Consider the following 57,671-nt stretch of genomic DNA (forward strand, 5'->3'; position numbering starts at 1 on the left):
ACATTGGGGGGGTGGGTCTTAACGAGCAACCCTCCCCCGCGCCCCCCTCGCGGGGGGCCGCGGTCAAGACCAACCGCCAGACGATGCGCGGCTACGGCGCCTGAGGAAGAGACCATGATCCGCAAGCAAGACCGTCGCCTACGTGTCGGTGTGCTCGGCTGCGGGCCGATCGCGCAATTTGCCCATCTGGAATCCTGCGTGAAAGCCAGGAATGCCGACCTCTATGCGATCTGCGATGCCGCTCCCGACCTGCTGGCGCGCATGGGCGCGACTTATGAGCCCGAAAAAATGTATGGCGACTACGATGAGATGCTCGCCGACCCTGAACTGGAAGCGGTGATCGTTGCGACCTCGGACGCCTATCACGTTGCGATGTCGATCAAGGCGCTCGAGGCCGGCAAGCACGTGCTGTGCGAGAAGCCGATCGGCGTCTCGGTCGAGGAAGGTGAGACGCTCGCCGATGCGGTTAAGCGCTCCGGCAAGGTGCTGCAGGTCGGACATATGAAGCGCTTCGACCCGGCACTGGAAGCGGCGCGCGATTTCGTCCGCGACGAGATGGGCGAAATCCTGGCGCTGAAGGCCTGGTATTGCGATTCCACGCATCGCTACACCAACACCGACGCGGTGCAGCCGCTGCCCGTCACCAGCAAGCTGGCAAAGAAGCCGGCCGGCAATCCGAAGGCCGACCTCAGGCAGTATTTCATGCTCGCGCACGGCTCGCACCTTGTCGATACAGCACGCTTCCTCTGCGGCGAGATTGTCGCGGTGCGCGCCCGCCTCAATGAGCGTTTCGGCGCCTATTGCTGGTTCGTCGAAACTGAATTCGCCAATGGCGCGCTCGGCCATCTCGACCTCACCGTCGCCGTCCGCATGGACTGGCACGAAGGCTTTCAACTCTATGGCGAGAACGGCTCCGTGATCGCAAAGACCTTCAATCCCTGGTATTTCCGAGCGAGCGAGGTCGACATCTTTCACGAGAAGGATGCGACGGCGCGAAAGCCGCTTGGCGCTGACGGCCATTTCTTCAGGCGGCAACTCGAAGGCCTCGCCAACACGGTCCTCGACGGCGCGCCGCGGCGCGGCGCCGATGTCGAGGACGGCCTCGCCTCGATCCGCGCCATGGTGGCGATCGCCCGCTCGGTGGAGAGCGGGCTGCGCGTCGAGATCGCTGCCGTCACGGGAGCGGTCTGATGCAGGTCGGGGTGTTCGCCAGGACCTTCCCGGGCAGCGAGCCGGCCGGCGTGCTGGCGGCGGTGCGCGACGCGGGATTTGCCGTCACCCAGTTCAATCTTGCCTGCGCCGGCCTGCCGTCGATGCCGGACGCGGTACCTGACGGTGCCATCAGCGCCATCGCGGCAGCATCCGGTGCCTCCGGCGTCGCCCTGGTGGCGCTGTCGGGCACCTACAATATGGCCCATTCGGACAAAGCGGTGCGCGACGACGGCATGCGCCGGCTTGGCGTGGTCATCAAGGCCGCGGCGTCCCTTGCTGTTCCGCTCGTCACCCTGTGCACGGGAACGCGCAACGCGGACGATCAGTGGGCGTATCACCCCGACAACGCCGACCGTGAGGCATGGGACGACATGGCAGGCGAGATCGAAAAGGCGCTTCAACTCGCCGAGCGTCATGGCGTCGATCTCGGCATCGAGCCCGAACAGGCCAACATCGTAACCTCGGCGCAGGATGCGATGCGCCTCATCGCCGAGATGGGCTCGAAGCGGTTGCGCGTCGTGCTCGATCCGGCCAACCTGTTCGAACAGGCGAGCCCCGAGGAAGCAAGCGCCATCGTGGCCGCCGCCGTCGAACGCACTGCCGGCCACGTCGCCATGGCGCATGCCAAGGACCGCTTCGCCGACGGGCGCTTTGCCACCGCCGGCAGGGGCGTCGTCGATTTCCCGGATTTCGTCGCCAGGCTGAAGTCATCAGGCTTTGACGGGCCGCTGGTCACGCATGGCCTCTCGGCCGAAGAGGCACCAGGGGTTGCTCGCTTCCTGATGGGGCTGACCTGATGGCGCGCCTGGCCGCTCTGCTTCGCGACGACGCCACGCTTCGGATTTCTGATAATGGCAACGGGCTTGCCGTCGTCTTCCAGCATGGGCTGGGCGGCGGCGAGGCGCAAATCGCCCAGGCTTTCCCGGCCGGTGCCGACTTGCGGCGCATCACGCTGGAATGCCGCGGGCACGGCGCCTCCGGACTGGGCAGCCGCCGTCCGTTTTCCCTGAGCATGTTCGCGGACGATGTTGTTGCCGCCGCCGATCAAGCCGGTCTCGACCGTTTCGTCGCCGGCGGCGTTTCCATGGGCGCCGCCATTGCCTTGCGCCTTGCCTGTCGCCACCCGGACCGCATCGCGGGTCTGCTGCTTGTACGCCCGGCCTGGATTTTCGACAGCGCGCCGGTGAACCTGCGGCCGATCGCCGAGGTCGCCGGCCTCATCCTCGACCACGGCCCCGACAAGGCCAGGACGATCTTCGCGCAATCGGAAACCGCCGAGCGCCTGCAGCGCCACGCGCCCGACAATCTCGCCTCATTATTCGGCTATTTCGACCGGCCGGACGCCGCGCCATTCGCGCAGGTCCTCGCCGACATCGCCGCCGACGGACCGGGCGTTTCTGAAAGCAACGCCGCTGCCCTTGGCGTCCCCACGCTGGTTATCGGCAACGCCATGGATGCGGTGCATCCGCTGCCGGCTGCGCGCACGCTTGCCACGGCGATCCCCGGCGCAACCTTTGCGGAAATCTCTCCCAAGGCGCTCGACAGCGTCAGGCATTTCGCCGAGCTGCAGGCTGAGATCACGACCTTCCTTCGCGCTCACTTCAACATCCGGAGCCTTGTCCCGTTATGACGACCAAATCCCTGTCCGGCCCCGCTGCCATCGCCGCCCTTCCGCGCAACCGGCTGCTCGGCGAGTTTTCGCTGTGGTCGGCCGACCTCGCCAATATGGAGCGCGACCTGAAGCGCATAGATCCGTTTGTCGACCTCCACCACATCGACGTCGCGGACGCCCGCTTCACCCCCGGCTTCCTGTTCTTTCCGGACCTGGTGGCGCGGATTGCCATGCTGACGGCAAAGCCGATCCATGTGCATTTGATGGTTGAAGCGGAGATCGTCGAGGAGCAGGCGCGCCAATTCATCGAGGCCGGCGCCGATCTTGTCAGCGTCCATGCGGAAAACGGCGAGGCCGGCCTACGCGCCGTGCGGCTGGCGCGTGAGCTCGGCGTCGAGGCCGGGGTGGTGCTGAGACTGGAAACGCCGGTGGCCGCGGTCAAACCTTTCCTGTCGCAAGTGGCTTTCGTGACGCTTCTCGGCACATCCATCGGCGTCAAGGGCCAGAGCCTGTCCGACCAGGCCGGCCCGCGCCTGATCGAGGCACGGGCGCTGATGCGAAAAGCAGGTCGCGAGAACGAAATCATCTTGGCTGCCGATGGCGGCATCCGCCACGAAACGGTGCCCCGCCTGCGCGCCGCCGGCGCCGAAACCGTGGTGCTCGGATCGCTGGCATTCGGCGACCCCGACCTTGCGCAGCGCATGGCCTGGCTGCATGGGCTGGAGATTGCCGCCTGATGACAAAGGTTGCGCTTGCCTTCGATCTCGGCGGAACGGAGCTGCGCGGCGCGCTGGTCGAGAGCGGCGGCCACGTGATCGCCCATGTTTCGGCCCCGACGATGGCGATCGCGGGATCGGAAGCGGTGATCGGCCAGATCATCGCGCTGGCCGGGGACCTTCTGACACAGCACCCACAGGCCAAGGTTGCCGGCATCGGCGTCGGCGCACCGGGGCCGCTCGACCCCAAGGCCGGGATCGTGATCGCACCGCCGACACTGGCTGGCTGGCACGATGTGCCCTTGATCGACATTCTCGGCAAGTATTTCGGTCTGCCGGTGCGGCTGGAGAACGACGCCAATGCCGCAGCACTCGGCGAATGGCGCTTCGGCGCCGGGCGTGGCACCGGGTCGATGGTGTTCGTCACCGTGTCGACTGGCATTGGCGGTGGCGTCGTTGCCGAGGGTCACGTCTATCATGGCCGGCGCGGGCTGGCGGCCGAGATCGGCCACATGACCATCACCGGCGAAGGAGACCGCTGCTTCTGCGGCGCCGTCGGCTGCTTCGAGGCGGTCGCCTCCGGAACCGCGCTCGGGCGGCGCGCCACGGCGCTGACGGCGCCGGGCGACGGCTCGCTGCTGCGGCGCCTTTCGGCCGACGGCGACATCTCGGCCAGGCACGTGGTCGATGCCGCGCGTGCAGGCGACGGGCGCGCGCGCACACTCATCGAGGCGGAGGCGAATTGGCTGGGCATCGGCTTCACCAATCTGCTTCATCTCTATTCGCCGGACCTGATCGTAATGGGTGGCGGTCTCGCCAACGGTTTCGACCTCTTGGCTCCAAGCATCAGGGCGGTCGTCGAGCAGCGGGCGATGCCCGCCTACCGGGACGTACCCATCGTGCCGGCGCAACTCGGCAATCAGGCCGGACTGATCGGCGCCGCCAGCCTGATCCTGTGGGAAGGCGAACCAGGCGCGCCGCTGGCGATGGCGCAAGATGACGAAAACAACAACGACACGACCAAACGTGCCGGTGCCCGGGAGGCAAGCCATGGCTGAGCTCAAGCTGAGCGGCGTGCGCAAATCCTACAGATCCGTCGAGGTCATTAGTCCACGACCAGGCGACTCTGCTCGACTACACCGCTGGAGGTGCGCGCCATCGCAATGGGCGCATACAAGCCTTCTGGTAGTCGCGGCGAGACTGCGAACTGCCCAGCGGCGGCATGACCGTTCGAAGCAGGGCTCGGCCAGCGTCGCCCGTGCGGAGGCGTCATTAATTTTGCTGACAGATTGCCGATCTACATTGGTCGGCGGTGCCTGGCGGGCGGCTCGACTGTTGGTTGGGGACAAGGATTTCGACGTGGTTCGCGCTGGCTGCGATCGGCGCCGAGGTTACCTAAGGCGATGTGCCGGCGGCCGAAGCCGCATCCACCTTCTCGAGCTCGAGCTTCGGTGAGAGAAGTGACCGGGAGGAAACTCTTGGCTGCTACGGTCCTACCAGCACGTAAATCCCCCATCGACGGGTACGACGGCTCCGGTCATCAAACTGGCCGCGTCGGAAGCGAGGAACAGGACAGCGCTGGCGACTTCGTGCGCCTGGCCCATGCGGCCCATTGGCGTGTCTCGCAACCACGCTTCTATACGCGGCGCGTTTTCCGGAATCGCCAGGACCATCGGCGTTTCGATGTAGGTTGGCGCCACCGCGTTAACCCGCACGCCATGAGGCGCCCATTCGGCGGCGATCGAGCGGGTCATGTGATGCACGGCCGCCTTGGAGACATTGTAAGGTGTTTGCGGCTGCGGCCGGTTGCAGATCGTGCCCGACATGGAACCCAGATTGACGATTGAGCCGCGGCCGGCCGCGATCATGTGGCGGCCGAAAGCGCGCGAGCACCAGAAGACGCCGTTGATGTTGACGTTCATCATCCACAGCCAGAGTTCATCACTGATATCTTCCGACGAAATGCCGCTGCTGCCGACGCCGGCATTGTTGACGAGAATCGAAGCCGGCGTGCCCCGAGTGGCGAGCGTGTCAGCAATCTCGCTCATCCTTGTTGACGAAGTGACGTCACCGAGCATCAGCTCGGCCGAGTAGCCTTTCGCAGTCAGTGCATCCCTGCCAGCACTGCCGATCTGCTCGTCGGGCTCTATGATGACCACATGCGCTCCGGACTCGCCCAACGCTTCGGCGCATGCGAGGCCAATACCTCTGCCTCCGCCGGTCACCACGGCGATCTCGTTGTCCACCCTGAAGCGCGCTTGATACATGGCCTACCTCCCCGAATTTCGATGCCGAGACGCTACGTGTCAAATGTCGAAGTTGGTCGGCAGAATGACGATATCGCGAATTGTCACCGTTCTCGGCCGGGTCAGCATGAACAGCAGGACTTCGGCAATTTCCTTCGGCTCAAACAGATTTCCGGCCGCCATCGCCCGGTCGAGGTTCTCCTTCGGCCAGTCGGCGACGAGGGGCGTCAGTACCGGTCCGGGGGCGATCGCGCCGACACGGATGCCGTGCTTCGCCACCTGTCGCCTCAGCGCATGGACGAACGCTTGAACTGCGTGCTTGGAAGCGGTGTAGATCGGCTCCCATGGTATTGCGGTATGGCCGGCAACGGAACTGGTGACGACAATGTCTCCCGTGCCCCGCTCGATCATGTGCGGCAGGACCGCATGGACCGTTCGGAATACGGCATTGACGTTCAGGTTCAGCATCCCGTCAAAGGCGTCCGGATCACCATCAATGAAATCGCCGCCGATATAGGCGCCGGCATTGGCATGGAAGGCGTCGAGGTGACCGACCTTGTCCAGAATGCCGGGCATCATGCCTGCCACGCTTTCCGGATTGGTGAGATCCACCCTCAAAGGAATCGCGTTCTCGCCGAGATCAGCAGCCAGGCTGCGCAGTTTCTCATCCGCATAGTCGATCAGGACCACCCGCGCGCCAGCATCGAGACAACCACGGACACAAGCAAGGCCGATACCCGATGCCGCGCCCGTGATTGCAATGACCTTTCCAGAGAGTTGTTCGCTCATCTTCGTCCTCCAGCCGTCGGGTTGCTTTCGGTGTTGAGTGCCTCGCCCGTGCAGGCGAAGCGGTACTCGTCCAGGCTGCGCTGGATCGAGGCGATCAGTAACGAGGTAGGCTCGAGCGGTTTGCCTGCAAACGCCTCGAATGCGGGCAGATGCTGGCGAAACAGCGTGAGCGGCACCGTCTTGCCGTGCAGGGCCGCGGTCAGGCTCGCGACTGCTGCTTCCGCCTCCGGCTGGTTCCAGTAATACCGGATGCGGTCCGAGAACGAGTAGTGGCGCTGGATGCGCTGTTCGGCTTCCGAGCCGTGATAGTGGCCCTGCCAATTGCCGGGTTTGGCCAGCATCAATCGCTCCATGGCCTGATAGAGTGGACGGGCTCCGTAGTCAGGCAAAAGATCGGTCGCGATAAGGTCCAGCGCGTAGAGCGCCTCACGCAGGACGAAGGTCAATTCCGGCCCCACTTTCAGGATCGGGAAGCCGTCCTCGACCAATTGGCGCAAATATGTTCGTCCCTGGTAGTCGGTTGAATGCGCCTCGTAGACCAGGCCAGGCTCCTGCTCGAGCAGCCGCGTCAGCCCGCGTGCCCTGGCGGAATCGTAAAGGACCACATTCTCATTGCCGAACTCCACACCGGGCTGGACCACCAGTGCGATGACGCGTGAGAACGCATCGGCCAAGCCTTGCTTCAGGAACAGGTCGCGATGAACATCGATCGTGTGCGTCGCCGCCGCTACGCTGGTCGGCTCAATGTCGCTGATTGCATGGTTGGCGCCGCCGGGCGTCGGCACCTCGGTGCCGATGATGTAGACCGGGGCCTCATCTCCTGCGGCGCGCGCCGCGCGCTCTGCCGCCAAGGCCAGCCGCGCTGCACGCTCCGCCGTTCTGGCGTCGTCGAGCGCGGCAGGCTCGCCGGCGCATCCCATCGAAGCATCGAGGTGGATCTTTCGAAAGCCGGCGGACACGTACGCCGTGACCATCTCTTCTGCCTTCGCCATCGCTGCGCCGGCATGTTCCCCGCGCCACGGATTTGGCCCAAGGTGATCCCCACCGAAGATGATCCTTTCCATCGGAAGCTTTTCTTCTGCCGATATGTGCTGGACGAGACGAACAAAATCGCTGGGCAGCATTCCGGTGTAGCCACCGAACTGGTTGACCTGGTTGCAGGTTGCTTCGATCACAAGCATGTCGGAGAAGCGTGCAGCATTGCGCGCTGCTGCCCGAATGACCAATGGATGCGCTGAGCAGACAGACGTGACGCCTATCGGCGAACCATTGCGCCGCGCCGCCGCCAGGCTTTTGAGGAGACCGGTCATCGAGCGTTTCTCGGGGTCACGGCGATGAATTCGTCAAGCTGCCGACGCGAGGCGGCACCTTCCATCGGACCTTGAATAGTAACGTTGCGGGCTCCCGCGGCATTGGCATACTCTAGGGCTTTGAACACAGGCATGCCGAGACGGCGGCAAGCGACGTAAGCGCCGCCGAAACAGTCGCCAGCGCCCGTCGGATCAATTTCCGCAACCCTGAACGCCGAGCAATCAATACGCGAGCCGTCAGCACCGAAGAATGTTGATCCGTGTTCGCCGCGTTTAAGCGCAATCTCTGTCACACTGCGCCCAAAGAGCGCGATGACCGCGGCAGATTCACCATCAACTCCAGCTGCCATGAACAATTCGTCGCCGGAGGGCAGGATAAGGTCGGCGACATCGACGAGCTTGGCGAAGCGCTCCTGCGTCTGCCCGAGCCCGAGCAATTCCTTGCGCAAGTTCGGGTCAAGTGAAACGGAGCCGCCGCGCCGCTTGATGACGCCGATGGCATAATCCATCGTCTCCCAGATACCCGGGATGGCAAAAGCGCTACCCATGACGTGGAGGTGTCCAGCCCGCTCGAAGAGCGCCTTCGCTTCAACCGTCAGGCTCACCAGGGCCGCCGCCGATTTTCCGATGTTGAAGACAAAGTCGCGCGAGCCGTCATTGCGATAGCGAACAAACGCGCTTCCGGTCGGATAATCCTGGCTGACCGAGATGGCCGATACGTCCACGCCGTCAGACCGGAGCCGCTCGATGTTGATGCGGCCGAAATCGTCATCGCCGACCGAGGCGACAATTGCCGCCGACCCGCCGATCTTGGCGCATTGATCGATGAAAATCGCCGGCGCGCCGCTGGGAAAGGGGCCGATAAGCTCTATCGGCTCGAGAAAGCCGTCGCCGCGACTTTTAGCCATGATCTCCACCAGGATCTCGCCGATGACCACCGTCGGCCCTAGTGCGTTGGGTGCGAGCTTGGTCTGACTTAAAATCGCATCTGCGGGCATCATACAACTCGGCTAGCGCACATCTTTTGACTGGAGCACGCGCCTGGAGGTTGCGGCCGCTCGCTCCACAGCGAACGACAACCCGAGACGGCCACGATGGGAATGCGGGATGCTCCTCCAGAGGCTACATTAATTATGTTTGTCGCTTTATGCAACATATTAATCAATCGAGACGGACACGCCACAATGGCGTTCTAAATCGCGATCAGACGGGTAGCCCGAGCAGCAGCATCGGTTCGGCAGTGCCGAACCTGGACATTAGTCTTCGTCTTCCTCTGCCCCTTCGAGTTCCGCCGTACCGTCGGCGAAACGCTGGCTTTGCAGAGACAAGTATCGCTGATGTAACATGCAGGCCGCACCGAAGGCGGAACCGACAGTTCCTTCATCATTCATTGTGATCGATGGGAACGGGAAACTGGATTCCTGTATGGCATGGATGTGTGCAGCGACCCTGGCAGCCATCAAGGGATAGAGTGCGGCGACCGAACCGCCTAGCACGATCTTGTCGGCGTCGATGATTCGGCAAGTCTGCACCAGGCCTATTGCCAAAGCCCTTGCCCAGTCCTCGGCTGTTGAGACGGCGCTGGGCAACCGGTTTTGGACATCGGAAAGGAAGTTGCCGAATGTCGGATCACTGAGGGCGGAGGTCTTGCGATAATCGGCCATAATGTTTTCAAGGCCGATTAGTTGTTCGAGATTGCGGCGCGGGCCTGGCGCGTCGCTGATAATCAAGTGCCCAATCTCCCCCGCCAGCCCGTTGGCGCCGCGAAAAAGGCTGCCGTCAACGATAATGCCGCCGCCGACACCGCTCTCCATAACGAGAAAAAGCGTGACGCCGGAATGCACCTCGCTGCGCCCGTAAGTCGCGCCGATCGCGAATGCGTTGGCATCGTTCTCGGCAAGGACCGGAACACGAATCGGCAGGGCGTCTCTCACCAGCTTTGCAAGGTGAACATTTCGCCAGCCGAGAAGCGGCGCAAAGTGGACGAAGCCATTCTTATCCATTTGCGCCGGGGTTGATACGCCAACGCCTTCACATCGCTCCAGTTTTGACACAGGAATAGATTGGAGAGCCAGCCTCACGGCGCGGTCGACCGCGGCCTCTACGTTGATCGACGGACCATCAAACGGTTCCACATTCGTCGAAACGATATTGGTTCCAAGATCGATCTCTACCGTACTGATATGCTCGACACCGATCTCGACCCCAAGGAAGAAAATAGCATCCGGCACAAGCTCCAGCATGATGCCGGGACGGCCGGCTCGGGCATAGCCCGCTTGTTCAGGCAGATCCTCAATTGCTTCGCGCACCAGACCGTCAGCCGTCAGGCTCGCGATGATATGCCCCGACGAAGAGCGGTTAAGCCGTAACTTGCGCGCGAGTTCGGCTCGAGTGAGACGTCCAAATTGATGAAGGGCTCTTAGAGCCGCCACTTCATTGTTTTGTCGAATCCTGCGATTTGAACTGGCGGTCAGCGCCGGGTCATTCACTTAGGTCTCTCCAGGTTACCTGCGGTCCGCAAGCCGAACGCAACCACAACGCGCTCACTTGGTACACGCCGCGCAGGCGTGCAGCAACTGGCGCGATCTTATTGAACGCGCATCCCCCGAAGCTTCTGTCTCACGGATCCGAGGCTGCCGATGAACAGCGAAAAAACCGCAGCACTACAGCGCTGAAGACCGCGGAGCAGGGCGCCTTAGGCAGAGGGTCCGCACTGCCGCATAATCAGATTATCCTCGACTTATGGACGGGCATTCGTCGTTCGCCGACGAACCGCCTCTTGCATTTTCAGGTCGATGAAGGCCTTGGCGTGCTTTGCCAACGGCATGTTCTCGGTCCAGGTATCGCGCCATATGGCGCATGCGAGGGACAGACCCTCATCGACCACGGCGCTGGAGAACGATTCAAAGGTGATGTCGCGGTTATAGCCGATGTCTAGCAGCGCGTCGAAGATGCGATCGAAATCGATCACTCCATCGCCGAGGTAGCCGCGATTGCTTTCGCCGATGTGAAAATAGCCGATCTTGTCGCCGGCCAGACGAATGGCCGCCGCTGGATTGGCCTCTTCGATGTTCATATGAAACGTGTCGAGATGGAGCGTGACGTGATCGGAGCCGGTCGCCTTGATGAAGTCGAGGCCCTGAGCCGCCGTGTTCAAGAGATTCGTCTCGAACCGGTTGACGACCTCCAGGACCAGATCGACGCCGGCCTTCTTTGCTGCGTCAGCCGTCTTGGCAATGGCTGCAATGCTGTTCTTGCGGCCGCGATCACTCGGCATTGTCGAGTATTTCGTATGCGCGGAATAGAGAATGCCCCCGAGCTTGGTGCCGCCGATGTCCCGCACCGCCGCGACTGCATTCGCGAGTAATTCCTCACCTGCCTTCACGACAGCGCCGTCCTCGCTCGACACATCGGCGCCCAAGGGCAGGCCCATGGTGAGGGCGATTCGAGATCTAACGACTGAGCCTTCTTGGCGAGGCGATGGATGTCGAACTTTTCGGGTTGAAGATACGCAAACTCGATCAGCCGGTAACCGCACGCAGCCGAATTCTCCATCGCTTCTTCAAGCATGGCCTGAGTGCCACCGCCGGTCCATACGAACGAATGAATGCCCAATCTGCGCATCGGCTGTTTCCTCCTGGGTACTGGCGACTCTATAAATGTTGACAATGACAACAAAAATGCCCCCATCGTGACAAATGTCAAGGTCCTCGACGGCGCAACCAATGCTTGTGCGCGCGGCAACTCCTAACCGGATCGAGCATCATTCACGCAAATATGCAGAGGATAATACGCGGAATCCCGGGGCCGTTGCCTCGGCGGGTTTTTTGGCTTGACAGAATTCCCGTACCGTTTAATTTGTTGCCAAGAACAACATATAACGCTGCCAACCAGCGAAACGTGGAGGAGGAAATTAACTTGCCCTGATCCAATTTCTCCGCTCTTCGCGACAGATGGGCTGATAGCGCTCTTCTGTGCTCGTTCGCATGAATATGGCCAACTCGGTCCGTGAGTTGAGACCAAGCCGGCAATTCGAAACAGCAGAAAATGTTGCCTCCCAAGGCCGGCACCTGAGGGGAGTTTTCTGCTCGGGTGCGGGCACGAAAAGCGATGAATCTTCATAGGGCCAGTGCCCGTGCGTTGGCGTCTTAAATTTGGATCAAGCCGGGAGGCGCCACCGGGCCGATTGGAGGAAATCGCGGAGGCGGGGCCCCCACAATGCCTTTGATGGCCAGGAGGTTTCCGGTCTGGCGAGAAGGAACATTGCCATGACTGCGAAATGACGGACTGACATTCAAGATTCTTTGGAGGAGTGAAAGATGAGACATGAACTCGGAATAGGCCTTGCCGCATTGGCAGTGGGGCTAACGACCAGCGTGATGCCTGCCATGACGTATCAAAGGTTACAATGAGCACATCATATTTTGACATAAAGATATGTTTATGTCACGGTGTATGATCTTGGAAGCCGAGGCTCACCGTGGTGCATTCTGAATCCTCCTTGGATTCCCTTTTCGGACCCGTTGTCGCCAAGGCGGATGGATCGGAGATTCGTTCTGCCTTGGAATCGGCCGCGCGCGAACGAATCCTCATCCTCGACGGCGCGATGGGCACGCAGATCCAGGGGCATGGCTTCAACGAGGAACAGTTCCGCGGTGACAAGTTCGTCGGCTGCGCCTGCCATCAACAGGGCAACAACGACCTGCTGATCCTGACGCAGCCGAAAGCGATCGAGGAAATCCACTACCAGTACGCGATTGCCGGCGCCGACATCATCGAGACCAACACCTTCTCCTCCACGTCGATCGCCCAGGCCGATTACGGCATGGAGGATGCGGTCTATGACCTGAACCGGGACGGTGCCCGTCTGGTGCGGCGGGCGTGCATTCGCGCCCAACAGGAAGACGGCAAGCGACGCTTCGTCGCCGGCGCGCTGGGACCGACCAACCGCACCGCCTCGATGTCGCCGGACGTCAACAACCCCGGCTATCGCGCCGTCAACTTCGACGATCTGCGCATCGCCTATGGCGAGCAGTTGCGCGGCCTGATCGACGGCGGCGCCGACATCATCCTGATCGAGACGATCTTCGACACGCTGAACGCCAAGGCGGCGATCTTCGCCTGCAACGAGATCTTCCTCGAAAAGGGCGTGCATCTTCCGGTCATGATCTCAGGCACGATCACTGACCTGTCGGGCCGCACGCTGTCGGGCCAGACACCGACGGCCTTCTGGCATTCGATCCGCCACGCCAGTCCGTTCACGGTCGGCCTCAACTGCGCGCTCGGCGCCAACGCCATGCGCGCACATGTCGCCGAGATTTCCGGCGTCGCCAACACCTTCACCTGTGCCTATCCCAATGCCGGCCTGCCCAACGAGTTCGGCCGCTACGACGAGAGCCCGGAATTCATGGCGGCGCAGATCGAGGGTTTTGCGCGCGAGGGACTGGTCAATGTCGTCGGCGGCTGCTGCGGCTCGACGCCGGATCACATCCGCGCCATCGCAGCGGCAGTGAGGAAATATCCGCCGCGCGCCATTCCGGAGATCGAGCGCAAAATGCGCCTGTCAGGTCTGGAACCCTTCACGCTCACCAAGGAAATTCCGTTCGTCAATGTCGGCGAGCGCACCAACGTCACCGGCTCGGCGAAATTCAGGAAACTGATCACCGCCGGCGACTACCCTGCCGCCCTCGACATCGCGCGCGATCAGGTCTCCAACGGTGCCCAGATCATCGACATCAACATGGACGAGGGCCTGATCGATTCGAAGAAGGCGATGGTCGAGTATTTCAACCTGATCGCCGCCGAGCCGGATATCGCCCGCGTGCCGGTGATGATCGACAGTTCGAAATGGGAGATCATCGAGGCTGGCTTGAAATGCGTGCAGGGCAAGCCGCTGGTCAATTCCATCTCGATGAAGGAAGGCGAGGAAGCTTTTCTCCACCATGCGAAACTCGTCCGCGCGTATGGCGCGGCGGTCGTCGTCATGGCGTTCGACGAGGAAGGCCAGGCGGACACGCAGGCGCGAAAAGTCGCCATCTGCACCCGCGCTTACAAGCTCCTGACCGAGCAGGCCGGCTTCCCGCCGGAAGACATCGTTTTCGACCCGAACATCTTCGCCATCGCCACCGGCATCGACGAGCACAACAATTACGGGGTCGACTTCATCGAGGCGACGCGGGAAATCATCCAGACCCTACCTCACGTCCACATTTCGGGTGGCGTCTCGAACCTGTCCTTCTCGTTTCGCGGCAACGAACCGGTGCGCGAGGCCATGCATGCCGTGTTCCTCTACCACGCCATCCAGGCCGGCATGGACATGGGCATCGTCAATGCCGGCCAACTTGCAGTCTACGAATCGATCGATCCGGAACTGCGCGAAGCCTGCGAGGACGTCGTCAACAACCGCCAGCCGGCGGGCGGCGGCAGCGCCACCGAGCGGATGCTGGAACTTGCCGAGCGCTTCAAGGGAACCGCCGGCAAGGAGGCCAAGGAACGCGATCTCGCCTGGCGGGAGTGGACTGTCGACAAGCGCATTTCGCATGCGCTGGTCAATGGCATCACCGAGTTCATCGACGCCGATACCGACGAGGCGCGGCTTGCCGCCGAGCGGCCGCTCCATGTCATCGAGGGCCCGCTGATGGCCGGCATGAACGTCGTCGGCGACCTGTTCGGTGCCGGAAAGATGTTCCTCCCGCAAGTGGTCAAGTCCGCGCGCGTGATGAAACAGGCGGTCGCCGGGCTGCTGCCGCACATGGAAGCCGAGAAGCTGGCCAACGCCGCCAACGGCATCGACACCGGCGAACGCCAGACCGCCGGAAAAATCCTGATGGCGACGGTCAAGGGCGACGTCCATGACATCGGCAAGAACATCGTCGGCGTCGTGCTCGCCTGCAACAACTACGAGATCATCGATCTAGGCGTCATGGTGCCAGCGACTAAGATTCTGCGGACGGCGCGCGAGCAAAACGTCGACATCATCGGCCTCTCCGGCCTGATCACGCCGTCGCTCGACGAGATGGCGCATGTCGCCTCCGAAATGGAGCGCGAAGGTTTCGACATTCCGTTGCTGATTGGCGGGGCGACGACCAGCCGCGTTCACACGGCGGTCAAGATCCACCCGCGCTATGAGCGCGGCCAGACGGTCTACGTCACAGATGCCAGCCGCGCCGTTGGCGTCGTCTCGTCATTGCTGTCCCACCAGGCAAAGGGCGACTATGTCGATATGGTACGCGCCGAGTACCGCAAGGTGGCGGACGCGCATGCGCGTAGTGAAGCCGACAAGCTGCGCCTTCCGCTCGCCAGGGCAAGGGCAAACGCCCACAAGATCGACTGGTCGGGCTATGTCCCGCAAAACCCCTCCTTCCTTGGGCTGAAGGTTTTCGAGACCTGGGACCTCGCCGAACTCGCCCGCTACATCGACTGGACGCCGTTCTTCCAGACCTGGGAGATGAGGGGGCGCTATCCGAAGATTCTCGAAGACGAGGCACAGGGGCCGGCGGCGCGCCAGCTGTTCGAGGATGCACAAGCGGTGCTGAAGCAGATCATCGCGGAACAATGGTTCGCACCGAAGGGCGTGATCGGCTTCTGGCCGGCCAATGCCGTCGGCGACGACATCAGGCTTTTCACCGACGACACGCGTTCGCAAGAGCTGGCGACCTTCTTCACGCTGCGCCAGCAACTGACCAAGCGCGACGGCAAGGCCAACGTCGCCCTGTCGGATTTCGTCGCGCCGCTCGAAAGTGGCAAGGCGGATTATCTCGGCGGCTTCATCGTGACCGCCGGCATCGAGGAAGTGGCGATCGCCGAGCGCTTCGAGCGGGCCAATGACGATTATTCCTCGATAATGGTGAAGGCGCTCGCCGACCGCTTCGCCGAAGCCTTCGCCGAGCGGCTGCACGAGCGTGTCCGAAAAGAGTTGTGGGGCTATGCGCCGGACGAGAACCTGGCCCCGGAGGATCTGATCGGCGAACCCTATTGCGGCATCAGGCCGGCGCCCGGCTATCCGGCGCAGCCCGACCATACCGAGAAGGCGACGCTGTTCAGGCTGCTCGACGGCGAACGCAACGCAGGGGTCACCTTGACCGAAAGCTATGCCATGTGGCCCGGCTCGTCGGTCTCCGGCATCTATCTCGCCCATCCGGAAAGCTATTATTTCGGGGTGGCCAAGATCGAGCGCGATCAGGTGGAGGACTATGCACGGCGCAAAGACATGTCAATTTCGGAGGTCGAGCAGTGGCTCGGGCCCATCCTGAATTACATCCCAGTGCAGGTCGCTGAGGCCGCTGAATAGATTGTCGGCGTACCAGCTTCAAAGTGGAATTCGTCCTGTATTCAAGCCTTGCCGGGCGCGCCGCTCACCCACTGGGCGGCAGGCGGCAAGAAGATGCAGAGATGGCGAAAATCCTAGGCATCTCCATAGCAGGAGTATGGGACGCGGTGAGCATTCCCGAGCGCGCCGGCGAGGTGTTCGATACGCTCGGCCTGTTGCGCCAAGAGGGCAAGATCGGCGGCTTCGGCTGGAGCACCGATCACCGCGAACGGCTTGCCGCCTACGCGCCGCGCGAAGGGTTCGTCGCCGTAGAGAACGACTTCAATGTGTTTACCCCGGCGAACGAGCTGATGGCCGTTGCGGCGCGCGAGAACCTCGTCTCGTTCAGCCGGCTGCCGCTGGCAATGGGGCTGCTCACCGGCAAATACACGCCGGCCATGCGGCTGCCCACCAACGATGTGCGCGGCGGGAATGCCGAATGGATGGTGTTTTTCAGGGATGGCGCCGCCAACCCGCACTATCTGTCAAGGCTCTCGGCAATCCGCGACCTGCTCACCTCGGGCGGACGCACGCTTGCGCAAGGCGCGCTCGGCTGGATACTCGCCAAGTCGGCAATCGCCTTGCCGGTTCCCGGCTTCACGCGGCCCGAGCAGGTCGAGGACAATCTCGGTGCGCTGGAGAAAGGGCCGCTGCCGGCAACGGTGATGGCCGAGATCGACGCCGTGCTGAAAATTGCCGAGACCGCCTAGTGCGGCGAATCCGAAATTCGCATTGGCGATAATGCGACCAACTTCGATCTCTCTGATGTCTGCCGATATCGCATTTTTCTTAGTCAAGCTTCCGTGGCGCAATTGAACACGGACGGAGCGGCGGACACGCTCGAGTTGAAGGTCCGCCGCTCCGGTTTTCAGATCAAAGAGTGATGCTGCAACGGGAGATGGGTAGCGAGCTGCGCTTGAGCTGCGCCGCCGACCGCGTCGCTGTCGAGAGAGAGCGACCCGGTTGAGCTGTCAAAGATGATGTGGTGGGAACCATCATCCGTAGCCGTACCAGCAGGGGAAGTATGCAATGAAAGCCCGCCCGACTTAAGCTCGGTAAGAGCGGCTTGATCGAGGTGGAGCTTGTCCTGAAGCTTGCTGAAGTCGAAGGCATCGTTGCCTCCGTGGCCAGACATGATCTCGGCGGCGGCGCCGTTTTTTGCCTGGGCGCCGACACTTTCATCGGGCTGGACGGTTTGCGCGAACCCGTGGCGGATCAGGCTGGTTGCCGTCTTGTCGGATGGATCGTTGGTCGGGAGAAGTTCCGAGCCGGCCGAAAGAGAATGGCTCAACGAGGCCAATATGCGGTCAACGTTGCTGCCCTCGCTTACCTTGTCGCCGGCATTATCGTGGGTGGTGTCAGTCGAACTGCCATCGCTGGCGAGGAGGTGAGAAAGCGCGGTCTTGCCATGACTGCCATCGCTGGTGGTGGCACCGGAGGCGGCGGTATCAGTCGAACTGCCGTCGCTGGCGAGGAGGGGCGACAGCGCGGTCTTGCCATGACTGCCATCGCTGGTGGTAGCGCCGGAGGCGGCGGTAGTAGTCGAACTGCCGTCGCTGGCGAGGAGGGGCGACAGCGCGGTCTTGCCATGACTGCCATCGCTGGCGGTAGCGCCGGAGGCGGCGGTAGTAATCGAACCGCCGTTGCCGGCGAGGAGATGCGAAAGCGTGGTCTTGCCATGATTGCTATCGCCGGTGGTGGCTTCGGAAGGGGCGGTGGCAGTCGAGGTGCTGCCGCCGGTGATGGTCTCGGCCGGGGCTGTGGCGGTCGAGGTGCCGCCGCTGGAGGTGGCTTCGGAAGGGGCGGTGGCGGTCGAGGTGCCGCCGCTGGAGGTGGCTTCGGAAGGGGCGGTGGCGGTCGAGGTGCTGCCGCCGGTGGTGGCTTCGGAAGGAGCGGTGACAGTCGCGGTGCTATCGCCGGTGGTGGCCTCGGAAGGGACCGTCGCCGTAGAAATGGGATCGGTGGCCGCAGCTTCGGAAGGAGCAGTCCCGGCGGTGCTGAGATTGTGTTGCCGGAAAACGGCCTGCAGTTCCGGGGAGCTCTCAAGCGCGGTGTCGCCTCGCTGTGAACCCCAGGCGTACGCGTACTCGAAGGCGGGTGACGGAACCAGCTTGGCCCAGTGGTCCATCATGGTTTCCATCTGGGCGGCGGTGGGCACGACATATTTGCCACCCATGTCGGTGTTATAGTCGCCACCGCCAAACGTCTGGTAGCCTGGAATGATCTTGCTCGTCGGGATGCCCGATGCCTGAGCGGCGGCGACGAATTTATCGATCATGTTATAGTCGACCGCGCCATCCGTGCGGACAGGATAGACATCCACGCCGTAGTAATCGATACCGGTATTGGCGGGATTGTACGTGTTCGAAAAATCCGGATTCGCGGACGTCCCCAAGCTCATCATCGTGATGTAGGTCTTGGCGTCCGGCACATTGGCGTGAATCCAGTCGGATTCTGCCTTCAGATTCGCGGCGGAGGCGTAGGTGCCCCATTGGCCGGTGGGATCCGGCTCGTCGACAAGGAAGAATCCGAACAGCTTCGGATTGCCGATGAAAGGCGTGATCTTGTCGATAAAGGACGACGTCGCTCCGTCGGTTTCGTTGAGGTAGACCAAGCCCTTCATACCGTCCGGCAGCGCATTGAGTTGGTCAACAGATGAAACGTCGGCCAGATTGAATCCGGCTTGCGAAATTTCCGTGCCCGATCCACCTGACGTGTAATGCAGAGTTGTCATCCAATATTCCTTTTTCTGTTTCGACCGTGCCTACTTACAGACGGCGTATATTAGCGCCAAATCACATACCGACACCCTCTGACAGAAATATTGAGGTTTGAAGTAGGATTGAGCGTTGGAGGGGCGCTCCCTTCGAACTCGTTTCCGCAACGGTATCGACGACCAGCCAAGGATGGTTCTATTCGGGATAAGACTCGGCTAACTTGATCCGACCGTGTGGAGCTTGGCTCGAATGGCGCGGTCGAGAAGCCGTCCGACGCAGGACGGCCGGGAAATCTGAAAACCAGACCAAAAACAAAACCCGCCTAGCGGCGGGTCGTCAGTGCGAATCTGCACCGTACCCAAATTACTAGCATAGCTGCCGGCACAAAGCAAGAACAAAATGTGACACAATCGACGAAGCTGCCGATCTAGACGGCGCTTCTCCGAAATGCGAATGCGCCTCGCAGCCGGCATTGCCGCAACAGCGGTGCCGTGCAACATCGGCGGCTTGGAAGGAACCCCGGTGCTGTCTCGCCTGATCGCCGGCCTGCTGCTCGCCTGCGGATTGACCCACAGATCATGTATTCGCTTGCGCAGGCGTCGTGGGGCTACCCAGTTGCCTTTTCCGCGAGGCGACGGTTGGACTCAAACATCTTCTGCGGCATCCGCCGAAAGCTCCTGATCATGACGTTCGCGCGGAAGAGGTTGGCCGGATTGGCCGCGAGGCTGGTGCAAGGCGATATATCCCAGACACCAGGGCGCGGACGAGCGGCTTGCGTACCGGCGTCTCGATGAAGCGCCAGACGATAAAAGAGGCAAGGAGGACCCCGGCCAACACGACGAAGAATGCGGCGTTCTTGCCGACATGAGGCGCCAGCGCGTTAAGCGAAATGTAGCCGATATACTGGTGCAAAAGATACAGCGGATAAGTCAACCCTCCGAGCATCATGATAGCCTTGGATGGAGCAATCACGGAGCGGAGCAATATCGCGCCAGCGAAGACTCCGTAGACCACTATATTGGCAGCGAGGAGGGCCGGATACGAAATGGCTGCGCCAAAGTGCTCCTGCATCCAGTTATGAGAGAACATTGCGGTCTGGCAAGACACCAGGAACGCGACGGCAAGAAACAGGAACGCAGCCGGTGAACGGCCCCTTGCAACGATGTCTTCCGCGAGGATGCCGGCGGCAAACAAAGGCGCATAGTTTGTAATGAAGAGAATGCGTATCACCGGGTTCCCAAAGAAGAACTCGTTGGTTGCCGAAATTGCGAGCCAGATGGCCGCGATGGGTATTTTCCAGCGCTGAAAGGCGCCGGCAAAGATCAGCACTGCAACCCAGCCGTAAAACAGGATCTCGAGCATGATCGACCAGTAGACGCCATCCATGGACGGCCTGCCGAAGAGGCGGGCGAACATGGAAAGATTGGCTACATAGGTTGGAACATCGGTCGGAAAACGCTGATCTTTGGCGACGACGAGAACAACAAACGTCGCGGTCATGCAGACGAGGAATCCGGGATAAAGCCGGGCGAAGCGGGCGACCGCGAATTCCTGCCAGGTTCGACCTTCGGCCGACCACGCGATGACGAAACCGCTGATCAGGAAAAACAGATTGACGCCGAGATAGCCGTAGATGGCGTAAGGTGCTGCGGCAGGATATTCCACGTCGAGATTGCCCGCGATCGCGCCGCCAAAAAGATAGTGAAAGAGCACGACCGCGAGGGCTGCAGCTAGGCGCAGCAGGTCGAGTGATGGCATGCGCGCCGGAATGGCCTTGCCTGCCGGTTCCACAGCTACCTCCCGCAGCCGTTTCAGCTTTTGACAACCATCAGCGGCCTGATCCGCAATACCAGTGCTAACGCGAAGACTGCAAACCGGCGGCAGGTCAAGCCTTTACCTTCTCAAGTACGAACAGCTGCTCGCAGGACAGGAACCGCAGGACGCTAAAAGAGCGTACCAGCTTGAGCCCCGCCGCCGCGAAATCCTGTCGTGCAACGGTGAGATTGACGGGATGAGGCGCCGACATCCTTCCGGTGATCAACTTCCGCAGCCTTAGCCGTATTCTCTGGAGGCGGGTGCCAAGGCCGTAGGATACGATCAGGCGACGGCTGGCAACGCGCGCGAGCTCAATGATAATGTCGCGCCTGAGATGTGGCGGGATAAGGTGAATGAGGCGAAGGCAGACCACCGTATCAAAGCTTTCGTCGGCGAACGGCAGCTGCGTCACGTCACATCGGATGAATCCCCGAAATCCGGATTGACCTTCATATGCTGATTTAGCCAAGGCCATCATTTCCATTGAAATGTCTGCAGCCAGCACCCGACAATTATGCTGGCCCAGCACGCCGGCCAGCTTCCCGGTTCCGCATGGGATATCGAGCACCTGAGATGGAGGCGGGCTGCACCTCTCCAGCGCCTTGGCGATGCAGCGTTGCTCCCGTCGCGCAATGACGTATGACGCAACGGTGGACAGCTTCAACCGGCCTGCATAGCCGTTCAGGTACCAGCTCGCAAAACTCGGATCTTGATATCTCTGTTTTGTCGGGAGCTCATAGGCCGCGACTGCCGCGACCTTGGCGTTGTAATTGGCAGGTATAGCCGTATTTGCCGCTGCCGTCTGATGTGGCTCGAGGTTCTCGCTCATATGCCTGCTTTCATACGATTTCTCCTGCAGATGAGATCGAAGATTTTTGTCCGACACGTTCATTGGATAGCCGACCAAGCTGCCCTATTGGCGATAGAGGGGATAAACGGCCAGTTGGCTGCGTCCATCACAGAGAAGGTTTCCAGAAGGCTGGGTGTCTCGCATCCCTCGAACGGATGAGACATGCCGAACTCATGACTGCCGCGCCCTCGCGGAAGTGTGCTGGGGAATAGGGCTACTGCACACCCCTTTCGGAGACGGAACGGTAAACGGACGGTAGGCAATCCGGAAGGATAGTGACCGAAACGCACTCCTTCCGTTCACGAATTTGGCGTCCGTCGATATCCTAACGTGACCACACCGTCATTCATACGGATGGCGCGGATTCCTGGCTCGTCGGCTAGACATCCCAGGAAGAGATGGGCGTTCGCTTCAGCAAATGGACATGACGTCACTGCCAGTAGGCTTCCCTCAGTCTGGATTGAAAGATGATCTTGGAGCTATTTGGGCCGTCCGGTGCTGGTAAGACGACGTTAGCGTCCGAGCTGGTGCACGTTTTGCGAGCTCAGGGCTACTGTGTTGTTTTGCAGACCGGTGACCGCCGACATCCGGTTAGAAGGGCCGCCTTCAAACTGGTCTCCGGCTTGCATTCAAAGTGGATCGGACAGCGTTCTCTCGGTGCAGAAGTGCTTAAGATTCTTCCACCCAAGAATGAGCTGTGGGCGGCTCGCCTGAACTGGCATCTTGAAGCTCTTCTTCAAGCTTGGCGCGCGGCAATAGCGTCCAATGACACGATCTCAATTTTTGACCAGGGTATGGTGCAATTCGTATGTTCACTGGTTTTGTTCAGCGGCATAACGGATCGTGAAAGGGTGTCGCGCGCGCTCGAGCTTCTACCCAAACCGGATCTGCTTGTCCGATTGCAGGCGCCAAGGGAAATTCTAGAGGTCCGTCTGAAGGAACGCCGGCGCAACCTCGGTATCATTCAGAAGTTCCTCGAAGTCGATCTGCAGAGCAGTCTTGATCATATTGACCACGTTAATCTCATTGGGGAACAACTTGGATCGTTTCCCGTGCCAACAACTTGCGTCGAAAGTTTAGATTCGAACGGGCTCACAGCCGCCACAGAAATGATAGCGCGTGGAGTAGTCGACAAGTTCGGCGCGACGCGGGCGAAATTTAAAAGAGTTGAAGCTTAGAGAGATGCGGTTTTGAAGCGTCGACAAGAAGATATCCAATAATATGGAAAATCGAATTATTGAAAAGGAACCGCGCGAGTTGACATGACATGCGCTTTTCTCGCTACCAGACTGCCTTGGCGTTGACGTTAGCTGCTGTCAGCGCGATATCCATAGTTATCCACGGGGCGGTGAGTGGAGAGGACGTCGCATCGACAAAGTTCGTCGCGCCGGTAGCCATGGACCTGCCGGATTACCTGCACGCCGCGAAGGATGCGGCATTTGGCACAACTTTCACCCGAATAACCAAACCCGGAATCCTCGGCGCCGGCATCGCATGCGGGAGCAAATATTGCAGCCACCGCTATTCGAGCGCCCAGGCCTGGAATTCGGATCAGAGCCTTCTTGTCATCAGCAACGGCTGCGGCGGCTTATGCTTCCTGGATGGGCGCACCTACGTCCCGCTTTTTCGCCGTGATCGATCGACCGAATGCGAATGGCATCCTCACGATCCCGACCTGATGATCTGCGTCGGTGGTCGGAAAATCTCGACCTGGGCGCCACGCACCAATCATGAGGAGGTCCTGTTTGTTTCGACTGACAGTAGCAATCTCCAGTTCGGGCCATACAAAGGTAATCCAAGCCGTGATGGCAGCCGTATTGCCGTACGCGCGGTTCGCCGGGACGGCAAAGCGGTCGTCTTTGCCTACGATCTCAAACAGCGGCGGAAATTTCCGGAAATCGATCTCGCACAGCTTGTCGGAGCCAACGGCGCCTGCTCAATCTCGCCGCTGGGCGTCAACATCTTATGCATTCAGAACCTGAAAGACGACACTGAACAGACGTTCATCTTTTCTGTTGACGGCGTTCTGCGCCAGAAATGGACTGAGCATCATCGGCCTGGCCATGGCGACATGACCGTCGATGCCGACGGCAGCGAAATCTATGTGGGGATCAGTAAGTCCGATCCAGACATATACCAGGTGATCAAGCGAAGGCTGTCAGATGGGAAAGTCACCTCGCTCATGAGATATGGTGAAGCACAGCATGCATCGCTCAGGTCGCTGGACAGGCCCGGTTGGGTGTTCCTTACCTATTCGGGCAATCCGGACGAAGTATCGAAATATCCGGCTTGGGCGCCGTATGCGCGGGAAGTCATCGCGTTGCGCATCGACGGCAGCGGAGAGGTCCGGCGCATTGTGCAGACGAAGAACGTTCCATTCGACTACTGGAGTGAGACCCACGCCTCGCCGTCCCCGGACGGTTCACGGGTGATCTGGTCAAGCAATTGGGGAGTACCCGGCGGCCCGGTTTACGATTTCGTCGCCCGTATTGACTGGCCGGAAGGATCAGACACTGGCTCGAGAGCATTAGCCGCGAGCGGTCTTCAATAACAAAACCTTCCGGTCGCCTATGGCGATATGGCCGATCGTGCTTGCTCCATTCACGCTTTTAACGCCTCACGTTCAACTTCGCCGCCATACGGCTCCGTTCGATGTCGATTCATTCAAACGGACGACGACAGTGGCCAAGCCTGCACCTAGCGTGATTGTGCAGTTTGCAAGGCTTATGACACTTGCCGGAATCCTACGAATTACAGCGATGACGTCGGGTGACGGCTTGTATCGCCAAGGGCGCTCGCGCCGGAGCTCACTGTTGATGTCACGGCCGAGAAAGGAATAGCAGATGGATACGGATAAGCGAGCCGAAGAGAATGCCTCTTTCAACCCTGAGTTGTTAGAATGGTTGGTATGCCCAATGACCAAGGGCTCACTTGCCTGGGATTCGGATCGCGATGAACTCGTTTCGAAGAGCGCAGGACTTGCCTATCCGGTTCGCGACGGCATTCCAATCCTGCTAGCCTCGGAGGCACGGACGATCACCTCCCGCGTGGTCAAACTTCGCGCATCCAGACGATGATGGGAGCCGCGCTAAAGTAGGCGGCTTTCCGACGACAGCCAGCAATGACAGGAAAGTGTGCCGCGGAGCGCGAGCCGTTTGTCTGCGGACCACTCTGCGCTCGGCACCCGGGCAGTGCCGACCTCTTTGATGCAACGCGCGGCGACCTGAACCGGCTGGGTACGGCGGCCCGCTGCCGGGACAGGGTTTGCGTCATTTAAACAGACGAGGACAGTGGCAAGACCTGCCCCTACCGTGACCTGGGCGAGATGGGTAGCGAAACCAACACCATGAAAGCAAATTCAAGGGCCGGCCACTTCGCGCGATCGGGCTACAGCGAACGGTCAGGAGACGCAGGATGAATCCGCATCTGGTGTGTGTCGGAGGCGAGGATCATGCCCTGCGAATTCCGTTCTTGATGTCGCTGCGAGAGAAGGGATTCCGTGTTACTGCGGTGTCGAGCGGCGGTGAAGCCGCATTCCTGCGGCATGGCATTCCGCATCGCAGCTACGGTTTCGACCGATTTTCCAGCAGCAGCGGAGAATGGGCCGCCATCAGAACCATTCGAAAGCTGATGGCGGAACTCCGGCCGGACATTATCCAAAGCTTCGACACCAAGCCCAACCTGGTGACGCCACTTGCGGTGCGCGGAAGCGTTCCAGTCGTGCGCACTATCAACGGTCTGGGCTGGACGTTCTCGTCCCTGGAACCGCGCGCCCTTGCCCTGCGCCCAATCTTTTGCGTACTGCAATGGCTTTCGTCGTTATGGACGGCGGCTACGGTGTTCCAGAATCGGGACGATCAGGCATTCTTTGAACGCTACCGACTGATCGGACGCGGCAGCGGACGAGTGATCCGCAGTTCTGGAATCGACGTCGATGCGTTCGCCATGGCAAGGCATCTTGCCCCGTCGGCGATGAAAATGCGCGAAGAGCTTGGGCTCCAATCCGCCGAGATCGTAATTTTTGTCGGCCGGCTAACGCGCCAGAAAGGCATCCCGACACTCCTCAAGGCAGTCCCTCGCATCCTGTCGGAAAGGCCCAATGCCCGTTTCGTGCTTGTCGGCCCATTGGAATCCGAGGGCCCATTTGCAGTGGACAAGGCTGAGATCGATCGACATGTGCCGCATGTCATCGCCTTGGGTCCACGACGCGACGTTCCTGCCCTTCTTGGCATGGCCGATCTGTTCGCCTTTCCAACACAATACCGAGAAGGGATTCCGCGCGTCCTGCTGGAGGCAGGGCTCGCGGGATTGCCTATCGTCGCCTCGATGATGCCTGGTTGCAATGAGGTGGTCGAGGACGGATGGAACGGCCATCTCGTCCCCCCGCACGATGCGAACGGCCTTGCCTCTCGAATTATAGAGGTCCTGTCCGACCGCCGGAAAGGACGGACCATGGGCGCTCGCTCTGTCGAGCTCGTCCGGACGCAGTTCTCGCTGCCCTGGGTGGTCGAGCAATATTGCGATCTCTACGACAATGTCCTTAGTGCCAAATCCCAGGGCGGCTTCGCTCGACCGGCATCGCCGGTGTTGCTTGAAGAGCCTGCTGCAAACCGCGGATCGGGTGGAGCGCGCCGATGATCCGGGACGCGATCCTGGCCTGCGGCGTGGCCATGTCGTATGCGGCGCAGCTCTCAGTTCCGGGCTTGCCCTTCGGCTATGGCGAATTGTTTCTCGCGCTTTGGATCATGCTGTCGATCGGGCGGGTGCTCGCCGGCGGTCACTTGGTAGTCAGGCCCGCCCTGATCCGTGTTGCGGGCTTCTGGCTGATCATCACGCTCGCTCTGGGTATTGGCACCATCGTTGGCTACCTGACCACGGTACTGTATCTGTCGGTGGTGATGCACGATGGGGTAGCCTACCTGCTGCTGATCTGCGTCACCTGCCTGGCCGCCGCGGAGCCCGACGCGGATCGCCGTCTGCGCAGTGCTGCCTGGTGGGTGGTCGCGATTGCGAATGCATGCTTTATTGTTCAGCTGGCACTTGGATGGGGTTGGATCCACCAATCCGGCGTCGATCCCTGGTACTGGGATCGCTTCCGAGGCTGGTCCGAGAACCCCAACCAGCTCGCGCTCTATTGCGCACTCCTTGGTCCGCTCGCCTTGCATCTTGCGACGACTACAAGCAAGCCGTGGGCGAGGTTGGCCGGGCTCAGCAGCCTTATCCTGATCATCTATGTCGGAAGGCTGACGAAGAGTGATACCTATCTTTACACGACGGTCCTGGTCGGCCTGATATTTCTTGGGCTGCGGGTTCGGACATGGCTCGCAGCCGGTGACGGCAAGGTCAGCCTGTCCCGGCAAGTTACCCTCCTGCTGATGATTGGCTTCCTTCCGTTGGCCATGTCGATGACGCCTTACATCGTCACGGAGGTGGGCAGCGTCGAACAGTTCGCCTTGAGTCTTACCAAGGACAAGGGCGGCGAAGCGACCGCCGAAACCGCTGCACTTCGAATCCATCTCTGGGGAGATGCATTGGGCAAGGGCCTAACGTCAGGATCCCTGGGCCTTGGTCCTGGCCCGCATCTGGAGCGCCCGCCCATTTCCTACAGCCAATTTCTGCCCCGGCCTTTCGAGGCTCACAACACGATTCTCGATCTGTACACTCAAGGTGGTTTGGTTGCGGTCCTGGCCCTGGCCTGGATTGTCGGCGCGGCGGCTTTATGCGCATGGCGTGCGAAGCTCGATGCCCTGTTCGTGCTGGTGGTGTCGATCGTCATCTTCGGAATGCCACATCTGATCATCCGCCATCCAATCGTGTGGTTTGCGCTTACCATTTGCCTTGTTGCCGGAACGCCGCGAACGATTTCGGCAACCTCTAGCGACCTGAGGTGATGGCATGTGTGGGATTACCGGAATTCTCCTTGCACCCGATGCCGCCAACATCAAACCGCTCAGGGCAATTGGCCAGATGACGACGGCCCTTCGTCATCGTGGGCCTGATGGCGAAGGCTTCTGGATCAATCGCGAAGCCGGCATTGCCTTCGGCCACCGACGTTTGGCTATAGTCGACCTATCGGAAGCAGGACGCCAGCCGATGCATTCGGCAAGTGGCCGATATGCCATTACCTTCAACGGCGAGATCTACAATTTCCGCGATCTGCGCCGCGAGCTTGAAGACGCTGGCCATCGGTTCCGTGGCGCCAGCGATACCGAAGTGATGCTGTGCGCAATCGAGAGCTGGGGTCTCGACACCGCACTCACGCGCTTCGCTGGCATGTTCGCATTTGGATTGTGGGATCTAAAGACCAGGACCCTCCATCTCGCCCGCGACCGAATGGGCAAGAAGCCGCTCTATGTTGCTGCAACGCGCGATGCGCTCGTTTTTGCCTCCGAGTTGAAGGCAATCCATCGTTTTCCAGGTTTCTGTCAGGAGCTCGATCTCGACGCGGCCGCGACAATGCTTTCGAAAGGATGGGTACCGGGAAACTGTTGCATCTGGCGAGGCGTGTTCAAGCTACCTCCGGGCTCGGTCCTGTCTGTGACGGCGGCGGATTTTGCCGAGGCGCGCAGCGCCGCATCCCTTTCGCAACGCGCCCGACACTGGTGGTCGCTGTCTGAAATCGCCGCGAACGGTCGACAGAATCCAATCGCCGGTACCGACGAAGAACTGACCGATGGACTCGACGATCTGCTTCGACTTGCCGTCCGGGAACGCATGATAGCCGATGTGCCGCTGGGTGCCTTTCTGTCTGGTGGCCTCGACAGCTCCACGGTTGTGGCGCTGATGCAGGCCCAATCGCCAAAACCGGTGCGCACATTCACGATCGCTTTCGGAGAAGGCGGGTTTGATGAGGCTCCCCACGCGGCGGAGGTCGCGCGGCACCTGGGCACCGATCATACTGAACTCCACCTTTCAGCAGCCGCTGCGCGTGAAGTCATTCCGGAACTGCCGCGGATCTGGGATGAGCCGTTCGCCGATGAATCGCAGATACCGACTTTGCTCGTGGCGCGGCTCGCTCGCCAGCACGTTACGGTGGCGCTATCAGGCGACGGTGGCGATGAATGCTTCGCCGGTTACGCTCGTCATTTCATGGCTGCGCGGTTGAAACGACAGCATGCGCTGCCGTCGCCGCTGCGTCACGCGCTTGCTGCAGGGGTCGGATTGCTGGCCCGTGCAGCGCGTCACGATTTCGTCGGCAAGCTGCCGCTTTCGGCGAGTGGACGGCACGCGCTGCGGAGCGACCGGCTGCATCGCCTCGCTCGGCTGCTCGCTGCGCCAGATGAGGACGAATTGCATCGACGGCTGACCGGAGCATCGACCGGGAGCCTCGCACTCCACACGCCGCCCACATCAATTCAAGGGTCCCCCCGGCTTGATGGCCTGCTGTCCCGTCTCTTGTACGACGACATGGCCGGTTACCTGCCCGACGATATATTGGTGAAGTTGGACCGCGCCAGCATGGCCAATAGCCTCGAAGGCCGGTGCCCGCTTCTCGACCATCGGGTTGTCGAATTCGCCTGGCGGCTGCCGGCACATGCGAAGGTCCGCAATGGCAAAGGCAAGTGGCTTCTTCGTCAGCTGCTTAGCCGCTATGTTCCGCAACGGCTGATCGACCGGCCGAAGCAGGGTTTCGATGTTCCCATAGCAGTCTGGCTGAGCGGCCCGTTGCGCATCTGGGCCAGCGATCTAGTCGCCGATATACGCCTCTCCGGAGATGGGATCTTCGACTTTGCGAAGGTCGAAACCTGCTGGCGCGACCATCTTGACGGAAGACAGGATCATTCTCGCGATTTGTGGCCCGCGTTGATGTTCCAGGCCTGGCGCAACGAGGCCGGGCGGTCCGCCGGGCCGGCAACGGGCATGTCCACAGCGCTCGAACTGACAGGAGTATGAGATGGAAGGTTCCATAGTCAGCCGAATTCACCTTCCGCGCGCCACTGAAATGCACGTGCCGACGCGCGAGATCAATCCGCGCATGAGGCCATTCCTGCGCGAACAGGTCGACGCGCAGAGCCCCTTCCATCAACTCCTCATTACCATCGCGAGGAGAAAATGGTTCCTGCTTGCAATGGTGATTTTGGGCGGAGTGTTGGCTGGGCTTGCGGGTTTTGTGCGTCCTGTCCTGTTCGAGGCGACCGCACAGGTGATTGTCGATGCTCCGGGCAGGAACGCGGCTCCCGGAGGTGCGGATTCTGCTCAGGAGATGCTGGATGCGAGCATTGATGACCACTTAACCATGCTCTCTTCGCAGGGGCATCTGCGTCGCCTGGTGGCAGCCCTACGCGAGACAAAGATCGGCAACATTGCTGAGCAAGGTGATGATGTCGGAAATTCCCGCGCCGCCCCGGTAGGCGGCAACCTGCAGAACATACGCACCTTCGCAGCTGGTCTGCTAGAAAGGATTTGGCCGCAGGGCGGGCCGGAGGCGGCCGATGCAGCCGAACTCAAGGCATTGCGCAAGGGCATGAGGGTTGGACAGGAACTGAGATCAAGGGTGATCACCGTCGGCTTCACCGACGACGATCCGGCGCGAGCCGCCCTGGTGGCCAATACGTTCGTCCAAGTATACATCGACGATCTCGCACAGAAGCGCAGGGCGTCAGACCGGCTGGAACTCGCCTCGATCGTCGCCAGCCTGCCGGTCGTACAAAGCGACTTGGCGAAAGCGACCGACCGCCTGGAAAAGTATCGACTGAGCCATGGCGCGGTCGATCAGGGTGCGGCGGATAACGCTGCCAAGGAGACAGCCGAACTTAGTCAGCAGATATCCTTGTCGAAAGCGGATCTCTCAGCGACGGAATCTCGCCTTCAGCACATCGAGGCTTTGCGAGAGGAAGGAGCATCGGTGGCGGCGCTCGCCGAAGCGATCGGGTCTCCGGTATTGGCCGACATGGCGGCCCGCCAAGCCAACGACAATGCGGATGCGGGCCTTAGCACTGCGATCAACGGCGAGATCGAACAAGGCACTGCTCGCATTGCGGCGGAGGGGAACATCTACCGTGCCCAGATCGCTGCTCTGGAGGGCCGTAAGAATGTGCTCGATGCGGTGGTGGCCGACACAGCCGGCCGGCTTTCCGGCTTGCGTGCGCTCGAGCCGCAGGTCAGCATCCTGACGCAGCGATACAACCAGCTTCTCACCCAACAACAGGATCTGGTGCAGCGCATCGCAACTCCCTTGCCCGGGGTCTCGATCCTTTCAGCGGCATGGCCGCCAACGAATCCAAAAACCCTGCCGCCCATCTTTCTTATTCCGCCCGGCATGATCGTGTTTGGCCTCATTGGCGGGGTCTTCGTCTTGGTCCGCAGCCGTCTCAATCAGACCTTGCGCGGCGGGGCCGAAGCTGAAGCCGCGCTCGGGGTCCCGTGCCTGGGGCTGATACCGGAAGCGCCCACATTACACGCGAAACGACTACAGCAGCTGGTTCTCGGCCAGCAAAACTGCAGCTACAGCCGAGCCGTCACTTCTCTCCTTGTCACCGTGGCTCTCAACAAAGCGAGAGGCCGTGCGTCGCACGTCATCCTCGTCACGTCCAGCGTCCGGCATGATGGCAAGACCGAGCTCGCATGGAGCCTCGCCTTGGCAGCTACCCGACTTGGGGGACGAGTGCTTTTTCTCGATCTTGACGGCACGGGCGCCCGCCTCACGAACGAGTTTCTGAACGAATTCGGTGCGTTCAAGCCGCATAAATCCTTTGGAGACTATATGAGCGACCGTTGTCCGCTGCACGACGCGGTCACGGGAATGCCTGAAATTGGAATCGACTTCATGGCACTCGCACCATCAGAGGATCTGCTGCCGCAACTGTCCATGATCGACGGGTCCCTGGTCACAGATGAGCTGCGCTCGATGTACAGCATCGTCATCATAAATGGACCGCTGGGACTTGGAGGACCTGAGGCCAGGCTACTGACGGGCTGGGCTGACGCAGTTCTTTTTGCTGTTCGCTGGGCCAGGACGCGTCGCAGCATCGCGCGTGGTGTTCTGCAGTTGCTGACGGAGGACGAGACGGCTCAGGTCCCCGTAGGCAGCGTTCTCACGCAGGTCAATCTTAGGAAACACGCCGGCTACCGGTTTGGGGACAGCGCGGATCTCTTGCTCGAGAGAACATCATGAATGTCACATGCGGGATTCCGCGTAACGACCGCCACGGCATTCGACCTGTCGAGCGGAAGATAATATCGACGATCTCGCAGTCCGGAGCAGGGTCCGCGGCCAAAGGCGATCAAGGCGATGAAATGCGCGACGCCGGCGCAAAAGACATCGACGATTTCAGCGATCCGAAGCTCGCCCGCTTCCCTGCGGCCTCCGTTGCTCCAACGAATATGGTTTTGCCGCACAAGGAGGACACGGGCCGGGGTCTCGGCTATGCCAGCATCTTCGCTCTTTTGGTCTATATCGGGGGTGCGGGCTTGACCAGCTTGGCGCAGTTATTGATTGCGCGCATCGTTGGCTCCACCAGCTATGGCATCTACTCCTATGTTCTGGCCTGGACCTCGGTGCTTGCCTATCTTGCAACGCTTGGTTTCCACGTATCCTTGTTGCGTTTCGTCTCCGCCTACAGTGCCAAAGGGCGGCTTGACCTGGTACACGGCGTAATCAGGTTTGCTCTGCAGAGGTCGCTGGCGGCGGCGACACTATTCGGCATCGTTGGCGCCGCCTTGATCTTTTTCTTTTCAGATCCTTCTCACAAGGAGCTTCAAATCAGCCAGCTGCTAGGCATGGCAGCAGTGCCTTTGGTCACGGCCTACGCTTTGGGCGCAACACTTGTTCGTGCTTTCGGCGGCGGTGTCTCGGCCCTCCTGCCGGAACGCATAGTGCGCGACGGCCTCTTGTTGACGTTACTGGGAATGGCGGGCTTATCCGGATCATGGACCCCCAACGCACCCTTGGTGATGCAGGCGGTGCTGGCAAGTTCAGCCATCACGGTCGGCCTGGTGTTCGTCATGGCGACAAAATTTCAGCCGCCTGGCTTGCGGCAGGTTCAGCCAGGCGACGAGTCGCGGGAATGGTGGTCCGCGGTTCCGCCAATGATGCTCATGGCTGGGCTCGATGTTTTCATCAGCCGGGCCGGAGTCATGGTGCTGGGCTGGACGCATCACATTCGCGAAGCAGGCATTTTCGCATTGGGATTGAACGTCGCCTTGCTTGTGAGCCTTTCCCTGGTTGCCGTCTCTACGATGTTTGCGCCGACAGCGGCCGCCCTTCATGCCCGAGGCGATCGGCTGGCTCTGCAGCAGCTGTTTTCACGGGCCGCCCTACTTTCCTCTGGTGGGGCTTTAACGATGGCCATCCCGATGCTTGCGATTATTGAACCTCTGTTGAGCTGGTTCGGCGGGGATTTCAGTACCGCGGCACCCGTCGCGCGGATACTCATTCTCGGATATGTCTTTGTCGCGCTGTGCGGACCCCAGATGCTCCTCTTGATGATGACCGGAAACGAATGGGCGGCAGCCGCAACCATGATCGTCGGCGCTGCGGCCAGTATCATAGGCTGTGCCACAGGAATTGCGCTCTACGGCGCGCCGGGCGCCGCAGTGGGCCTCGCGCTTGCGTTGGCGATTTGGAATGTGGCGATGTCGATCTACATCAGCAAACGGCTGAAAATTATCCCTGGGCTGATCTTTGCGCTAACATCGTTCAGAACGCACGCAGTCGAAGGCCAGCGGCGACATTGGTTCCTGCGCTGATTTGAGACCGTCGCGCCCCGATACGCGACGGCATCAGCGTTCAGGAATTTCGAGTCCAGGGTTGTGTCGGATAGAGGCTGGCGAGTGCGGCTTTGTGGCCGACGCGTTACGCGCCGAGTGGCAGATCATCGCCCGACAGGGCCCGCGGCCTACACGGTGGCCTCATTCACCAACGTCTGTTGCCGTATGCTGGCCGCGGCATCCGTTCCATGAAAGTCCCGGTACCATTCGACAAAGCGTCGCACTCCGTCCTCTAGCGGTGTTGCCGGGGCGAAGCCGACGGCCTGGCGAAGATCGCTGACGTCGGCGCGCGTCTCCAGAACGTCGCCAGGCGGCAACGGCACATCCACGCGAACTGCCCGCCTGCCAAGAGCGGTCTCGATGATCGAAATCAGCCGGTTGATCTCCTCGGGCCGGTCGTTGCCGATATTGTAGACGCGATACGGCGCGGAACTTGTGGCAGGGTCGGCGGTGCAAGGGTCCCAATTCGGATCCGGCTGCGGCGGTGTAGCAAGTGCTCGAACCACGCCCTCAGCGATATCGTCGATATAGGTGAAATCTCGCCACACGCGGCCGGCATTGGCTACTTCAATTGGTTTGCTCTCGACGATCGCGCGCGTGAACAAGTAGACGGCCATGTCGGGCCTGCCCCAAGGGCCATAAACGGTGAAGAAGCGCAGTCCGGTCACGGGCAGGCCGAACAAATGGCTGTATGAATGCGCCATGAATTCATTCGAACGCTTGGTGGCGGCGTAGAAGCTGACGGGATGATCGGCGCCGTGATTTTCGGAAAACGGTATGGTTCGATTCAAGCCGTAGACGGAGCTCGAAGAGGCGTAGACGAGATGACCGACGCCATGATGCCGGCAGCCCTCAAGGACGTTGAGAAACGCCACTATATTCGATTGCACATAGGCGTGCGGGTCAACAAGTGAATGACGCACGCCGGCCTGAGCCGCGAGATGGACGAGGTGTGAGGGGCGAACGTTTGAAAACAGCAACTGAACGCGCGCGGCATCCGCCAGATCCATTCGTACCGGCGTGAACTTCGCCTCGCTACAGAGGCGTGCAAACCGCGCTTCCTTGAGCCGCAGATCGTAATAGGGCGTGAAATTGTCGACGCCCACGACTTTGACACCAAGACGCAAAAGCCGTGAGGCCACGTGAAAACCAATGAAGCCTGCGGCGCCGGTGACGACGATCGGTCCTGTCCGTGCAAGTTTCTTCACCGCGCGGTCCGAACGGGATCGAGCGATTTCCATCTTCTCCGCTGCGGCAAGGACAGAATCGCTGCATAGATCGTTGTCCACTTGTCGCCTTTCGAAATCCGTTCGACAGTACCGAATAGCCGGTCCGGGATTGCGGCTTCCGATATTTACGCTGGCGCATCGAACCTAGTGGAGTGCGCAATGCGGTGCACGACCTGCCAAGTCATGACACGCCAACTTGCGTAGTTTGAATCCCGGGCGGATGCCGACGTCCGGCGATTGGATCTAAGTGGCCGGCCTTACGGCAGGACCGAAATACGCCCAAGAAGGGCCACCAGTTCCGCCTGGCGTTTTGTTTCGGTCTTGGCGAACAGCGAGGCAAGCTGGGAACGGATCGTGGTGCGGCTGAGACGCCAGCTGCGAGCGATCTCCAAAGGTGCGTCGCCCTGGGCCAAGCGCAAGGCGAGGTGCGTTTCTGCGCTCGTCAAGCCAAACATTCTTTGCAGCGTCCGAGGATTTGGCCCCGACCTGTTGTCGCGATCCAGCAGCGCCACAATGCTCGTTCCGTCGGGAGCGATAACGCCGTTCTCGTTCAGTATCACCGGTCGGTCGCCCCTGCTGCGGATCACCACCCAAGACAACGAGCCCGGCAGGAATTGGCCCGGAACATTCGCGATCAGCCGCCTTAGGGCGGCCGTAAGTCCGCTCGCCGTGTCGGCCGCTTCGCCCTGGCGCTCAAGCGTGGTTTGGGCGGCTGCGTTCCACTCGACTACTTTTCTTTCGCGATTCAGCACGAGATAGCCACAGCCAATGCGATCAAGCACGCCGGTTATGGATTCCAGACTGCGGCCTTTTGGTTCGGCGAACCTTGCGTCCAATGGATCCGATGCGCGATCGGGAAGGTGACCAGAAGAGGGCCGCGTATTCCGCGCTTCAAAATCATACTTGGTCCTCGTAACAATGTACCGATTGCTCGAAGAAGCATCGACCTGTCTATCGATCAGATTCATTTTCTACCCCTAACCCAAAGTTTCACACGCCCGAAATAAGTATTCGGGATTCATGTAGTCTTCTATGTGTAGCTGGATTCTAGTCTTCTATGCGCTGACGGATAATACGTTCATCACCACCTTGAAAACTTAATATGATCCGACAGTTCTAAGGCAGCTCTTAGGCCCCGCTGCGTCCGATAAAATGCGCGCTATGATAGCGGTATGGCAATCCGGCAGTGGTACTAAGCTGTACGTTTTTTGCTCTAGTCTCGACGGGCTAGTCAGAAGGTTGTAGTCTGTGTCCATGAGCTCGCAGTCGCGCAGGTCGAATTCGAACCCGTCGGGCAGATTGCTAACTCATATTGCCTCTGCATCGGTGTTAGCTGCCACACTGATATTTGAAATAAAATCGTCAGCCTATATTGGGCAAGGCGCCAGTTTTCTGGAATTTATTCCGGCTATTATTATTATCGCCTATCTCGAAGACCGCGTACCGGCGCTCGCTGCGACCATTCTGATGGTGGCTGTCGGGCTGTGGGCACGAGGACACGATCAGATTTCAAGTGGAGATTGGGCACGCGCAATCCTGCTTCTGGTTTCGGGTGGCGTGATTGCCATGACCTTCCATCGTCTGCGGCAGGACTTGCGTGAGTTGCTGGAAGTCGCGGAGGCCAGGCTCGCTGCCGTCGAGGCGACCGAAAGCCGCTATCGTTGGGCCTTCGAACGTGCTGCCATGGGATTCGCGAACACCAACAAGAAAGGTGAGTTGCTGCAGTCCAACAGACGCCTTTGTGAGATGACCGGGTACAAGGAGGAGGAGCTTGCCCAACTGCAGCTCGATACGCTCGCCCATCCGAACGACCGGGATACCTTGGCGCAATTGCTGGCGAGGCTGGGCAATGACATTTCTTCGTTCGTTTCGGAGGTGCGTCTGTCACGAAAGGACGGTACGGCATTCTGGGCCAGGCTAACGCTTTCTTCGTCCGTGCCCGAGGGTGGCCTCTCGGAGAGCATCTTCGTGGTGGTCGACGATATTTCGGAACGACGCGCTGTTCACGAAGCGCTTCGGGCCCAGAAGGAATGGCTGGACCTCGCTCTGTCTGCTGGACGCTTGGCCACGTGGCGCATAGACCTTAAAGGCGGGATAGTCACGGGCTCGGACACGTTCTGGGACATTCTCGGCCTGGCCCAGGCCAATAGCCGCAGTTTGGAGGAGCTGTCAGCTGTCGTTCATCCGGCGGACTGGCCAAAGCTGGCGGCATCGAGAAAGGCCGCACCATCGGTCACGAATTACGATGTTGAGATACGCGTCCGCCGACCGGACGGACATATCCGCTGGGTTGCGCTGCGCGGAAGGGAGGAAAGACATGATGATGGTGGACAGCGGCTTGGAGTGGCTGCCGACCTGAGCGAGAGACGACAAACCACGCTGCTGCGCGCCGCGGCAAAGAAGCGGGAGCGCATCATGCTCGAACAGCGTCACAGATTCGGCAACGTTTTCGCGGTGATCACGGCGCTCGTGAAAATGGTCGATGTTCCCGGAAACAACGTCGCCAAATACAAGGAAATGCTGATCGACCGGATACGCGCGCTCGAGGCAACCCATCTGCTTCTTTCACGCAACGGCAGCGTATCGGGGGCGATAAACGATCTCGTTGCGCAAGAATTGCACCCATATATTGGAACACGTGCGATATCGGTCAGCGGTCCTTCCGTGGCGATGTCGGGAGGCGCCGCCGAGAGTTTTGCAATGATCGTTCACGAGCTTGCCACCAATTCCATGAAATATGGAGCGCTTGCCGATCCAAAAGGCCGGATCGACGTAAGCTGGACGTTCGCACCTGAAGAAACAGGCAGCGATATCGTGTTCGAGTGGGTGGAATCGGGGCGGCGTAGGACCTCAAGCGTAGTCCGTCATGGCTTCGGTTCCATGATAATCGGAGTGGATGGAGCGCCGCTTGTCGGTCACTCTCCCAGGCTGGAAATATCGGACCAAGGGTTGCGGTATTCGCTGCGGCTGTCACGCAAGGAAATCGGATTGTAGTGCAGTGCTCCAATCGGAAAGCAGATATCTAAAGGCGGGTCGCGCTGAGCGGCCTTTGAGATGCGCAGGGTTCCCTCCAAGAATGTCGTCGGCCCAAAGCTGCGCCGCGGCTTTGGGATATGCAGTAAAATGCATGAGGAGTCTTGGGACGCCGTTTGCACGTCCAAAAGGACGCGCGGCGCTCTAGCTGGCATGTCTCGAAAGCCAAGTCTTCAGCATAACGGCAGCCTCGGTCCGATTGCGTACCCCCAATTCACGCAGAACGGCAGCAGCGTGGATTTTCGTGGTCGCCTCTGCGATTTCCAGATCGCGGGCAATTTCCTTGTTTGAATAGCCTTCCGCCATCAGCTTGAGGACTTCCTTTTGCCTCGAAGTCAGCCTGCCAAGGTTGACGCCAGCGGTACGCCTCTGTGGGCCTTTGTCGTCGGAATGGGTATGCGCGTGGGTTGTTTGCGTCGCTCCCGGGCGTGACAGAAGTGCAGGAACATAGATGCGGCCGGAGAGGATTTCATTGACGGCCAAAACAACCTCTTCGTCCGTCTGCGATTTTACGATGTAGCCGTGAAGCCCGATCGACAGAGCCGTGAGTATTTCCGAGCGTGAATCGTTTCCGGAAACGATCGCAAATCGCGTGTCCGGATAGGCAGACAGGATCCCGCCGAGCACTTCTTGATTGAACAGGCCCGGCATATTCAGATCCAGGATCGCAAGATCCACGAACGACTGCTCTGCCAGCAAACTGAGCACCGCGTCGAAACAGGACGCTTCAAAGATCTCCACACCTGGAATGCCTGCGGTCAGTGCCAATCGCAAGCCGCGACGATACAAGCCGTGATCGTCGGCGATGACGATTCGATACATTGAACTACCCCAACGCCTATCTGAATGGATTGAACGGTAATGGCCTGAAAGTCGTGGCCATCATCTCGTCGATTCATCCAGCCGACGCTGCGGCACCCCCAACACCGCAAACGCCAGATTTCTAATATAATCTTAAATGACGGGAAACGCTCCTCTTTTTTTGCCCCTTGTGAGCGAAACCCGCCGAACGTCGTCGAACATACGTTCTGACCTTTTGGACAGCTGACAGACCGGCCGGTCGTTCAGCAGTGCTATAGGTCTAAAGATATAGAACAGCAAAACGGCTGAATTGTTACCATTCGAATGCACGACGACATCCACCCTGACGGCCACATACCATCCAGATGCAATGTCCGGATCAGGGGACAGTGGAGAAATCTCACCGGTCTTCTACGGGAAATCTCACCGGTTCTTCTGAGGGGACAAGAACGCGTTTCCCGGGTGCTGACCAGGGCAGGATAGCCGGCCCGTGACGATAGCGTTCAGGCCGAATGAACAAGGGAGGACCAGGATGAAAGCGGTTATTCAATGTGGAGGAATGGGAACACGCCTCCGCCCCTTCACTTCGGTCTTGCCGAAGCCGCTCATGCCGATCGGGGCACGGCCGGTTCTCGAGATGCTTCTGAAATGGTTGCGACGCAACGGCATTCAGGAAGTTTATATTACAACCGGGTATCTCGGCCACTTGATCCGCACCGTGTGTGGAGATGGCTCGCAGTGGAACCTGAAAATTCGATATACGCAGGAGATGGAGCCGCTTGGCACCATCGGGCCACTGTCTTTGATCAGGGATGAACTGACGGAGCCATTCATCGTTCTCAATGGCGATGTCCTCACGGATCTAAGCCTCAGTCGATTTGTAGCAGCGCACCGTAAGCACACCGATCCAGTGACGATCGCAACAGCCTGTCGCCTGATCAAGATGGATTTCGGCGTCATCGACGAAGTCGACAATACCGTGCAGGTCTTTCGCGAGAAGCCGACGCTTTCGCATCTGGTCAGCATGGGAATTTACTGCATGAACCCGGATGTTCTGCAGTTTATCCCATCCGGCATACCCTTTGGGTTCGACGACCTGATGCTGCAGATGATGCAGAACGGCACAACCGTGCACGTGTACAAACATGAGGGTCTCTGGCTCGATATCGGGCGCGTCGACGATTTTCAGAACGCACAGACCATTTCCTGGGAAGACCAGTCGGCCTCGATCGAGGTCACTGCGACGGCTGCATGATGATGATGAAGTCACGGGCCCGGTTCCCACAGTTATCAGTCTAGGAGGTTGTGATGCTCTTGGTCAGTGCCCCGATCTTGGGTGTGCCGGAGAAGACTGCTTTGACCAAGGTCATCGACAGCGGCTGGCTGACCATGGGGGAGCAGGTACGAGCCTTCGAACAAGCTTTTGCCGACGTTCATGATGCGGAGGATTGCGTCGCGGTCAGTTCTTGCACCGCAGCGCTTCATCTCATTTTGCACGCACTTGGCATCGGACCGGGCGACGAGGTGCTGGTGCCATCCTTGACGTTCGTGGCGACCGCAAATGCGGTCCTCTATGTCGGTGCGACGCCGGTTTTCGTCGACATCGAGTCAGCCGACGTGCCGCTGATGTCGATCGTGGAAGCCGAAGCGAAATGCACGGCCCGCACCAAGGCAATCATTCTCGTTCATTTCGCCGGCTACCTCGCCGATCGGGAACAATGGCAGAGGCTCGCCCGTGCCCGGGGGCTGCACATCGTCGAGGACGCGGCGCATGCGCCGGGCTTGAAGGAGGTGGGGACATTTGGTGCCGCAGCCGCCTTCAGCTTCTACGGCAACAAGAACATGACCACGGCGGAAGGCGGGGCTGTGATCGCCAGGGATGCCGGTCTGCTCGAGACAATCCGCCAGGCGCGTGGACATGGGATGACCACCGGGACGCGTCAAAGGCTGAACAGCCGCACCCCTCAGTATGATGTCACCATGCTCGGATTCAACTATCGCATGGATGAATTGCGGGCTGCGATCGGACTGGTCCAGCTGCAAAATCTGCAGGAGTGGAATGAGATCAGGCGTATCCTGGTCATGCTGTATCGCCGTCTCATAGCGAAGCATTGCCCGGCCGTGACCATCCCGTTCCACGAGCCGCGGACGTCGGCCTACCACATCATGCCTATCCTTTTGCCACGTTACGCCGACAGGCAAGACGTCATCGACGCACTGCGCGGGCAAGGGATACAAACCACTATCCACTACCCGCCGGTGCACCAGATGACGCTCTATCGTGAGCTCATTCCCGGTACTCACTTACCGCGCACTGAAGATTTCGCGCAGCGCGAACTGACTGTACCGCTGCATCCGCAGATCACCGCGCCATTGGTCGAATCGGTAGTCGTCGCTCTTGCCGCGGCGGTCAATAATTGCGCTCAGACAGGAACAGCCGCATGAATGCCCTGGACCTAGCCATTCACCGGTCTAACGTCTCGAGCGCCGCCCATGGGTCTGCGAGACGAGCAATCGATCTCGTCATTGCGGCAGCCGCGGCGATCGTCTTCGCCCCGCTGATGCTGCTGATTGCCGTGGCGCTGCTGCTGGAAGGCGGTCGGCCCATCTTCTTCACACAGACCCGCGTCGGGGCCGGTGCTCGCCCATTCCGCATGTACAAGTTCCGCAAGTTCAGCGTGCAATGCGACCCCGGTGGCTTGGCTCTGACCATGGCCGATGACAGCCGCATGACGCCGATAGGACGGTTCCTCGCCGTCACCAAGTTCGACGAACTGCCACAGCTTTGGAACGTCTTCAGAGGCGAGATGGCAATCATCGGGCCACGCCCGGAGAGCCTTGCCTTCGCCGATTGTTTTCGCGGGGGCTTCGAAGACGTTTTACAATACAAGCCAGGCTTGCTGGGTCCAGCCCAGGTTCTCTTCCGGCATGAAGCCCGTTTCTATCCGCGATCGGTGGACCCGCTACTGTTCTATCGCCAGGTTCTGTTTCCTGCCAAAGCCAGGCTCGACCTTTCCTATTATCCGCAGCGCACGATCGGCTCCGATGTTGTGTGGATGGTGCGCGGCTTGCTGGCGGTGCTTGGCGTGGTTTCGCCGCCGCCGATTGGACCTTGAGAGCAGGTGGGACATCCGCGCTCTCGTGGATTTGCAAAGTCAGTGCCTCACGTCATAGGGGGAACGCTTGGGTCATGGCATACAAGGGCAGGAAAGTTCTGGTTACGGGTGCCGACGGGTTCATCGGTTCTCATCTCACCGAAGCACTCGTCCGCAGCGGCGCCGACGTCACCGCGCTGGCACTCTACAATTCCTTCGACAGCCACGGCTGGCTGGACGATTTGCCCGACACCATACGACGCCAGTTGAATCTCGTCCGCGGCGATGTTCGCGACAGCGCGTTCCTTAACCGGATCGTGCGTGGCCAGGCGGTCGTGTTTCATCTCGCCGCACTGATAGCTATTCCGTATTCGTATGCCGCTGCCCAGTCCTATGTGGAGACCAACATCCTGGGCACGGTCAACGTTCTCGAAGCGGCGCGCCAATGGGAGACGGAGCGTGTAGTGCACACTTCGACAAGCGAGGTTTACGGCACCGCGCTGACAATGCCTATCAGCGAATCCCACCCGTTGCAGGGACAGTCACCATATTCGGCATCCAAGATCGGCGCGGACATGATGGCGGAGTCCTACGCCAGATCGTTCGACATCCCCGTGGTCATCATGCGGCCCTTCAATACGTACGGCCCGCGCCAGAGTGAGCGGGCCATCGTACCGACCATTATACGCCAGGCTCTCGACAAAAAATGCCCGGCGATCATGGTGGGAGACACAAGCCCGATCCGCGATCTTACTTTCGTGGAAGACACCGCGGCGGCGTTTTTGACCGCAGGTTCCGCCGAGCTCGAATTTGGCCATGCCTACAATGCCGGAAGCCAGCGCGCTGTGACGATCTCGGACATATTGGATCTGGTGATCGAGTTGAGTGGCTGCAAGAAACCAATCCACCGGGACGAGCGCCGCCTGCGGCCGCAGAATTCCGAGGTGCGTGCCTTGCTGGCCGATTCTTCGCTCCTCGAAAGCAAGACTGGATGGCGTGCCCAGACCAGCCTGCGCGAAGGCTTGGAGCGGACCATCGGATGGTGGCAAGGGCGCCTCAGCGAAGGCCGGGTGCGACACGAAATGGGTTACATGACATGAGCTTTCGCCCGGGAGGATTGGCTCCGCTGTTGATTGCGGCCGCGGTATCGCCGGATTCGAGCCAGAAGGAGATTGTCGCCCATGGTCCTCGTTGATCGAATCCTTATTGTCGTGCTCGGCATGCTGGCTGCCATGGATACGGCTGCTGCAGCGGAACCGCGGGTCGCCTATCGACTTTCTGCCGGCGACACCGTCGAGATTGGAATTGCCTCCATCCCGGAGCGAACGCAACGTGCGGTGGTCCAGATGGACGGCACGATCGCGCTTCCCGAAGTCGGTATGGTTTCGGTGGGCGGCTTAACTCCGGCTGAACTGCAAACGCGCATGCAGACGATCTTGCCGACCAAGATATTCCACCAGCGTCTGCCTGATGGGCGGGAGCAAATGATCGTCATCAAGCCGACAGACGTGACCGCCGTGGTTGCGGAGTACAGGCCGATCTATGTGACCGGCGACGTGCTCACTCCCGGACAGCAGGCCTACCGCCCGCTGATGACCGTGCGGCAGGCGATTGCCGTGTCAGGCGGTTTCAGCCTTTTGCGGTCCCGGGCAAACCAGGTTGGCCCAGATCCGGTGGATCTGCGGCGCGATTACGAGTCGCTTTGGGGGGAATATACCAGAGATTATTTTCATAGCGCCCGCATCCGCGCCGAACTTCAGGACAAACCGACTTTCGACATGCAGCCACCACAAGGATCTCCCTTGCCGGCAAGTTTTGCGTCGGCGATCGCGCAGGCTGAAGCGGAAGGGCTGAAGCTCTCGTTGGACAACTTCCAGCAAGAGCAGGGCTTTCTGGATAAAAGCGGCAAGGATGCCGCCGCACAAACCGAGACCTTGCTCAAACGCGAGCAGGCCGAAGCGGATGGGGTGAAGGCGGACGAAGACGATCTGGCGCGCGTAAGGAAAGCGTTTGAGTCCGGAAATCTCACCAACAACCGGCTCGCCGACGTCCGGCGCGCTTTGGTTCTCTCTTCCAGCCGGGCACTCGAAACGTCGGTTGAGCTTATGAGAGCACGACGTCAGCAGGACGATTTTGCCAGACAGCACGAACGCAATGACAACCAAAGAAGGATGGGTCTGCTGATCGAGTTGAAGGATACCAACGTGCGCCTTGCCGACGTCAGCGCAAGGCTTCGCGCCGCCAGCCAAAAGTTGCAGCCCACGGGAGCTGCCGCACTGCCGTTGCCGGTTGCCGGCGAGAAGGTCCAGGCCGAGGTCACGATCATTCGCAAGGTCGGCGAAGAATGGCGAAAACAGCTTGCCCAAGAAGACACCGAGGTCATGCCGGGAGACACGATCGAGGTCAGATTCAGCAGCGCTCTCGAAAATGCGGCGACCCGATAGATCGGGCCGCGTTTCGCAACCGCTTTACTGCCTGAAGGCCCTGGAAAACTGGTCGGTAAGGGGCTTCATCAAGTAGGACCAGACACTGCGCTCGTCGGTTCTTATGTGGACTTCGGCGGGCATGCCCGGTTTGAGTATTTTCTCTCCTGTCAGGCACGTCGCTTCATTCTCGACGTCGATGCGCGCCGAAAAAAAGGAAAGCTGGCGTTGCTGATCCTTGATCAGATCCGCTGAGACGCGCTTGACCGAGCCTTCGCAAGCAGGTGTGGTGCCGGCGTCGAACGCTGGAAAGCGGATCGACACCTGCTGTCCGGGATGAATCTCATCGATACGCGACGGAGGAATGGAAGCGTCGACGACAAGGTTGTCGGAATCGGGCACAATCATCATGAGCACCTCTCCTGCGCCAATCACGCCTCCTACGGTATGGACCGAGGATTCTTGTACTGTGCCCGATTGCGGGGCACGAATGTCTGTCCTGCTGAGTTCGTCTTCGGCCACCACCTGGCGCTCGCTGAGCTCGGTCTGCTTGGCTTCCGTTTCGCGAAGTTCGTTGGTCACGTCGCTCCGCATTTGTTCGTCGAGCTGAAGCACCTGCAGGTCCGTTTCACTGATGTGAGCTTGTACCTCTGCTATCGCTGCGACAAGGCGTCCCGATTCGCCGCGAGCCCGGGTCTTATCCAGGCTGACATTGCTCAACCTCTCCTTGGACACCAACTTCTTTGCGTAGAGAGATTCGACATCCGCAAGGTTCTTGGTCAGCAGATCCAGAGACTCGTCCGTTGCAGACTGCTGCGATTTGAGGCCATCGATCTGACGTTCCAGCTGCTTCGCGCGGCTTTGTAATTGTGCCTTCTGGCCAGCCAGCGCCGCAGCACGGCTTTCAAACAAGGCACGCTCGCCACTGACAAGTGCCACCACTTGCGGGTCGCCCATTTGAGCGCGAAGGTCGGGCGGGATCTGCATTTCCGGCAGACCCTGGCGCTCGGCCTCCAGTCGGGCCAGACGAATGGTGGCGCGATTGAGGTCCTCGGTGATTATCTGCAGGTTTGCTCGGGTCAATGTGTTGTCCAGCCTGACCAACACATCGCCGGCCTTCACATGATCGCCGTCCTGCGCGAAGATTCCGCCGATGGTGCCGCCGGTTTGATGCTGGACTTTTTTAATGTTGCTTTCGACCACCACGGTTGCGGGCGCAATCACCGCGCCGGCAATCTTGGTCAATCCCAACCAGAGCCCTCCGCCAAAGATCAACAGCAAGCTGGTTGCCAGGCCCAAGAGCAGATTGGCCCGGATGCCATCCGGCTCTGGCTTCGTCTCCAACGAACGGCTTTCGCCACCGGCTGCGACGTATGACGACACGGCAACAGCAGAGCGATACCTCGCATATGCCCGGCTGCACCTTTGTGCGGCGGAACGACAATGTGCTGCTAGGCTCCGGACCAGAGTACCCCAGGGTGGATTGGCTCGAATCCCATCCGGCTCCGGCTTCTCCCCGGTCGGCTGGCCTTCGCCGCCAACCGCAGCATATGACGACATGGTCACGTTAGACACTAAGCAATACCTCACGCATGCCCGCTTGCACCGTGCTGCAGCGGAACGACAATGCTTGGCTTGTCCGGGCGCGGGAAGGGCCGGATCACATTTGCCAGAACGTCTTCGCGCGAGCCGAACGAATGGAGCATCCCGTTCGACAGGACGAGTACCTGATCGATGTTGACGAGAGCGGAGGGGCGATGCGCAACGACGATCACGATACCGCCGCGCTGACGCACTGCCAGGATTGCGCCGGCCAAAGCAGCATCACCGTCTGCATCCAGATTGGAATTTGGTTCGTCAAGAACGACGAGGAATGGATCGCCGTAAAGTGCCCTGGCAAGCCCGACGAGCTGCCTCTGCCCAGCCGAAAGGGCCGCGCCGCCTTCTCCGATGCGTGTTTGAAAACCCTGCGGAAGACGCATGATCATCTTGTCCACGCCCGCAGCCTTGGCAGCTGCCAGCACGCCTTTTGCGTCGCGCTTGCCGCCGAACCTCGAAATGTTATCGGCGATCGTCCCGTCGAACAGCTCAACGTCCTGCGGAAGGTAGCCAATATGAATGCCGAGCAGTTCTGAATTCCACTGATCGAGCGAGGCGCCGTCCAATCTTACCGTGCCACGAAGCGGCTTCCATGCCCCGACCAAAGCGCGCACGAGCGTGGTCTTGCCGGAGCCGCTCGGGCCGACGACCGCCAACCCTGCGCCTCTCGCCAAGCGGAAGCTTACATTGAAGATGGTGGGCTTCTGCAGGCTTGGTGGCGCGACGGTCAATTCCTCGACCGCAAGCTCAGCCTTCGGGCCGGGCAGTTCCATTGGCTCTTGCTGGCTATCAAAAGCATCCAGGGCTGCCGACAGCTCGGTATAGCTTTTGCGGGTTGCCAGAAACCCTCTCCAGTTTGCGATCGCCACATCGACCGGCGCCAGCGAGCGGCCCAGCAATATGGACGATGCAATGATCACGCCAGGCGAGGCCTCGCCGCCGATCACAAGGTAGGCACCAAGCCCTAGCACACATGATTGCAGGGCCATTCGGAGCGTCTTCGACAGTGAGCTTGCTGCGCCGACGACGTCGGAGAGCCGTTCCTGGTTCTTCAGATAAAGATGACTGACCTCGTTCCAGCGCCGGCTAAGCGGGGCGGAAAGGCCCATCGCCTGAACAACCTCTGCGTTGCGGCGGCCGGAGTCGGCCAGAAGCCGTTGCGCTACGAGTGTCTCAGATGCACGAGCCGCAGGTTTGCGGCCGATGATCTCGGCAACCACCGTCAAAAACACAACGGCACATGCGCCGAGCGTTGCCAGCACGCCAAGCGCGGGGTGCAGCAGATAGATGACCACCATATAAAATGGTATCCAAGGAGCGTCGAATAAGACTGTCGGCCCGAGCCCGGAAAGAAAGCCACGTAGCTGGTCCAGATCACGAAGCGGGTGTACCCGGTTCGCATCCGGCCCGGCGACGAGGGGCAGGGAAAGCGAGGCTGCGAACGCTTTTTGCTGCAGATTTCTATGCAGGCGGCTGCCGATGCGGACCAACAGGCGAAGCCTCACGAAATCGAGGAGCCCATAGGCCGCGTAAAGTCCCAGCATCCCGACTGTAAATCCGACAAGAGTCGGCACGCTCTGCGAAGGCAGCACGCGGTCATAGACCTGGAGCATGTAGACGGAGCCGGTCAAGGCGAGGATATTTATCAATGCCGAGAAAATGCCTACGCCGACGAGGCCGTGCACACAGCCGAACATTGCGGAGCGGAGATCGAGCGAGCGCCCTTTGGTCGACTTCATGATGTGCGCTCGTTGACGCGAAATTGCCGCGCAATCTCGTCGATTCTTTCGATGAGGGACAAACTTTAACCTTCCGGGAAGCAGCAGCCCCGCCCCGCTGCTGAACATTACGAATTGCTTACATACGTGCCTTCTTTGATTAAAATGTAGCAAAATCGTGACGCCAGGCTGAGAATTCGGCAACTGGCTCGCCAGGCTGGGGATAACCGGGTCGAGTAAGGAGATATTCCTAATCATGACACGGCGCAGAAGCTTATGGTCATCTTTGTAGCATCAAGGCTTCAAAGCGTCTGGGGAGGGATCGGTTTTGATTTTGTCGATCGAGAGTTAAACGGTTTTGAGATACACTTCATCGGTACGCAATTGTCGGTCACCAACGCCGGCTAAATCGGGGAGGCGAGTGTCGTGAGCGAAGAGATCAATGTTGCCGATGCCTACGGCAGGGGGCGCAGCACCTTCATGGGATTGCAGTTGCTGGTCTCGCCCGGTGCGCTTGTTCCTCGGCCGGAAACGGAACTGCTCGGCAAGGCCGCTCTCGATGTCCTGAGCCAACTGAACCTGCCGGTGCCTCGCGTTGTCGACATGTGCTGTGGGGCGGGCAATCTGGCGTGCGCCATCGCGCACCACGCTCCCACCGCGCGCGTGTGGGCAAGCGATCTTACCGACGGATGCGTGGAGGTCGCGCGCCGCAACGTCACCCATCTTGAAATCGAGGACCGGGTAACGGTGCTTCAGGGCGACTTGTTCAGCGCCTTCTCAGGCTTGGAGCTCGATGGCACGATCGATGTGATCGTTTGCAACCCGCCCTACATTTCGGAAAAACGGCTCGAGGGCGACCGTTCGCATCTGGTCGAGCTCGAGCCGCGTGAAGCATTCGCAGCCGGCCCCTACGGCCTGAGCATCCACATGCGGGTGCTCAAGGAGGCGCCGCGCTATTTGCGGCGCGGAGGCATCCTGCTTTTCGAGGTGGGGCTTGGCCAGGACCGGCAGGTCATGAGTTTGCTCGAGCGTTCCAAGGCCTATGAGAGTATCCGGGCAGTCACCAACCAGGCCGGTGAGGGCAGGGTGGTAGTGGGACATACGAGGGCGCAGGCGTAAGCATCGCAGCCGCGGCGGGTAGACGCGCTGTCGCGGCGGGTAGACGCGCTGTCGCGGCTAGAAACGGCCGGGAAGTTGAAACAGAGTTGCGCGAGATTTCGGCGATCAGTTTCTCTTGCGTCAGTTTCTCTTGCGCATGACGTATTGCGCAATTCCCTCGATGGAATCGAGATTCTCCGGCAGCAGCTCGCTGTCTTCGACCGTGATGCCGAAGGTCTCCTCGATGAAGCCGATAACCTCGAGCACACCCGTCGAGTCCACGATGCCCTGGTCGAGTAGCGAGGTGTCGCTCTCCAGGCTCTCGGGATCGGCTATATAGAAATTCGAAGCCAGGAAAGCGCGAATTTGTTCGCTGCAGGTATCGGTTCTATCCTTGGTAGATAACATTGATTTCGCCTCCGGTACAAAAGATGAATGCTGATCAACTTCGCCCTGGTACCGATTCATGACAGGGCCGTTTTTTTGAGCTTACCCGTGTCGGTCATCGGCAGACTGGGTACGATGACGATGGACTTCGGAACCATGAAGTTTTCCAGCCGTCTCTGGCATTCTTTCTGCAACTGCTTTTCACCGATCATGCTTCCCTGCTCCATCACGACAAATGCCTTCACTGCTTGCCCGAGCAGCTCGTCCGGAACGCCGATGACCGCGGCTTCCCGTACGCCCGCAATGTTCATCAACACGTTTTCCACCTCCTTCGGCGCTATCTTCTCTCCGCGCGATTTTATGATCTCGTCGCCGCGACCGACGAAGTAGAGGTAGCCCTCGGCGTCCATCCGGCAGTAGTCGCCGGTGTATAGGACCTGCTCACCCGGCAGCGGGCCGGGCTTGAGCTTCCTGGCTGTCGCCTCCGGCTTGCCCCAATAGCCCTTCATCACCGTCGCTCCGCGGATGACGAGCTGACCAACGATGCCGGGGCCGACCCGCCTGTCATGCTCGTCGACAATCCACATTTCCGTATTGGGGATGGCGATCCCGACGCTCGACGGCTTTCGCTCCAGATCCTCCGGCGGCAGGTAGGTGCAGCGCTTGCATTCGGTAAGGCCGTACATCGAATAGATGCGGGCGCCAGAAAACAGCTCCTGCAGTAGGAGAATGTGCTTGAGCGGCAGGGCGGCCGCAGTGTTCGTGACGTAGCGAATACTCGAAAAATCCTGATCCCTGAGAGACCTGAGCTCCCCGAGTGCGGCGAAGATGGTCGGTACGCCGGGAAAACCCGTCACCCTTTCTTGCTTGATCAGCCCAAGGATCTGCGCCGGGAAGGCGAACGAGCGCTCAAGCACCAGCCGGGCGCCCGCGCCGAATGCCATGATCATCTGGTAAAGACCGTAGTCGAAGGCGAGCGGCAGGACATTGAGGATCACCTCGTCTTCGGCAAGCGCCAGGTATGAGGAAATCGAGGCGCACGCGGCGATCATGTTTCGATGCGTCAGCATCACGCCCTTGGGCTCGCCCGTCGAGCCGGACGTATAAATGATCGCAGCGAGATCGATGTCGATGCAGCGGCGCGAGGGCGGCGTGCTGCGGGCTGCCGCGACCGCGGCGTCCCAGCGCACAGCATGCGGCAATTCTTGCAGGTCGCTGTGTTCGATCGGCCCGGAGACGATCATGCGGCGCAACGATGGGCAATTCCGCGCCGGCTCCCTGAAAATCGAGTGCAGGTGTTTGTCGGTGATCAGTGCCGTCGGGCGGCAATCGTTGAGCAGATAATCAAGCTTGTCGCTTTTGGTGAGCGGATTGACGATGCACACCACGGCGTTGGCCTTGAGCACCGCCCAGAACGCAATGACGGCCTCGACAGTGTTGTCGGCGAAGACCACCACGCGATCGCCACGCGCAATTCCGGCATCGGTCAAATGGTGCGCTATGGCGTTCGAACGCATATCGAGATCGCCATAAGTGACACGTTGATTGCCGCACACCAGGGCCACCTTCTCGCCGAGCCGGCTGGCAGAGTGGGTGAGATAGTCGTGCAGGAGCGGTACGGCGCCATGCATCATGCGAGCACCTCTTCGCGGTGTTCGCGGTCGATATCGATGCTGAGCCTGAGCGTGCGAGCCCCACTTGGACGGCTCGCGATAAATTGCCGATGAAGAAGCTGCGTCGACAGCACCCCGACCAGCGCCATATTGTCGGAGTTGGACAGGTCGCCGTCGCCGGCGCTGGCCTGGCACTTGTTCAGGAGCCGGGTAACCGACTTGGGATCGAAGACGTTCGCTTCGCGCAGCGCCGCCTCCGAAAGTGCTTCGCGAATGTAGGCCGGAGCGCCATCTGCGACAAAGCAAAGCGCGTTGGGAGCCCGGTAAGGCTGCTTCTTGCGGGTGACGATTTCCGACGGCACGATCGGTTGCGCTACGCGCTTCAGCACATGCTTTTCATCGAGCACGCGCAGCTTGTATGCGGCCGGAAGCGAATTCGCGAGTCTCACGAGTTCATGATCGAGGAACGGGAAGCGCCCCTCGACGGAATGAGCCATCAGCATTCTGTCCCCTTGTGAGGAAAGCAGGTATCCCGACATCAGCGTCTGAATCTCTATATACTGGTCCTGCGCAAGAGAGCCCCATCGCGAAAACTCCGGCGGCAGGCGGGCAAGCAGCTCGGACACGGCGTTGCGGCGCTCCGTTTGGGCGCGCATGTCTGCCGAAAACAGCCGCTTGATGGCGCTTGTGGTACGCCAGCGCGTGCCATGCGCAAAACCAGGCGCGTCACAGGCGTGGATGTCGCGCCCGAAGAACTGGCGTGCCATAGCCTGCTGCTGCACCGGCGAGCGGCTGAGATAGGGATAGAGGCGCTCCAGCAGCCGCGAGCGTCGCGTCGAGGCGGGCTGGCGTCCCCAGAAGCGGCGGACCTTGCCCTCGCGGAACAAATCGTAGCCGGCGAACATTTCGTCGGCCCCTTCGCCGGTCAGCACGACCTTGATGCCATGCTGGCGCACCAGTCTCGAGAGCAGGAACAGCGGCGCCGGCGCGGTCCTGAGGATTGGCCGCTCGGTGTGGTAGATCACCTCAGGGAAGATGCCAGCGATATCGCTGCGCGAAACAACCACCTCATGATGGTCACTGCCGGCCACGCCGGCAACCAGGCGCTGGAAATAGGTCTCATCATACTCGGCGTCGGCAAAACGCAGCGAGAAAGTCTGGAAGCGCTCGCCCGCGAAGCGTCTCCCCAGCGTGGCGACCAGCGAGCTGTCGAGCCCGCCGGACAAATAGCAGCCGACCGGCACGTCGGCGCGTACTATCCTGAGCGCCGTCGCGGCTTCCAGGGCGCTGCGCACTTCCTCCGCCGCGTCATCAAGCGAGCCGGTGAATTCATCATCGCCGGGTCCGTCAACCTCTGGATAGTCAGGCTTCCAAAAAGCCCGCTCCCGGACGACGCCGCTGTCATAAATGCGGACATGCCCCGGCGTGAGTTCGCTTACTCCTCCAAACACGCCTTGTGGCGGCGCGACAGTCCAGAGTGTGAAAGTCTGATCGATGCCGGCTGGATCGAAGGCGCGGGGTATATCCGCATCGGCCGCGAAAATGGCCTTCACCTCGCTGGCGAAGTAAAGCCGTCCGCCATGCTCGCAAAAGTGCAGCGGGCAGATGCCGAACCGATCCCGCGACAAGACGAGACGACCTGCCACGGAGTCCCAGATGGCGACTGCCCACTGCCCATTCATTCGCTCGAAGGCGGCCTCGCCCCAGGCATGATAGGCATGGACGATGACCTCGGTGTCGCTGCGTGTGCGAAAGCGATAACCGAGCGCGACCAGATCTTGTCGCAGCTCGACGTAATTGAAGATTTCGCCGTTGAAGACGATCCACATTGTGTCGCCCGCGCCGGCGAGTGGCTGCTGGCCGCTTGCGAGATCGATGACGGACAGGCGGGCATGCGCCAATCCTGCACGTCTGTCCCGGTAAAGGCCGCGCTCGTCCGGGCCGCGATGCGCCAGCGCGCCCGCCATGCGTATCAGCGCATCCCGGGAAGGGGACGCCGCTGCGGCGCTCAGCGACACAATTCCGGCGATGCCGCACATCGCCTAGCCCTCGCCCATTGAAGAGGATACCAACGGCCGCGCGTGAAGATAACGTGCGGCGCGCCGCTTGCTGTCGATATCCTTGAAAACCTTCTGGACCTGCATCACGGTGAGGCCGGTTGCCTCGGCGACGTCTTCGTCGGCGATCCCATGGTTCAAGCCGTAGAGGCACAGATCCATCAGATAATAAGGAAGCGCGAAGTAGAACTCCTCCTGACTCTGCGCCATCGAGAAGGTGTCTGTGGTGGGCGGTCTGCGCCGGACCTCTTCCTCCACCCCAAGATATTCGGCCAACTGGTAGACCTGGGTCTTGTAGAGGTGGACGATTGGCATCAGGTCGGCAATTCCGTCGCCCTGCTTGACGAAGAAGCCCTGGTCGTACTCCAGGCGGTTCGGCGTGCCCGCTACCGCGTAGTTGAGGCGGTCGGCATGGTAGTATTCGGTCATCTTGCGCAGGCGCTGCTTGTAGTTGGTTGCAGCGACGATCTGCAGATAGGCTGCCGACGGCAGGCGCACCGTGTCGGTCCTGCCCTCGGGGTCCTGAACCGTGAGGCGCGTGATGTTGAGACCGTTGCTCTCGAGAACCGAGGCGAGCACCAGCTTGCATTTCCAGCTGTCCCCATATTCGGGAACGACGGTCTGGATTGCTTCGGTCTGCCGTCTATAGGCGCCGACCGCTTCCAGGGCCGGCGTTATATCCTCCAGGATCGTTTCGATACCAAGGTGTGCGGCGACAATGCGGCCGAGCCTCAGTGAGTCGCCGGAGGAATGGCGCTCCGGCATGAATATCCCGAGGACCTTGCCTTTCCCAAAGGCGCGAACACACAACGCCGCAACGACGGAGCTGTCGATGCCGCCTGAGAGGCCGACAACCACCCCTCGACGTCGCAGCGTGCCGAAGACCTGCTGGCGCAAGATCTGGACGATGCGATCGACTTCCGCGCCAGCGTCGAGCACCAGGGCGTCTTTGCCGAATGTTGAGATCAGGTCGATGGCTTGTACTCCAGTTTGCGAGACTCGATTGGCGAATAGGTTTTCGCCACCGCTTTCTCGATAAGGGGACGATTGGTGGTAAGGTGAGGCTCTACAACCAGATCGATGTGGCTGCCGACGATCGGAATCACGTCCAGATGGGCGAAGACGCTATCCCAGCCGATTGCCAGAGGCATTCCGGGTCGAGCACAGCGGAACAGGGTGCCTGTGATCGGCAGAGCCGGCTTTGGCTCGGCCACCCACTGGAAGAAGGCTTGCGCGCGCAAAACCTCTTGCAGTTCCAGTTTGGTTCTAAAGCTCGTCGCGTTGAACTGTCCTTGAGCGAAGCGGTCGAGAAACTGGACCAGTTGTGCCTCGCGCTTCATTGCCACGGCGACTTTCGCGAGGGCGCGGCATGCCATCCGGTAAGCGGACACGCGGTTGGTTCGGATTCGATTGAATGTGCGCGTAAACGTCTCCCAGCGGGCGCTTCGCTCCCCGACGAGGCTGGTGTCGAGGATGCCGAGGAACTTTACGGTTCGCCCCGCTGCCAGCAGCCGCGCCGCAACTTCGAAGGCAACAGCGCCGCCGAGCGAATGGCCGAGAAGTCGTACATGGCCCGAGGGTTGGGCGCGGCGGATCTGGTCGACGGCGGCGTCGGCCATATCGGCGAGGCTGTCTTGTCCGCGCAGTATCATAGCCAGGGCCGGATACCTGATCGGGGCAACGCGGGTCACCTTGCCCATCGCTGCTGCAAAGGCTGCAAGGCTCGGGCCATAGCCGACGGACCCCGGGAACAGAAAAAGAATGGGAGGGTCGTGCTTCTGGGCGCGCGCGCTTTGATCGCCTGCCTGGGCGGACACGACCGCCTTGACCATTTGCTCCAGGCTCATCCCGACGGTGAAGGCCTCAAGGCCGAGTTCCTGCCCGATGGCGCTTTCGATTTCCATGACGCAGTGCAGCAGCTTCAGCGAATCTCCTCCGGCGTCATCCCAGCGTCCTGCCGCCACGCGCGTATTGAGAATGCTGGTCCATGCCCGCTGGACAACCTGCTGCGCGGTCAGCTTGCCTCGCGGCTCGAGCGGACGCGCGGTCGCCGCTGTCTCTCTGGCTGAAAGATCCATCTCTGCAAGTGTCGTGATGTCGACTTTGCCGCTCGGCAGACGCGGAATCTCGGCGATCGTGTGCAACCGCAAGGGACGCAGCGGCGGCGGCAGATTGGTCCTGACAAGCTGGCGAAGCTCGTCCGAAAAGGTCGCTTCGGCCGAGCGCCGAGGAACAGCAAAGGCGACAAGCTCATTCGCGGCCGTCACGATTGCCACGGCATCCGCGACAGAGGGTGCACAACGCAGCACCCGTTCGAGTTCGGCTGGCTCGACGCGTCGACCGTTGATTTTTACCTGGCGCCCCTTGCGACCGACGATGTGCAGTAGGCCTTGATCATCAAGTCGAACGAGGTCACCTGTCGCGAAAATCCGAAGGCCTGGATCGTGCGGGTCTGATGTTGCCGGCACAACCGCCCCGTCCTCCCAATGGCCAAGCAAGACATACGGGCTCCTGATCAGAAGCTCTCCGCTGCGGCCCGGTTGAACGCGGCGGCCCGCTTCGTCGACAATTGCGAAGGTGATTCCAGGCAGCAGCCAGCCAACTGGAACCGAATCTCCATGCTCTGGCCAGTCTCGCGGCAGGAACCATTGCGAGCCGGTGGTCTCGGTTGACGAGTAACCGATCTGGATAAGGCACGTATCGGAGACGGCCTTGCGCAGCAGGGCGATGTCGGTCCAGGGCACCTTCTCGCCACCGATCCGGGCGACTCTGAGTGAATGGAACGCTTCTGCAGGTCCGTCTGCCATAAGCGCGCGAAGCAGTGCCGGCACCAGATAGGTGATTGTCACGTCTTCGGATCGCACCAGGCGTTGAACGGCGCGCAGGCCGACCGCTTCGACTTCGACCAGATGCAAGGTGGCGCCGGTGAGAAGAGCAGCAAGAATCTCCCGGCACCCGGCGATTGTGGCGGGTCCGGTCAATGGCAGGAAAACATCATCCGAGTTGATGTGGCACGCATCGACATATTGCTGGACCCGGCACAGCAAGCTGCGCTGGCTGTTAACGATGCCTTTGGGCCGGCCCGTACTCCCTGACGTATAAAGCACGATGGCGGGCGCATCGACCGAGACGGAATAAGAACGAGGCACTTGCCCAGCCTGCGAGGCCGCACTGGTCGACACATCGATCCAACTGACCAGGTGGGGCAATCCATCGGGTCGGACATTGCCCTCGCCCAGGACAGCTGAGAGCCGCGCCCCGGCCACGATTTCAAGGATACGCGAGCTAGGATCTCGCGCGTTGAGTGGCACCGAAGGCCGCCCAGCCGTCATGCTTGCCAGCATGGCAATGGGATACCAGGCCGAGTTGGCCTGAAGAATCCCTATCGCCTGTCCGTCTGGGACGGTCGCCGCGATCTGGTGGGACAGCGTCTCGACTGACCGGAGGAGCTGGGAATAGGTCAGACGATTGGCGCCGTCGCTGATTGCAAGCTTGTCGGGGTACTGGCGGACGACATTTCTCAGGTGATCGAAGGCCGCAATGTTGGTAAAATCGACGCCCAATCTTTGAAATGGGCGCAGTACGGGACCACCCTGATCCAGTGCGTATTGTGGGACACTGGACCAATTATCGGAGGTCGTTGTCTGACAATCCACCGCTAGATCCTGATCCGCGACTTCTGATCCCAAATATGCCGAAGACATGAGTTGCCTACGCTAAGATTAGGGTCACTTATCGCCCCCCGCCCCAATCTTTTCATCGATCATTCTGATGATGCCCTGATCTTCCCTCAAGGGCGCTTGGTTAGTCACTTCGCCTGTTTCGCAAGCCGCCGGCCGAGCCAATCATGCCGGGCTCGCTGGCTGTTGTGGTGCGCATGACACGGACACATGCCAAGGCGGGCTCGAAGACCAAGGTGGGGTCGAAGATGGAATTGCCGCTATTCAGGCATATTGCCTATTCGGTGGTTCTTCCGGACGACACCGGCGATGCTTCGGTGTCGGAATAGCTGCCGGGGACGAAACAATAGGCATAGATCTGTCCCCGATTTTCGTCGGTCACGCGGATCCAATCCTTTTCCCACGTTCGGAAGGTAATACGCCCGCCCGTCATCATAGCTGCGGCTCTGAACGGACTCGGCGCGTTGACAACGCGCACCGAGATAACATCGTCGCCGTCCATACGCTCGACGAGATACGTCTGCATGAAAGCCTCCCCATGCCCCGCTAGATCACCCGCACTTTAACGCCGGCTAATGAATTCGGTTGCAACTGCTTGGCGAAACTTGGGTCCGATACTTTCCGTACCCACCGGCAACTTGGTCCTCCGTATCCGTCAGGTTTTTCAGCGACGGGATGCCAGTTCAGGGGAAGGCAGGCTGATTGCGGCCATGCCGGCGACATGCCAATCTGCGCCGTAACGTTTAGGCCTCCGCCTCCGCGGGCAATGGAAAAGGCGCTCGAATGGGCTCCTTTATGCTGTCCGTGTATGCTGTCCGTGATCTGGCATTCTGCCAGTGATTTGGCCTCATCGGACGACCCTGCAGGCCTTTGCGGGACATCCACATAGCGTGGCGTCGCCATCACCGAGGCATAACAATATGCGTCGGCGGAGAAATGGGACGGTTCGAGGTTTTCTGAACCTGCCTCACGACGACTGCGTCGTGTCGACGATCCGTTGGAACAGAAGGCCTGGTGCTGGAACGTCAATCGTATTTGGCCAGGAAGCGCCCGACGGCGCTGAGGCAGTCGTGCTTTTCCTCCACATGCGGCATGTGGCTGGAATTTGGGAAGACCAGGCCTTCAACGTACGGAATAAGATCCAGAAAGGGCTGGACGCAGGCCTCGGTCGCTTCGTCGTAGAAGCCGCGGAAAACCAGGGTCGGCGCCTCGATCCGATGCAGGCGGTCGACGATGGTCCAGTTCCGCATCGTGCCGATGACGTGGAACTCATTGGGACCGTTCATGGTGTGATAGACGGTCGGATCTTCCTCGATTGCCGCAAGTGTCCGGGCGACCTCTGGCGGCATCGGAACGACGCGACAGACATGACGGTCGTAGAAAGCCTTCGTCGCCGCAACATATTCGGGGTGATCGGTGGTTCCCGCCGCTTCGTGCCGGTCGAGCGCACTTTGCACATCGGCTGGCAACTCGGCGCGCAATTGCCGGGCTCCTTCCACCCACAGCGCCATCGAGGCCAGCGAATTGGCCAGGATCAATGCCTTGAGCCCCTCAGGGCGGCGCACGGCGTGCTCGGCCGAGAGTATGCCGCCCCAGGACTGGCCGAGCAGGGCATAATGGCCGGCAATGCTGAGATGGGCGAGCAACGCATCGA

42 protein-coding genes and 1 pseudogene (1 of these 43 running past the window's edge) are annotated in these 57,671 nt (G+C 60.3%); 22 read left to right on the plus strand and 21 right to left on the minus strand.

Going from position 1 to position 57,671, the window contains the following annotated elements; genetic code table 11:
* Positions 1–114: 114 nt before the first annotated feature.
* Genes NKJ73_RS08410 through NKJ73_RS08430 form a run of 5 tightly spaced genes read left to right on the plus strand, consistent with a single transcriptional unit; the run spans position 115 to position 4,598 of the window.
* The gene (locus tag NKJ73_RS08410) at positions 115–1,191 is read left to right on the plus strand and encodes a Gfo/Idh/MocA family protein (protein WP_352569004.1); all 1,077 of its coding nucleotides are present in this window, start codon (positions 115–117) and stop codon (positions 1,189–1,191) included.
* Complete coding sequence (locus NKJ73_RS08415; RefSeq protein ID WP_352457864.1) at positions 1,191–2,009, plus strand: sugar phosphate isomerase/epimerase family protein; 819 nt, start codon at positions 1,191–1,193, stop codon at positions 2,007–2,009. Before NKJ73_RS08410 ends, NKJ73_RS08415 begins: the two co-directional genes overlap by 1 nt.
* Positions 2,009–2,842 (plus strand): alpha/beta fold hydrolase, encoded by an 834-nt coding sequence (locus NKJ73_RS08420; protein WP_023680303.1) that lies wholly within the window; start codon positions 2,009–2,011, stop codon positions 2,840–2,842. The genes NKJ73_RS08415 and NKJ73_RS08420 overlap by 1 nt, the downstream gene beginning before the upstream one ends.
* A complete protein-coding gene (locus NKJ73_RS08425) occupies positions 2,839–3,561 on the plus strand; it encodes a ribulose-phosphate 3-epimerase (RefSeq protein WP_352457865.1) in 723 nt (240 codons plus the stop codon). The genes NKJ73_RS08420 and NKJ73_RS08425 overlap by 4 nt, the downstream gene beginning before the upstream one ends.
* Entirely contained in the window at positions 3,561–4,598 is a 1,038-nt protein-coding gene (locus NKJ73_RS08430) for an ROK family protein (RefSeq protein ID WP_352457866.1), read from the plus strand. Before NKJ73_RS08425 ends, NKJ73_RS08430 begins: the two co-directional genes overlap by 1 nt.
* A gap of 435 nt (positions 4,599–5,033) precedes the next feature.
* Here the strand turns inward: NKJ73_RS08430 and NKJ73_RS08435 are convergent, their stop codons facing one another.
* From NKJ73_RS08435 to NKJ73_RS08460, 6 genes and pseudogenes are all read right to left on the minus strand, one after another.
* Positions 5,034–5,807, minus strand: coding sequence for an SDR family NAD(P)-dependent oxidoreductase (locus tag NKJ73_RS08435; RefSeq protein ID WP_352569005.1), 774 nt, complete (start codon positions 5,805–5,807; stop codon positions 5,034–5,036).
* A 39-nt stretch (positions 5,808–5,846) separates the two neighbouring features.
* On the minus strand, positions 5,847–6,575 hold the full coding sequence (locus NKJ73_RS08440; protein WP_352569006.1) for an SDR family oxidoreductase: 729 nt from the start codon (positions 6,573–6,575) through the stop codon (positions 5,847–5,849).
* On the minus strand, positions 6,572–7,885 hold the full coding sequence (locus tag NKJ73_RS08445; protein ID WP_352457868.1) for a D-tagatose-bisphosphate aldolase, class II, non-catalytic subunit: 1,314 nt from the start codon (positions 7,883–7,885) through the stop codon (positions 6,572–6,574). Before NKJ73_RS08445 ends, NKJ73_RS08440 begins: the two co-directional genes overlap by 4 nt.
* Positions 7,882–8,883 (minus strand): tagatose kinase, encoded by a 1,002-nt coding sequence (locus NKJ73_RS08450; protein ID WP_352569190.1) that lies wholly within the window; start codon positions 8,881–8,883, stop codon positions 7,882–7,884. Before NKJ73_RS08450 ends, NKJ73_RS08445 begins: the two co-directional genes overlap by 4 nt.
* 258 nt (positions 8,884–9,141) lie before the next feature.
* Complete coding sequence (locus NKJ73_RS08455; protein WP_031212551.1) at positions 9,142–10,374, minus strand: ROK family transcriptional regulator; 1,233 nt, start codon at positions 10,372–10,374, stop codon at positions 9,142–9,144.
* A gap of 251 nt (positions 10,375–10,625) precedes the next feature.
* Positions 10,626–11,509, minus strand: a pseudogene (locus NKJ73_RS08460) (sugar phosphate isomerase/epimerase family protein).
* 856 nt (positions 11,510–12,365) lie between these two features.
* On the opposite strand from NKJ73_RS08460, the gene metH reads away from it, so the two are divergent.
* Positions 12,366–16,175 (plus strand): methionine synthase, encoded by a 3,810-nt coding sequence (metH, locus tag NKJ73_RS08465; protein WP_036239289.1) that lies wholly within the window; start codon positions 12,366–12,368, stop codon positions 16,173–16,175.
* A 101-nt stretch (positions 16,176–16,276) separates the two neighbouring features.
* On the plus strand, positions 16,277–16,903 hold the full coding sequence (locus NKJ73_RS08470) for an aldo/keto reductase (RefSeq protein WP_352569007.1): 627 nt from the start codon (positions 16,277–16,279) through the stop codon (positions 16,901–16,903).
* Between the two features lie 158 nt (positions 16,904–17,061).
* On the opposite strand, the gene NKJ73_RS08475 is transcribed toward NKJ73_RS08470, so the two are convergent.
* The 3 genes from NKJ73_RS08475 to NKJ73_RS08485 all read right to left on the minus strand — a co-directional run bounded on the left by NKJ73_RS08475 (position 17,062) and on the right by NKJ73_RS08485 (position 21,617).
* The gene (locus NKJ73_RS08475; protein ID WP_352569008.1) at positions 17,062–18,927 is read right to left on the minus strand and encodes a calcium-binding protein; all 1,866 of its coding nucleotides are present in this window, start codon (positions 18,925–18,927) and stop codon (positions 17,062–17,064) included.
* A gap of 664 nt (positions 18,928–19,591) precedes the next feature.
* Positions 19,592–20,701 carry an acyltransferase family protein gene (locus tag NKJ73_RS08480; RefSeq protein WP_023675605.1) on the minus strand — a complete coding sequence of 370 codons (1,110 nt, stop codon included), beginning with the start codon at positions 20,699–20,701 and terminating at the stop codon, positions 19,592–19,594.
* Between the two features lie 94 nt (positions 20,702–20,795).
* Positions 20,796–21,617, minus strand: coding sequence for a class I SAM-dependent methyltransferase (locus NKJ73_RS08485; RefSeq protein WP_084640985.1), 822 nt, complete (start codon positions 21,615–21,617; stop codon positions 20,796–20,798).
* Between the two features lie 425 nt (positions 21,618–22,042).
* On the opposite strand from NKJ73_RS08485, the gene NKJ73_RS08490 reads away from it, so the two are divergent.
* The 8 genes from NKJ73_RS08490 (at position 22,043) to NKJ73_RS08525 (ending at position 33,263) form a co-directional block, all read left to right on the plus strand.
* On the plus strand, positions 22,043–22,753 hold the full coding sequence (locus NKJ73_RS08490) for an AAA family ATPase (RefSeq protein WP_352449686.1): 711 nt from the start codon (positions 22,043–22,045) through the stop codon (positions 22,751–22,753).
* An 89-nt stretch (positions 22,754–22,842) separates the two neighbouring features.
* The gene (locus NKJ73_RS08495) at positions 22,843–24,126 is read left to right on the plus strand and encodes a hypothetical protein (RefSeq protein WP_352569010.1); all 1,284 of its coding nucleotides are present in this window, start codon (positions 22,843–22,845) and stop codon (positions 24,124–24,126) included.
* Between the two features lie 292 nt (positions 24,127–24,418).
* Complete coding sequence (locus NKJ73_RS08500) at positions 24,419–24,652, plus strand: Trm112 family protein (RefSeq protein WP_023675609.1); 234 nt, start codon at positions 24,419–24,421, stop codon at positions 24,650–24,652.
* A 337-nt stretch (positions 24,653–24,989) separates the two neighbouring features.
* On the plus strand, positions 24,990–26,213 hold the full coding sequence (locus tag NKJ73_RS08505) for a glycosyltransferase family 4 protein (protein WP_352569011.1): 1,224 nt from the start codon (positions 24,990–24,992) through the stop codon (positions 26,211–26,213).
* Entirely contained in the window at positions 26,210–27,466 is a 1,257-nt protein-coding gene (locus NKJ73_RS08510) for an O-antigen ligase family protein (protein ID WP_023675611.1), read from the plus strand. The genes NKJ73_RS08505 and NKJ73_RS08510 overlap by 4 nt, the downstream gene beginning before the upstream one ends.
* Before the next feature lie 4 nt (positions 27,467–27,470).
* The gene (asnB, locus tag NKJ73_RS08515; RefSeq protein ID WP_023675612.1) at positions 27,471–29,468 is read left to right on the plus strand and encodes an asparagine synthase (glutamine-hydrolyzing); all 1,998 of its coding nucleotides are present in this window, start codon (positions 27,471–27,473) and stop codon (positions 29,466–29,468) included.
* A gap of 1 nt (position 29,469) precedes the next feature.
* Entirely contained in the window at positions 29,470–31,689 is a 2,220-nt protein-coding gene (locus NKJ73_RS08520) for a GumC family protein (protein ID WP_352569012.1), read from the plus strand.
* Positions 31,686–33,263, plus strand: a complete 1,578-nt coding sequence (locus NKJ73_RS08525) for a lipopolysaccharide biosynthesis protein (RefSeq protein WP_023675614.1) — start codon at positions 31,686–31,688, stop codon at positions 33,261–33,263. The genes NKJ73_RS08520 and NKJ73_RS08525 overlap by 4 nt, the downstream gene beginning before the upstream one ends.
* A gap of 149 nt (positions 33,264–33,412) precedes the next feature.
* Here NKJ73_RS08525 and NKJ73_RS08530 read toward each other — a convergent pair whose 3' ends face one another.
* Complete coding sequence (locus NKJ73_RS08530; RefSeq protein WP_051406099.1) at positions 33,413–34,525, minus strand: NAD-dependent epimerase; 1,113 nt, start codon at positions 34,523–34,525, stop codon at positions 33,413–33,415.
* A 245-nt stretch (positions 34,526–34,770) separates the two neighbouring features.
* A complete protein-coding gene (locus tag NKJ73_RS08535) occupies positions 34,771–35,481 on the minus strand; it encodes a helix-turn-helix transcriptional regulator (protein WP_023675616.1) in 711 nt (236 codons plus the stop codon).
* 286 nt (positions 35,482–35,767) lie between these two features.
* Here NKJ73_RS08535 and NKJ73_RS08540 point away from each other — a divergent pair, with 286 nt between their 5' ends.
* Complete coding sequence (locus NKJ73_RS08540) at positions 35,768–37,507, plus strand: PAS domain S-box protein (RefSeq protein ID WP_023675617.1); 1,740 nt, start codon at positions 35,768–35,770, stop codon at positions 37,505–37,507.
* A gap of 183 nt (positions 37,508–37,690) precedes the next feature.
* Here the strand turns inward: NKJ73_RS08540 and NKJ73_RS08545 are convergent, their stop codons facing one another.
* Positions 37,691–38,368: a LuxR C-terminal-related transcriptional regulator gene (locus NKJ73_RS08545; RefSeq protein WP_023675618.1), complete on the minus strand. Its 678-nt coding sequence runs from the start codon at positions 38,366–38,368 to the stop codon at positions 37,691–37,693.
* A gap of 511 nt (positions 38,369–38,879) precedes the next feature.
* Here NKJ73_RS08545 and NKJ73_RS08550 point away from each other — a divergent pair.
* The 5 genes from NKJ73_RS08550 (at position 38,880) to NKJ73_RS08570 (ending at position 43,886) form a co-directional block, all read left to right on the plus strand.
* Entirely contained in the window at positions 38,880–39,602 is a 723-nt protein-coding gene (locus NKJ73_RS08550) for a nucleotidyltransferase family protein (RefSeq protein WP_023675619.1), read from the plus strand.
* A 53-nt stretch (positions 39,603–39,655) separates the two neighbouring features.
* Complete coding sequence (locus NKJ73_RS08555; RefSeq protein WP_023675620.1) at positions 39,656–40,792, plus strand: DegT/DnrJ/EryC1/StrS family aminotransferase; 1,137 nt, start codon at positions 39,656–39,658, stop codon at positions 40,790–40,792.
* Positions 40,789–41,463 carry a sugar transferase gene (locus NKJ73_RS08560; RefSeq protein ID WP_023675621.1) on the plus strand — a complete coding sequence of 225 codons (675 nt, stop codon included), beginning with the start codon at positions 40,789–40,791 and terminating at the stop codon, positions 41,461–41,463. Before NKJ73_RS08555 ends, NKJ73_RS08560 begins: the two co-directional genes overlap by 4 nt.
* Positions 41,464–41,537: 74 nt before the next feature.
* Entirely contained in the window at positions 41,538–42,542 is a 1,005-nt protein-coding gene (locus NKJ73_RS08565) for an SDR family NAD(P)-dependent oxidoreductase (RefSeq protein ID WP_023675622.1), read from the plus strand.
* Positions 42,543–42,623: 81 nt separating this feature from the next.
* Positions 42,624–43,886, plus strand: a complete 1,263-nt coding sequence (locus NKJ73_RS08570; RefSeq protein ID WP_352455325.1) for a polysaccharide biosynthesis/export family protein — start codon at positions 42,624–42,626, stop codon at positions 43,884–43,886.
* A gap of 24 nt (positions 43,887–43,910) precedes the next feature.
* Here NKJ73_RS08570 and NKJ73_RS08575 read toward each other — a convergent pair whose 3' ends face one another.
* Together NKJ73_RS08575 and NKJ73_RS08580 are read right to left on the minus strand one after the other, a co-directional pair.
* The gene (locus NKJ73_RS08575) at positions 43,911–45,209 is read right to left on the minus strand and encodes an HlyD family type I secretion periplasmic adaptor subunit (protein ID WP_245274645.1); all 1,299 of its coding nucleotides are present in this window, start codon (positions 45,207–45,209) and stop codon (positions 43,911–43,913) included.
* A gap of 242 nt (positions 45,210–45,451) precedes the next feature.
* Positions 45,452–47,203 carry a type I secretion system permease/ATPase gene (locus NKJ73_RS08580; protein ID WP_352569013.1) on the minus strand — a complete coding sequence of 584 codons (1,752 nt, stop codon included), beginning with the start codon at positions 47,201–47,203 and terminating at the stop codon, positions 45,452–45,454.
* 405 nt (positions 47,204–47,608) lie between these two features.
* On the opposite strand from NKJ73_RS08580, the gene NKJ73_RS08585 reads away from it, so the two are divergent.
* Positions 47,609–48,301, plus strand: coding sequence for a N5-glutamine methyltransferase family protein (locus NKJ73_RS08585; protein ID WP_352449674.1), 693 nt, complete (start codon positions 47,609–47,611; stop codon positions 48,299–48,301).
* Between the two features lie 120 nt (positions 48,302–48,421).
* Here the strand turns inward: NKJ73_RS08585 and NKJ73_RS08590 are convergent, their stop codons facing one another.
* The 7 genes from NKJ73_RS08590 to NKJ73_RS08620 form a co-directional block, all read right to left on the minus strand.
* A complete protein-coding gene (locus NKJ73_RS08590) occupies positions 48,422–48,688 on the minus strand; it encodes an acyl carrier protein (protein ID WP_023675628.1) in 267 nt (88 codons plus the stop codon).
* A 56-nt stretch (positions 48,689–48,744) separates the two neighbouring features.
* Positions 48,745–50,301, minus strand: coding sequence for a class I adenylate-forming enzyme family protein (locus tag NKJ73_RS08595; RefSeq protein WP_352569014.1), 1,557 nt, complete (start codon positions 50,299–50,301; stop codon positions 48,745–48,747).
* Positions 50,298–52,319, minus strand: a complete 2,022-nt coding sequence (gene asnB, locus NKJ73_RS08600; protein ID WP_352569015.1) for an asparagine synthase (glutamine-hydrolyzing) — start codon at positions 52,317–52,319, stop codon at positions 50,298–50,300. The genes NKJ73_RS08595 and asnB (NKJ73_RS08600) overlap by 4 nt, the downstream gene beginning before the upstream one ends.
* A gap of 3 nt (positions 52,320–52,322) precedes the next feature.
* On the minus strand, positions 52,323–53,306 hold the full coding sequence (nadE, locus tag NKJ73_RS08605) for an NAD(+) synthase (protein WP_352569191.1): 984 nt from the start codon (positions 53,304–53,306) through the stop codon (positions 52,323–52,325).
* A complete protein-coding gene (locus tag NKJ73_RS08610) occupies positions 53,303–56,041 on the minus strand; it encodes a non-ribosomal peptide synthetase (RefSeq protein WP_023675632.1) in 2,739 nt (912 codons plus the stop codon). The genes nadE and NKJ73_RS08610 overlap by 4 nt, the downstream gene beginning before the upstream one ends.
* 253 nt (positions 56,042–56,294) lie before the next feature.
* Entirely contained in the window at positions 56,295–56,543 is a 249-nt protein-coding gene (locus tag NKJ73_RS08615) for a hypothetical protein (RefSeq protein WP_156937305.1), read from the minus strand.
* A gap of 499 nt (positions 56,544–57,042) precedes the next feature.
* A protein-coding gene (locus NKJ73_RS08620) for a proline iminopeptidase-family hydrolase (protein ID WP_352569016.1) crosses the window boundary here: on the minus strand, positions 57,043–57,671 show its 3' portion. Its footprint extends 271 nt past the window's final position; 629 of the gene's 900 nt are visible here — the last part of the coding sequence; its start codon lies off the right edge, out of view; the stop codon is at positions 57,043–57,045.

This window comes from Mesorhizobium sp. M0074 (assembly GCF_040322975.1).
GTDB lineage: Bacteria > Pseudomonadota > Alphaproteobacteria > Rhizobiales > Rhizobiaceae > Mesorhizobium.

Excerpts from the sequence above, each read along its gene's own strand:
- NKJ73_RS08410 (WP_352569004.1), top strand. The coding sequence starts at position 115 with ATGATCCGCAAGCAAGACCGTCGCCTACGTGTCGGTGTGCTCGGCTGC.
- NKJ73_RS08415 (WP_352457864.1), top strand. The coding sequence starts at position 1,191 with ATGCAGGTCGGGGTGTTCGCCAGGACCTTCCCGGGCAGCGAGCCGGCC.
- NKJ73_RS08420 (WP_023680303.1), top strand. The coding sequence starts at position 2,009 with ATGGCGCGCCTGGCCGCTCTGCTTCGCGACGACGCCACGCTTCGGATT.
- NKJ73_RS08425 (WP_352457865.1), top strand. The coding sequence starts at position 2,839 with ATGACGACCAAATCCCTGTCCGGCCCCGCTGCCATCGCCGCCCTTCCG.
- NKJ73_RS08430 (WP_352457866.1), top strand. The coding sequence starts at position 3,561 with ATGACAAAGGTTGCGCTTGCCTTCGATCTCGGCGGAACGGAGCTGCGC.
- NKJ73_RS08435 (WP_352569005.1), bottom strand. The coding sequence starts at position 5,807 with ATGTATCAAGCGCGCTTCAGGGTGGACAACGAGATCGCCGTGGTGACC.
- NKJ73_RS08440 (WP_352569006.1), bottom strand. The coding sequence starts at position 6,575 with ATGAGCGAACAACTCTCTGGAAAGGTCATTGCAATCACGGGCGCGGCA.
- NKJ73_RS08445 (WP_352457868.1), bottom strand. The coding sequence starts at position 7,885 with ATGACCGGTCTCCTCAAAAGCCTGGCGGCGGCGCGGCGCAATGGTTCG.
- NKJ73_RS08450 (WP_352569190.1), bottom strand. The coding sequence starts at position 8,883 with ATGCCCGCAGATGCGATTTTAAGTCAGACCAAGCTCGCACCCAACGCA.
- NKJ73_RS08470 (WP_352569007.1), top strand. The coding sequence starts at position 16,277 with ATGGCGAAAATCCTAGGCATCTCCATAGCAGGAGTATGGGACGCGGTG.
- NKJ73_RS08475 (WP_352569008.1), bottom strand. The coding sequence starts at position 18,927 with ATGACAACTCTGCATTACACGTCAGGTGGATCGGGCACGGAAATTTCG.
- NKJ73_RS08485 (WP_084640985.1), bottom strand. The coding sequence starts at position 21,617 with ATGAACGTGTCGGACAAAAATCTTCGATCTCATCTGCAGGAGAAATCG.
- NKJ73_RS08490 (WP_352449686.1), top strand. The coding sequence starts at position 22,043 with ATGATCTTGGAGCTATTTGGGCCGTCCGGTGCTGGTAAGACGACGTTA.
- NKJ73_RS08495 (WP_352569010.1), top strand. The coding sequence starts at position 22,843 with ATGCGCTTTTCTCGCTACCAGACTGCCTTGGCGTTGACGTTAGCTGCT.
- NKJ73_RS08500 (WP_023675609.1), top strand. The coding sequence starts at position 24,419 with ATGGATACGGATAAGCGAGCCGAAGAGAATGCCTCTTTCAACCCTGAG.
- NKJ73_RS08505 (WP_352569011.1), top strand. The coding sequence starts at position 24,990 with ATGAATCCGCATCTGGTGTGTGTCGGAGGCGAGGATCATGCCCTGCGA.
- NKJ73_RS08510 (WP_023675611.1), top strand. The coding sequence starts at position 26,210 with ATGATCCGGGACGCGATCCTGGCCTGCGGCGTGGCCATGTCGTATGCG.
- asnB (WP_023675612.1), top strand. The coding sequence starts at position 27,471 with ATGTGTGGGATTACCGGAATTCTCCTTGCACCCGATGCCGCCAACATC.
- NKJ73_RS08520 (WP_352569012.1), top strand. The coding sequence starts at position 29,470 with ATGGAAGGTTCCATAGTCAGCCGAATTCACCTTCCGCGCGCCACTGAA.
- NKJ73_RS08525 (WP_023675614.1), top strand. The coding sequence starts at position 31,686 with ATGAATGTCACATGCGGGATTCCGCGTAACGACCGCCACGGCATTCGA.
- NKJ73_RS08530 (WP_051406099.1), bottom strand. The coding sequence starts at position 34,525 with ATGGAAATCGCTCGATCCCGTTCGGACCGCGCGGTGAAGAAACTTGCA.
- NKJ73_RS08535 (WP_023675616.1), bottom strand. The coding sequence starts at position 35,481 with ATGAATCTGATCGATAGACAGGTCGATGCTTCTTCGAGCAATCGGTAC.
- NKJ73_RS08540 (WP_023675617.1), top strand. The coding sequence starts at position 35,768 with ATGAGCTCGCAGTCGCGCAGGTCGAATTCGAACCCGTCGGGCAGATTG.
- NKJ73_RS08545 (WP_023675618.1), bottom strand. The coding sequence starts at position 38,368 with ATGTATCGAATCGTCATCGCCGACGATCACGGCTTGTATCGTCGCGGC.
- NKJ73_RS08550 (WP_023675619.1), top strand. The coding sequence starts at position 38,880 with ATGAAAGCGGTTATTCAATGTGGAGGAATGGGAACACGCCTCCGCCCC.
- NKJ73_RS08555 (WP_023675620.1), top strand. The coding sequence starts at position 39,656 with ATGCTCTTGGTCAGTGCCCCGATCTTGGGTGTGCCGGAGAAGACTGCT.
- NKJ73_RS08560 (WP_023675621.1), top strand. The coding sequence starts at position 40,789 with ATGAATGCCCTGGACCTAGCCATTCACCGGTCTAACGTCTCGAGCGCC.
- NKJ73_RS08565 (WP_023675622.1), top strand. The coding sequence starts at position 41,538 with ATGGCATACAAGGGCAGGAAAGTTCTGGTTACGGGTGCCGACGGGTTC.
- NKJ73_RS08570 (WP_352455325.1), top strand. The coding sequence starts at position 42,624 with ATGGTCCTCGTTGATCGAATCCTTATTGTCGTGCTCGGCATGCTGGCT.
- NKJ73_RS08580 (WP_352569013.1), bottom strand. The coding sequence starts at position 47,203 with ATGAAGTCGACCAAAGGGCGCTCGCTCGATCTCCGCTCCGCAATGTTC.
- NKJ73_RS08590 (WP_023675628.1), bottom strand. The coding sequence starts at position 48,688 with ATGTTATCTACCAAGGATAGAACCGATACCTGCAGCGAACAAATTCGC.
- NKJ73_RS08595 (WP_352569014.1), bottom strand. The coding sequence starts at position 50,301 with ATGATGCATGGCGCCGTACCGCTCCTGCACGACTATCTCACCCACTCT.
- asnB (WP_352569015.1), bottom strand. The coding sequence starts at position 52,319 with ATGTGCGGCATCGCCGGAATTGTGTCGCTGAGCGCCGCAGCGGCGTCC.
- NKJ73_RS08610 (WP_023675632.1), bottom strand. The coding sequence starts at position 56,041 with ATGTCTTCGGCATATTTGGGATCAGAAGTCGCGGATCAGGATCTAGCG.
- NKJ73_RS08615 (WP_156937305.1), bottom strand. The coding sequence starts at position 56,543 with ATGCAGACGTATCTCGTCGAGCGTATGGACGGCGACGATGTTATCTCG.